The organism is Xanthocytophaga agilis, from assembly GCF_030068605.1.
GTDB classification, from domain to species: domain Bacteria; phylum Bacteroidota; class Bacteroidia; order Cytophagales; family 172606-1; genus Xanthocytophaga; species Xanthocytophaga agilis.
Map to the genome: position 1 here is coordinate 346,029 of NZ_JASJOU010000007.1, position 53,677 is coordinate 399,705.

Consider the following 53,677-nt stretch of genomic DNA (forward strand, 5'->3'; position numbering starts at 1 on the left):
TTTTCCTGAAGATAAATTGGATTGTCCATCTCTGTTACTATATTTTTCAGCACCTGCTTTCTGGTCTGATAGTTTACAGGTCGTCTGTTATCGGGATCAACCATACTAAAGTCCCATAATTCTGTTCCCTGATAGGTATCCGGAACGCCTGGCGCCGTAAGCCGAATCAGTGTTTGTATAAGTGAATAAACAGCCCCATACTTTGCCACTCTTTGCACAAATGGAACAAAAGAATGCATAAATGCCTGATTACTCAGCAGGTTATCGACAAACTCAATTGCTTTACCTTCATACACTATATCTGGTGCAGACCAATTGGTATGTACTTTGGCTTCCTTCATTACTTTGGTAATATACTCCTTTAGACGACTGTGATAATTTTCGTTCTCCGGATCTATATGCACAGGATAGGTTCCTACTAGTGTTTGATACAAAAAATATTCATCATTAGGATCAGGTATCACAAGCCCTCCTTCTGAAAATCGAAACCCTTCTGCAATTTTCTGCCATTCCAAAACCTTTGCTTTCCATTCTTCCACTATCTCACTCAACACATTGATACGTAACCGCACATCTTCACCTCGTTTGGTATCATGAGTTGCGGTGGCATTTAATGTGGTAAGAGGACGCTTCTGCATCTCCTGATGGAATTGATATGTATTTACATTCTCTTCTATATGGGGAGTGTCACCTACTTCATTACGGGAAATTAATAAATTGTACATATAAAATGTTGTATCCTCGACTCCTTTAGCCATCAATGGCCCTGTAAATTGTTGCGTACGCATTAAAAAACGTAATTCTTTTGAGGTTGCTTCAATAGGTTCTGGCGCCAGTATCGGACGTAGTTCTTCAAATACATTATCCAGTGCAGGAGCTTTTGCTTTTGCTTTAGCCTGTTCAAAAACCAATTTGAGTTGTTTGGCATTATCTTCAGACAGAGTTTTCTCATCCAGATATAATCGGTACACAGAAAAAGAGACCATCCAGTAAGCCAATACCTGGCGATAGTTACTACGCATTTCATCTGTAATAGAATACTCAGGAAATAGCTGCACCAGTTGTTCTGTCAGATTGTCTAATTCACCACCCATATGGTGAATCAGCATAAACAATTTTTTTCTATATACAGCTTCCTCAAAATCGTAGGCCAGCACATGTACCTGAGAATAGAATTCAGAGAGTGCTTCAATAGATTTATCACTTACCAGAAGGCGGTTCACCAACGACAAAAAATCATATCCTGTCGTCCCTTGTACTTTCCAATCAGAGGGAATATATTCATTAGGGGCCAGAATCTTTTCTACCACAACATAGGTATCCTCACCTACCAGCTCGTGCAAGCAATCCAGATAGGCTTTGGGTGCGTACAAACCATCTATATGGTCTATCCGCAATGCTTGAATAATATCCTTATCTATTAAGGATTTTATATATTTATGATAATGAGCAAAAGTTTGCTCACTTTCCATACGCAGACAAATCAATTCATTAACGGTAAAAAAACGTCTGTAATTCATACTCTTGTCAGCTTCTTGCCAGGCAGCAAGGCAAAAATTCTGAGTTTTTAGTAAATCCAGCGTTTTAGTAGTATGTCCGGAATACTCTCTTAGCACTTTTAAGTTTGTATCCTTCTGAAAAAAAGAATCAAGCTCTGCTTTAAACTGCTCCCAACTAGTGAGATCCAGCTTCTGATCAGGTTGAATAGCAGCAAATTCTTGTGCAGATTGTATAAAATAATCAGGTACAACTACAGCAGATTGAATTTCGTTTATCTGACTCAATACAGACGCATACTGCCGGAAATCAATAGGAAAACTATGTTCATAATACTGTAAATGTAGTCCCTTTGCATCATATGTAAGTGTAAGTTCTCCTTCTACTACTAATTCTTCCAGAGGTTTAGATAATAATGGCATCATAAGTTGTCCGGTATATTTAGGATGGTGCCAGTTGATATCAAAAAAGGTATAGTAAGGCGAAAAAGGTCCTTTTTCCAGTACATCATACAACCAAACATTACTAGTTTGAGAAGACATATGGTTAGGCACTATATCCTGGAGCCATGTCATCCGATGTTCATGCAACCACTCACTTATCTCAATCAGGTCCTCTTCTGTACCTAGTTCCGGATTAATGCGATGAGGATTTAATACATCATATCCATGTGTACTACCTGGTACTGCTTCAAAAAAAGGAGAAGCATAGACAGTAGTAATTCCCAGTTGATGAAGATAAGGTAATATTTCTTTCAGATGTCGGAGTGTAAATTCACGATGCAACTGTACACGATAAGTTGAAACAGGTATGTTCATACACAGTAAAAAATTTCAGTTTTTTTTGCAGAATTGATGTTTTACTAAAGGGCAGATTACATAGCTATCTTTTTTTGATTGGAAAGATCACATTGATAGACTAAAAAGCTTTCTGCAGGTAATGAAACTGTGACAGGGTCTGTCAAAGAAATTCCATCGGTATCTTCTCGGCCAAAGAGTTGTGAATCCAGCACTAGCTCCCAGGTTCCTTCAGGTAATGCAATTTCATTGATAGACTTTCCAAAATTAGCTATACATAAGAGTACACAGTCTTCAGGTGTAATAGGATCTTGAGACCAAAGTAGTACAGCATCCTTTTCAATCCAGCTCTTTACATTCTCCCGATTAAAATTGCGGAATACAGGATGGCTTTTGCGTATCTGAATTAATTTGCGATAATAGTTCCACATCTCCAGATGTTCTCCTTCCTGATATTTCCAGGAAAGCTTAGACTGAAAAAAGGTATCCTCGCTTTGCGGGTCCAGATATTCCATTCCTTCTTTTTGAAAGCCCATAAACTCTTTCTTTCTACCTTCTCTGACCGCCTGTATCAGTTCCAGATCATAATGGCTGATGAAATAATAAAAAGGATTAGTCTCCGCGTATTCTTCACCCATAAATAAAAGTGGGACATACGGCGATAACAAATACGTTCCGGCAACAACTTTCAACATATCGAAGGAGACTTGTGTGGAAAGTCTATCACTTAGCAATCGATTTCCTACCTGATCATGGTTCTGAGAGAAGACTACAAAGCGACTATAGTCATATGCCTGTGCAGGTACACCATGTGTACGTTTCCGATAATTTGAATAAGTTCCATTATATACATATGTTTGTTCGAATGCCTTTTGTAAATGTGTAATTTCTCCAAAATCAGCATAGTAGTGTCCACGGTCGTTTGTAGCCAGGGTACGCAACGCATGATGAAAATTATCCAGCCATTGGCCATCAAATCCATATCCACACTGGTCAAACGAACGTAACACCGTTACATCATTGAGATCCCGTTCTGCCACCAGTACATAGTGTTTTCCGTTTCGCTCTCTCAAAGCTTTTACTTCTTCAGACAACTCCATCAGAAAATGCTTTGCACCAAAATCCAGAATATGATCGGTAGCATCCAAACGCAGAGCATCGATATGACATTCATCGAGCCACATCAAGGCATTTTCAATGAAATAGTTACGGACCTCGTCGGAATGCGGTTCATCAAAATTAAAAGGATGCCCCCAAACAGGATTATACTTGGTACTAAAATAGGGGCCATAATGATGCATACAACTTCCTTCTGGACCAATGTGATTGTAAACCACATCCAAAAACACAGCTATCCCTTTCTGGTGACAAGCATCCACTAACCTCTTTAAGCCATCAGGCCCACCATAGGAATTTTGAGCAGCAAATGGAAATACACCATCATATCCCCAGTTACGATTGCCGGAGAATTGTGCAACAGGCATTAGCTCAATTGTATTGATACCTAACTCTAGCAAATAATCAAGCTTCTCAATAATAGTATCAAATGTCCCTTCAGATGTAAAAGTCCCTACATGCAGTTCATAAATAATCATTTCACTGAGAGGCCTTCCTTTCCATTGCTGGTCATACCACTCAAAAGATTGACTGGCAATAACCTCTGATAATTCCTGAACACCACCAGGTTGAGAACGGGATGCAGGATCAGGATAAGCCTGGCTATCGTCTAATTTATATCCATATCGGTCTCCTATAGTTACATCCTCTACTTCAAGGGTCCAATAACCAAAGTCCTCGGACTTCATAGGCAAAATCCGTTTTCCTATTTCTTGATCGGAAGAAGTTATCTCAAGCTCAACTTTACTTACTAAAGGAGCCCACACAGTAAAAGAACCTTTTCCGTTATTCCAGAATGCGCCTATAGGCTTACGCATGACTTATATCTGTTTTTCTTGGTCAACACTAAATAAAAAAGAATGCTATCCTGCTAGCAGGATAGACATTCAGAAATTTGAATTGCTTGTATTTATGTAAAATCGGTAATGACTTTGACTTTATATCTCATAACCTAAGCAGGCTGACAGAACAGCATAAATGACCGGGCAGCCAGTTGAACCACAGTACCACATGCTACTTGTTTGGAAGGTTTAACACCACCTGCATCTGTATCAATCCACAAATGCCAGGCAGGTTCATTCTTTTTACCAGGTAATACAAAGGGAACCGTTTCATGATGGCTATTAAACAATAAAAGCAAAATGTCTCCTTTTACATGTTGTCCTTTTTCATCATATTCATCCATCACCTGGCCATTTAGCAACATCCCAGTGCACTTGGTCAGTCCATTATTCCACTCTTCTTCTGTCATATCCTCGCCATTTGGAGTAAGCCAGCGAATATCTGCTATGTGACTACCATGGATGGGACGCCCGGTAAAAAACTTGCGGCGATGAAGCATTGGATTTTCTTTCCGGATGCGAATCAGTTCCCGAACAAACTCAAACTGTTTCTTTTGATCATCTGTCCAGTTCCAGTTAAACCAGCTAATTTCATTGTCTTGACAATAAGCATTATTGTTCCCATTCTGTGTACGTCCATATTCATCACCACTACAGATCATGGGCACACCCTGGCTAAGTAGTAAAGTAGATAAAAAGTTACGCTTCTGTTTTTCACGAAGTGCAATTATGTCTTTATCATCGGTTGGTCCTTCTGCACCACAGTTCCAGCTTTCGTTTTCATTATGTCCATCCCGATTTTCCTCTCCATTCGCGTCATTGTGTTTTTCATTATAGCTTACCAAATCATGTAGTGTAAAACCATCATGTGCTACAATAAAATTGACACTGGCACTTGGTAGCCGACCATTTGTCTGGTATAAATCACTACTACCACTCAAACGATAGGCCAGTTCAGCAATCTGACTTTCGTCACCTTTCCAGAATTTGCGTACGCAATCTCTGTATTTGCCATTCCATTCAGCCCATTGCACAGGGAAATTACCTACCTGATAGCCTCCTTCACCAATATCCCATGGTTCTGCGATCAGTTTTACTTGTGAAATGATTGGGTCCTGGTGAATTGTATCTAGGAAATTAGAAAGCTTACCGACTTCATATAAGCCTCTCGCCAGAGCCGGAGCCAGATCAAACCGGAAACCATCCACGTGCATCTCTGTAACCCAATACCGAAGGCTATCCATAACCAGCTGTAAGCTACGAGGATGCAGCATGTTTAATGTATTACCGGTACCTGTGAAATCATTATAGTATAGAGGATTGTCCTCGACCAATCGGTAATATGCTTGGTTGTCAATGCCTTTGAAGGACAATATGGGACCAAAATGATTGCCTTCTGCTGTATGATTGTATACTACATCCAGTATCACCTCAATACCAGCCTTATGCAGATCCTTAATCATCTGCTTAAATTCTGTTACCTGACCATACGGCTCAGTAGAAGAAGCATATTCCCGATGGGGAGCAAAAAAACCTATGGTATTATATCCCCAATAGTTACGTAAACCCTTCTCCTGTAAATGACTATCCTGAACAAACTGATGTACAGGCATCAGTTCTACTGTCGTAATTCCGAGCTTCTTCAGATATTCAATTGACTCAGGTGCAGCCACTCCAGCATAAGAGCCTTTGATATTTTCAGAAATAGAGGGATGTTGTACAGTAAAACCTTTTACATGCAATTCATAGATAATAGTGTCCTGCATAGGAATAGCAGGTTTCTCATCCTCCCCCCAATCAAATGCAGAATCAATTACTACTGATTTCATAGTATGTTCAGCATTATCCTCAGTATTGGCATCCTGATATCTATCTTCTTTATCAGATAATATATTGTATCCAAACATGGAAGGATCCCAGTTTATATCCCCCCAGATTGCTTTGGCATAAGGATCCAATAAAAGTTTGGAAGGATTAAACAACAAGCCATTTTCAGGATCAAAAGGACCATATAACCGATATCCATATAATTGTCCTGGCTTAATATGAGGCAGATAAATATGCCATACATAATCTGTCTGCTCGGTAATACGGATACGTGTAGTTTCTTTTGAAGGATTGTTTATATCAAACAAACACAATTCAACAGCTTCTGCATGTTCGCTAAACAACGCAAAGTTGACACCTTTGCCGTCATAGGTAGCTCCTAGCGGATAGGGCTTACCTAACCAGCTATGAGGAGTTGAAAAAAATTGCTTATTATGAGTAAGGGAAAAAGCTTCAGATTCAGCAACGGAGCTTGTATCGGTTTGCATAAAAAATAGGATTAGTGAATCATTCCTAATCCCTAAATTTCTATGCCTAATAAGAGTAGATCCTATGCCTTTATATTACTGTATATTTTTTATTCCATCCAAACCCTTTTAATTGATAATCAGCTTTTCAAGTGCTCTATACTTTTTGATCAGTTACATTCTGGAAATAGTTTTCTGTTTTTTATCCTGAATCAAGTGTGCAGGGCGTTGACCACACACTTCCAGAAAAGTATTACTAAAAGTAGCCAGGCTATCATATCCTACCTGAAGTGCAACCTGTGATACATTATCTTCTCCATTTTCAATAAGTTCCAGTGCTTTTAACATTCGTGCTACTTTGCAGTATCCGGAGAAAGGCATTCCCAGATGCATGGAAAACAAACGGGTTAAGCTACGTTCCGAATATCCGAAATGTTGAGCCAGAAACGAAATGTTGATTTTTTCTTCCAGGTTATTTTGTATATATACAAGTATTTGCGCCAGTCCTTCGTGTTTTGTAGCAGGGAGATACGTTTGATGAGAATGATTCATCTCCCCAGATAAGATATCTGCTATACTTTGCAGGAACGTTTTTTCCTGATTAGTTTCTTCATTTAGAAAATGCCACTTCTCTGAATACCGAATCATCTCTCGCAGCAATGGAGAAACAGCAAAAACGGACATTTTTTCAAAAACAGGCATATTTAATATTTCTGGCGGAAAGGCAATACTATGTAGTATGAGATCCGGACTATGAGACCACATTTCATGCAGGGTATTGGAAGGGATCCAGACTGCATGCCATCCTGGTAGTAAAAACTGTTTTTCGGCAATACGTAAATGAATAAATCCATTTTCTGCATACACTAACTGCCCTCTGTCATGAAGATGCCAATCAGAGTGAAACCTCCCCAAAAGCTCATGGTATACAAAAGCAGGTTTTGAAACAGTAGCACTTACAGTACTACAGGATATAGATTGTAAAGACATGGCGGATATGAATAAATCTTTGTCGTTTGCGAACAAGCCAGACAAATCAGATGAAGGTACTTTTGCTGCTACCAAAACTAGTATTTTTATGGATATAGTAAAAGTACTATTTTCAATCTTATTGTATTATTTTAAATTATTCATTCTATGACAGTTGTGCATCCGAATCTTTTCCTGATCAACCAATTTTTCCAAGCATATGTGCAAGATGATCACAATACTATTGCTCAGATCCTTTCAAAAGATATTCGTTGGGTTGTTCCCGGTAAACATCCACTTAGTGGTACAAAAAACGGAATAGAAGAAGTGTTACACTACTTTGCTCAACTTTCCAAATCAGCTTTCCAAGCGGAACCTATTGTGTTGGGAGTCAATGACCAGTTTGTAATTGATTGTCATCGTAACTGGAGTAATCGTTCAGATGGTATTAACTTTAAAGGAATGTCATGTCTTCTTTGGAAAATAGAAGGCGAGAAAATTACAGAAGTGTATAATTTTCCTGAAGACCAGCATTATGTAGACCAGTTTTTTACTGCTGTCTATAGCAAACTTATATGAGTGCAAGACATGATAACTCTTTCATCTTGGTAATGTAAAGTGGTACATGTTGTTAAAGGTTTCCACTTTACCAGTATGACAATGGTTACAGAGTTTATATAAAAAATTAACATGAATGGTAGATTTCAGCCATACCAAATGTAGTACTGGCAATCAGATTAATAATAGCTGGAAGCCAAGTTCTCAAACTTTCAAGTACCAATTGTTGAAAGCTTAAAAGCTATAAAGTAGTATCTGCATTGTTTGACGAATAGTGCAGGTACTACTTTACACAACCAATCCTACTTCAAAGGCAAAAAAGTAGATGTTCTAGGCAATGTCGATTGATTCCAGATACATGCCAGTGAGGCAATTTCGTCATCAATCTCACTATAAAAAGTCATAGACCGTTCATACAAAGATGTAGCATAATCTTTCAGATACTGCTCTATCTCCTCCTTAGACTGTTGTGTCAAAGCTGCATTCACAGCAGCAGTAATAATTATTCCAGTCTCATGATGAGAGTCATCGAATAGTTTTTGAATTGTTATCTCCATAGCATTGTAGTGAGGACAATAAATATACCAGCTAAATAATCATACTCTAGTACAAATAGAGTATGATATCTGAAGTAATAATAACATATCTATTACAAAACATCAAATAGTAACACTTATAATACCAACAACATCTCTCAGTAAGTAATATTCCATCTCGTAATCAGGCAATTACTACCGACATTTCCATACATATGCAATTTATATACATTTTAAGCTTTTATTGTTTATTTTCTCTACTTTCGATCATCAATAGATGGGAGTAACCAGAAAATCCAGTAAAAGAGTATGGGGCGAAACCGAAAAGCCAAAGAGTAGGAATAATCTAACTCAAAACAAAGTGAATCAAAATCAACCAGTACAGCAACAAACTTCATTTGCTTTTGTTGCTGCATCATGGGTAGCTCTTATTGCAGGCGTTATAGCATACAACGTCGGATTGTGGAATGCCCAGATGGCGTTAAATGAAAAAGGATATTATTTTACAGTATTAATGTATGGATTGTTTTCAGCCGTATCTGTGCAAAAGAGTGTACGAGATAGGCTAGAAGGTATACCTGTAACAGCTATTTATTATGGGCTAAGCTGGTTTTCTACCTTGTTGGCAATATTATTATTAACAGTAGGTTTATGGAATGCGACTCTTACACTAAGTGAAAAGGGATTTTATGGCATCTCCTTCCTTCTTAGCTTGTTTGCAGCTATTGCTGTACAAAAGAATACCCGTGATACTCAAAAAGTTGATCAGCCAACAAATTCTTAACTGACAACTTGTCTTCATAAAATAGAGAGAAGTGGTTTTAATTATATAACCACTTCTCTTCCTTTTCACCGGTCGCTCCTTTTCAATAAGGATATAGCAGGCATAAATAATAATCTATTTATGAGCTATTTCACTCTTTGATGGCGAGAATCGAACAGTTGGATTTTTGACAGGTTTGAGTGTTTTCAGATAGGAATAGATTGCTCCCAGATCGTGTTCACTCATGCCACTATACATAGTCCAGGGCATAATTGTTTGCTGTTCTGCCGATTTTACGGTTTGAGCCTGATAGCCGGTAGCAGGATCATGCGCTTTAAACCGTTGGATAAAAGCTTCTCTACTCCATAAGCCCAGCCCTGTTTCATCATCAGGAGTCAGATTCGCAGAACGTAACACACCTGTAGGCAGGCCAAATTCCACACCACCGGCAAATTCCATTCCGGGTATTAGCTTTCCTTCTTTTGTTTTCTGGGAATGGCAGTGTTCGCAGGTACCCGCATTAACCAGATAAGCGCCATAGGCTACTACATCAGAGGTATCCGGACGTTTCTGAAAGGTCGGCTTCTGAGGAATAGTATGTATAATAAAATTCATAGGAAAAGATGGCTCTGATTCAGGTACTTGATTTTTGATAGGTTTGATTGTCCGCAGATAAGCTACAAGTGCCACAATATCTGTTGAGTCCATTTTACCATAATAGGGATGAGGCATTAAAGGAAATAAAGGTTTTCCCTCACGACTTACCCCTGCTGAGATTGCCCGAAAGATCTCTCCATCTGTCCATTCTCCCAGGCCAGCAGGTGTTATGTTGCGTGCATAGTACACACCAGGTAACCCCAGCTCTTCCCCAAACCGTTCACCACCTTTTCCCATGGTCCCAGGCACCACCGGACCAGAGAATCGGGTCCAGTCACGGGTACTATGGCAGTCCATACATACATTGACATGGTTGGCAAGGTATTCGCCTCGTGCTACCAGTTCAGGAGTAGGTTTTATTTTTATCTCCGGAGCAGCACCTACATTTGGTAAACCTACCTTTACATAGATCAGCAAGCCCGTTATACAGACAACTAAGACAATTAAAATAACTGCAAAAATTCTTAATACTTTTTTCATAAGTGTAGTAGTTTGAAAACTTTACTGTTTACTAAAATACCGTCAGAGAGGCCGTCACTTCAATCTGATACTCTTTCAGTCAACATTTTATAATGCCAGATTGGGTATTTTCTATGCTAGGCTGTAAATCACTAAGGAGCCGGAACAAGTTTTATTACCATCTTTCGGTCTGTACCATTAATGGCTACATAGCATTCCATCACCAATGAAGAAGAAGTAAGTTCTGTAATTTCGGTTTCTCCACTAAATGCATTTCCTTGCGTCTCATTCATTGAGAGTATTTTCAGATTAGAATCGTAAGACCAGTTTCCCTGAGCAAACACTACAGGTTCATTTACGTTACATTTCAGAACTCCTCCTTCTACTGTATATTCTCCATTATTCTTAAACCGGAAAATGTCATCTTTTTCACAGTCTTCCAGATCAGAAAATACATCTGTCCCATCAATGGTTTGAGCAAATATCTTCCATGGAGATTTGGACAAGATAGCTGTGTAGTCTGCTTTAGGTTCATCACTACTTCCTTTACAGGCAGGCAGACTTAGGAGAATAGCCACAATCAGGCTGTATGTTAATAATGTTATCTTTTTCATAGTGTAAGTAATTATTACAATTAAGTGTAGATAAAGTCTTGCCTTGGTCAATTGCCGGGCAAGACCTTAAAGAAGTAATTATGTAAATAGATATGATCTTAAGCTGATAGCATAGATTCTAAAGCCTGACTGGCAATGTGTCTGTTCTTATGCTGTGTTATCAAATTCAAAATGTAGCGTTCACAGGTTACATTGGTATCATATCGTCCAAACTCTTCGCCTAACTGATTTACATTTTTCTGATATGTATTGTCAGACAAAACTTTTTCGACACTTTCTCTAACTTGACGAGGGGTGGGAGTTTCTGTTTTTAAGTTTATACCCAGTTTAAAGTATCCGATTCTGGCGTTGATTTCATTTTTACCTTCATGTACACCCGCTACTACCATAGGCAGTCGGTTTTGCAGACTTAATAACACACCACCATATCCCCCATTGGAAACATACACATCTGCAATAGGCATAACCATAGTAAAGTCTATAAAATCCTCGATCACAATATTTTCCTGTGGATATCGCTTTCTCAATTCCTGGGTTTTAGAACCGCCTGTTGTAACAATCAGTAAGTATTCTGTACCTTTGAATGCTTCAAGAGTAGGAACCAAAAGTTTCTCAGCATCACGCTCTACTGTGCCTTGAGTTGCCAGGATCACCTTTTTATATCGTTTCAATAATTCTCTGTACTTAAACTCTCCGATATTCTGTCCAGTCTGGAAGGGTAATAAAGGTCCAACAAACTTTACATGTGCACTCATATCACTGCGTTTGTATTCAAACCCAGGAACGCCACTCTGTAAAAGCAAATCTGCCTGTTTTACACCAATATCGAAGATTGTTCCTTTTACCGGAGGAATCTGAAACTGTGCCAGTACTTTATTATACTGTTGTGTGCTATGCTTAAATAATACGTGTGTTGCCAGAAAACGTAAAAAATCCTGTTTTCTACGTCCCCAGAAACTTGAAGAGGGAGTCAGTCCCATACCCGTTGGAGGTAAATCAACGGAAAATTCAGCCAGAGGCATAATTCCCATACTTACACAGGGCACATGCAGCTTTTCGCGTATGATCTGAGCAGCAGGAAAAGCATTGTCATAAACAAGTACCTCAAATTCAAATTCTTTATAGATTTTAAGAATATCTGCGGTGTATTCTGGTGCACGCAATACAAATACCTGATCAATATCAAACTTCAGCTTACTAACTATACTTTTGTATTTATGGCGCTCTGGAAATAACTCGTCTATCGTATGCTGATTCACTTCCAACGCTTTCTGAAATCTGTAATGTGGAATCTCTAACTTTTTCAGCTTCTCGGTAAATATATTACCTGTATACCACCGTACATCATGTCCTTGCTGCAAAAGATGTTTAGCTAAAGAGGTGAGTGGATTAAAATGTCCATCTAATGGCATTGTAGCAAATAATATTTTTCTGGCTTTCATAGTTGTAGTATATGTGTGTAAAAGAAATAGTGATGGAAATAGCCTATAGATGATAGAGAGCAGTCAAAGTGATGATGCAGGAAAGAGACAGACCATTCTCATAAATTTTTGTAACAGCTTTTAACGTGTCTTCTGTCAGTTCGAGAATCTTCAAGCCTGTTATAGTCTCTAATTCCTGGTCTCCAAATAATTGAATCACATTAGACAGGTCATCATACGCCCAGTTGAACAACTGTTCATTACGTTTGCCATATTCTCCTTTCAGACGGCCATCAGGTTGAAAGATAATAATGTCATTGCGGGTTCGCTGAGGTATATGCTGCAGCAAATCAGAAGCCTGGCCTATTCCTGTATCTAGAGCCAGAGAGGTAATCTGCCACTTTTTGCCAACAAAAGAAGGAATCTCAGCAGAGCTTGTTTCCGGCTTGATAAGCCATGTCATGTTTTTTGTGTTTACAATAGTTGTCATAGTTGTAAATGTGTAGTATTAAAACTTTGTAGAAGCTTGATATAAAGTCATTTACTAGCTTCTTCAGTAAAAATATACACACAGACAGGGATCATCAATTTACACCATGCCGAACCGTTACATTTTATGTTTTGATTGTTTCATTCTGTCTGTTAACTGTACAGAGTTTATAGGCATTCTTAACACTATGACATATAAAAAAATGGGTAGTATAGAACAATCTATACTACCCATTTTTTTATATATTTTATGATTTACTTATTTGCCCATCCACTCTTTAAAATCTGAGACTTTCTCTCTACTAACCAGCACTTCCTTATCACAGACAGGCTTTAATGTCAATGCCAACCGATTACCAAAATAGTTTTGGATCTGATCAATAGTGGTTTGTGAAACAATAAAAGATCGGTTAATCCGAAAGAAGTATTTGGGATCCAGTTCAGTTTCCAACTCATCCATAGTATAATCGACCAGAAATTTCTGATTAGAACGGGTGCGGAAGAAACAAAAGCGGTCTTCCATAAAAAAATAGGCAATATCACTGACTTCAAATGATACCAGTCGTTGTCCCTGTTTAACTAAAAACCGTTTTCGATAGTCACGGGTTTGTACCTGTAATTCTCTGATCAGCTTCTCAATATTGATCATAGAAGGCGAAGATTGATTTTGCAGATGATTAAACTTCTGCAAACTACGCTGCAAATCTGCTTTTTGAATTGGTTTGAGAAGATAATCAATACTATTTACCTTAAAAGCCTGAATTGCATATTCATCATAGGATGTAGTAAAGATGACAGGGCTTGTCACTTCCGTCTGTTCAAAAATTTCAAAACTTTGCCCATCGGCTAGCTCTATATCCATCAGTATCAAATCGGGTGCAGGATGCTTATCAAGCCAGCTAACAGACTCACGCACACTACCTGCCACTCCGACAATATCAATTTCCGGATCAATTTCCTGTACAGTACGCTGCAGCTTTCGCACAGCAAGATCTTCGTCTTCAATAATTAATATTTTCATGGTTAACGCCCATTAAAGGTAAAGTTACAACACATTCATTTTCAGTAGTTTTTATAGCAACAGAGACTTTGCCTGTCAATTCGTATTTAGCAATCAGATCTGATAATTCCTGATCTTCATCTAAAACTTTGCGTTTTTTAGGTTGTATATTATAACGGATTACCAAATCTCTTTCATCAGTTTCTATATAGAACCTCAAGGGTTGTTCTTTGGAAATTACATTCTTTTTCAACGCTACATCTATGATATTCTGCAAAGTCAGAGGTATTAGTAAAGCAGCATTTACATCTGGTCTAACTGACAAAGAGCAAGTTATGCCTTCCCCATACCGGCTTTGCAACAAATAGAAATAAGACCTTAGAAAATCCAGTTCTACAGACAGGGGTACCCACTCATTGGTAGTACTTCGTAGCATATACCTATACACTTTTGCCATCTCATCAAGGAACAATTCAGCCTGCTCCGGATTATCACTGATAAGGGATGACAAAGAAGTAAGAGAATTAAAAAGAAAATGAGGATTGACCTGTGTTTTTAATGATTCAAGTCTTTGCTGCAGTTGGGTTTTCTTTAGCTTCTCATTTTCTTTTACACGTTCCTCCCATTGTTCAAAAATATATTTCCCTTCATAAATACAGGTTGTCAGAATATTGGATACAGCCCCAAAGACCAGTGCCAGTTTTACTCTCTCCCATGATAAAGTATAATCCAAGAAACCAATGGTTTCAAAAATCCATACAACTCCTATCTGAATTAACACTGTCAATACAATAAAAAGCCCTGCTTCCATAAGAATACGCTGAAACGCCTGTCCATAGCTGGAAAATCGATTTCGTATTGCCAGTGCAATCCTTGTAAAAACCTTAATAACGAAGAACCAGATAAGTTGCAATACAAGACTTGCCAGCAGAAATGTCTTTATATCACTGTAGTAATATTTTCTCAATAACAATGTATTCAAAACCAGGCTAACGAAAATGGATACAAACAAATTAATCCATTTATCCTGACGTGTAAACTGAGTTTCTTTCATAGTATTTATCCAGCTGGAATTGAAGATATCAGCATTCTTCTGATCTATAAAATTCAGAGTAGGCTAATACACATTTTTAACCGACAAACTGTATAATTTTATGTTTCAATTGTTAATGTTGATGTGCGATATCTATTATCTTAGTATAGATATACTCATTGCCAATCAAAGGAATTCGGATGATAAAAAAGACAGCATCTGACTCGATAACTGGTTCCGGTTGTTTAAGGAGCTGGTATTTGGTAATGATATTGTTCAATCCTACTTTGTTGGAAACTACTTTCAGATTCTTTTTCTGCACATTATTCTGTACTACCAAATATCCTTTTTCTACATAGATCTGAATTACCAAAGGCTGATCTTTCAAAATGATGTTGTGCTTGACAGCATTCTCAAGCAAGATCTGTAAGGTTAAGGGAGGCAATAAATATTGTTCATAGCCACTTAGATTCTCTAACTTTAACTGAATACTTTCTCCATAACGGGTTTTGAGCAAATGAAAATACGATTCTACAAACTGAAGTTCGGTTTGCAGAGAAACCAGTTCCTGTTCATTATTTCTGAGCAGATACCGATAGACATTACTCATTTCATCCAAAAACTTTTCTGCTTGTTCGGGCTGCTCGCGAATCAAAGAAGACAACGAATTTAAACTATTAAACAAAAAATGAGGATTGATCTGGCTCTTTAGTGAGTCGAATCTTTCCTGCCATTGTATATTCAGAAGTTTTTCTCTCTCATAATACACAATCTTCCATTGTTCAAATACATACAATCCCTCATAGACACCTACATATATACAATGGTAGAATATCTGAATACCTGTTGTATAGGTGTAATCTGCCAGTGTTGGCCAACCTATAGGCTGATCATTAATATACAAATGAGTAAAGTATCTGAGAAAATAGGCTATATGTACCAATAACGGAAATGCCAGGGCAATATACTTTAGTCGTTGACGGGTACGATGAAAACCAGGATATCTCTTTTGTATTGTTAGGATCACCCATCGAGACAGATTCCAACATATGTATCCATATATAATGGCAATCGACTGAAAGCGTATAATAAAAGGTAAGTCATGCTCAAAATATATATTCAGTCTGAAAAAGAGACTTCCTATCATGAAAACCACCAAAGGTCCTATAAGTCTCAAGGTTCGGTCTTTATATGAATTCATGAATGTATAGTAGTAAACTGCGATTCTATCAAAGGAATCATTACCTCGAAAATATTCTTTGACTCTGTTATTTTTACGTCCGGTTGTTTAAGGAGTTGGTATTTGGTAATGATATTGTTCAATCCTACTTTGTTGGAAACTACTTTCAGATTCTTTTTCTGCACATTATTCTGTACTACCAAATATCCTTTTTCTACATAGATCTGAATTACCAAAGGCTGATCTTTCAAAATGATGTTGTGCTTGACAGCATTCTCAAGCAAGATCTGTAAGGTTAAGGGAGGCAATAAATATTGTTCATAGCCACTTAGATTCTCTAACTTTAACTGAATACTTTCTCCATAACGGGTTTTGAGCAAATGAAAATACGATTCTACAAACTGAAGTTCGGTTTGCAGAGAAACCAGTTCCTGTTCATTATTTCTGAGCAGATACCGATAGACATTACTCATTTCATCCAAAAACTTTTCTGCTTGTTCGGGCTGCTCGCGAATCAAAGAAGACAACGAATTTAAACTATTAAACAAAAAATGAGGATTGATCTGGCTCTTTAGTGAGTCAAACTGAGTCTGTAGATTACTACGTTGCAGAGTTTCGGCTTCCTGAAGAGCAATACCATACAGATGAAAGTAGTAAATAAACTCATAGATAATACCCAAAATACAGTTGTATACTATGCCAGAAATAAAAAACAGATAGCATACAGGAAATTGTTCAGAGGTATCACATCCGAGGAAAGCAACTGGTACTATTTCTAATTCTTTAACCAGCCCAAAACCAACCAGCCGAACAAGAAAACCACTAACAATATAGCCTGAGAAAGTGTAAATAATTCGGGGCAAAGTTTGTGCAATTTCTGAATAGTTCTTGCGAATATAGATAAGCCATACCCGTGCAACCTCCCAGGCAGCAATAAGCAGGATGACTGCAGTCAGGTATAATTTGATCCCCAGTATCCAGTTGGTAGGATAAAGTGACGAAAACTTATATATATGAATAGGTATCGGCGCCAATGGAAGTCCAAACATTCTTAACCATTTATCATAAAGAGGCTCTATCCGATAACCCATAAAAACAGGAGAAAAGATCGTATATAATTACTGATTCAATAAAGTATACAAACACTTCAATCATTATCCTACAAACATGATTTGTTTATAGGCAAATACAAACTCTCTCGTCTGGGTATACTTTATCAAATTAAAAATACTATGATTAGAGGCAATAAGTAAATGTAAGATAGTACAAAGAGGCAAAATTGGGCCGTCAGTTGACAAAAAAGTAGTCTGAATTGTTGCGACCTATAATCTATAGGTCACAATAAAAGAGAGCATTGATCAGGTCAATGCTCTCTTTTATTGTATAATGTATTTATAGAAGTGTTTTTATTTATCAGATGTATCTTCTCCTACAGAGTCACATGGATCTATTAATGAAACACAATCAGCAGCGGGAGTGCAGGATTCGGCAATTTCTATAGCTGGAATTGGAAGCTCAGAATCTATCAACCGGATACTTTTTACAAAACGCGGATTATAATATTTAGAGTCAATGGTTTCGATAGAAATTCCATTATTTACAGAAGCATGGATAAACTGGATTTTTTCTCCTTTAGCAGAAATTACAATACCAACATGTCCGATTACTTTACTTTTGCGATTACGGCCTTTGAAGAAAATCAGATCTCCTTTCTGCATTTCGGCTGTTTCTACCTTTTTACCAACAGTAGCCTGCCCATAAGAGGTACGTGGCAGTGAAAATCCAAAACGAGAAAAGACATGTGATGTAAAGCCTGAACAATCAAATCCTTTGGCAGAATGGCCTCCTGAACGATAAGGTACGCCCAAATAATTTTTAGCGTAACTAATTAAACTATCAAGAACCAGAGGAGATTCGTCATCTTGTTTTGTACTATCAGCCGGGCCTAAATAGGCGTAAGATGAATTAGTGAAGATAGCTGCGGCTGTAGTTGATGAGCATACAAGGCAAGAAAGAAATAGTAAACCTGAAATCAGTAATAATTTTGTCATAACACCTGTTTTCAAATGATTGAGGAAGCTAAACCATCCCGGTTGCCTCACTCCTAAATACGTATTTTGCTTGCTTCGATACTAGCTGGGTTTAAAAACGTTGTAAAGTACGTAAAAGTAAAAGAGAGAGTTTCGCAGAAATGTTGATAATTTTCTACATTTTCTACAAAAGTCTTACATAGAAATGAAAAGTTTACTCGAAGAAAGGAAGTACTTTTATAGGGCTATTTTGCTGATTAATAGATTATAGCGTAAAAAAAGCCTTTTATTTAAAGGCCAAATATTACATAAAACAGTTTTTTCCTTTGGTTACCCTCAATACCACATCATAGCCTGATCTATTTCAATCGCCCAGGCGTGAAGTCCTCCCCTTAATATGGAAAGGTTAGTAAATCCATGAGTTTTATTGAGGTATTCAAATGCTAAAGTACTCTCAATTCCATGATGGCAATAGATTATGACAGGCAAGTTTCTGGATAATTGCTCATAGTAAGATGGCAGTTCCTCAAGCGGTATATGTATTGCCGCTTTTATATATCCATTTTTATATTCTTCCTGTTCACGCACATCCAACAATTGAAATTGCATCCCCTGATTCATAATCTTCTTTAATTCCTGGACTGTGATTTCGTTGCCTTCCATAAACCCACAATATTTATAAAATTACATTTATACAAAAAAATATTTATTATATCATAAAAATAAATTTATTTTATGAATTTTTCAATATATTGTTTAAATAATTTTATAACAAAGTACCAGTGATCAAAGTTCTTATGTTCAATCAATTAGGCAGAAAGGCTTCCACACATCATTCTAGGTTTTCCAAAAAGGTCGTGCCGAATAGTAGTATGTAATCCAAATGATTGCATGAGAGTCGATGTCTCTTGTGAAAAATGCTCATTTAGTTCAACAAAAAGCTTTCCCCACTCTGGTAATGAAGATTGACTAAAGGATGCGATAACTTTGTAAAATAAAAGAGGATCATCATCTGGCACAAATAAAGCCTGGTGAGGTTCATAAGCAATCACATTTGTCAGCATTTGTTCCTTTTCTGCTATTGTTACATAAGGAGGGTTGCTGATTATATAATCAAAGTATACAGGAAACTCTTCAGGAAGATTACCTGAAAGAATATCCATTTGCCGAAAATGAACTGTAACATGTTGTAACCGAGCGTTTTGCTCTGCGATAGAAATAGCACCACTCGAAATATCAATGGCCCATACTTCAGACCCAGGTATTTCTGCAGCCAGCGAAACCGCAATACACCCACTTCCTGTACCAATGTCAAGTATACGGCAATTTTTAACGGGTGCTGATTTATACTCTTCCAGTACCCATTCTACCAGCTCTTCTGTTTCAGGGCGGGGAATCAATACATGAGAATTTACCCGAAACGTTCTTCCCCTAAATTCTGTTTCTCCTAAAATATACTGAATAGGTTCATGTCGTAACAAACGGGCAATCCAATCGTTAAAGTCTTTTGCTGCAACACTGGTTATGACTTTGTCTGTCACAATTGACGTTTTTGTTAATCCAAGTTTATTCTGCAACAACCAAAAAGTTATTGAACGAGCCTCTTCCGGTTCATAAATTGAACTGATTACATGTGTAATATGATCAAATAATTGACGCGCAGAAGTGGTTAACATGGTATAATAATTACAGTCAAGAAACAAAAATAGTATCTTTCTGCCGATAAATACTCTTAAATGTATAAAACCTTTCGATCTATAATTCAACAATCACATGATTCACAATCAGATACCAACAGACATTCATTTTATGCGACGGGCACTAGAACTAGCCAGCCTTGGCCAGGGCTCTGTAAGTCCCAATCCTATGGTTGGCTGTGTGATTGTACATAACAATCGGATTATTGGAGAGGGGTGGCATCAGAAGTATGGTTCCTGGCATGCAGAAGTAAATGCTATCCACTCTATACAAGAACATGATCTGGAGTTACTTCCTGAAAGTACTGTATATGTAACCTTGGAACCATGTACTCACTTTGGCAAAACGCCTCCCTGCTCGGATTTATTAATCGAAAAAAAAGTACGCCGTGTAGTGATTGCCAATGTAGATACAAATCCACTAGTTGGTGGAAAAGGAATTGAAAAACTTAAGAATGCAGGTATTGAAATTACTACAGGTATTTTGGAAAAGGAAGCCAGATGGCTCAATCGTCGTTTTTTCACATTCATTGAAAAAAGCCGACCCTATATTATACTAAAGTGGGCTCAAACAGCAGATCACTTCATTGCTCGTTTAGATTTCAATTCCCGCTGGATCAGCAATGACTGGTCAAGAAGATTAGTACATAAATGGAGAGGTGAAGAGCCAGCTATTATGGTTGGCACAACTACAGCCCAATATGACAATCCTCGTCTTAATGTCAGAGATTGGACAGGTGAAGATCCCGTACGCATTGTTATTGACCGGCATCTTCGGTTATCTCCTTCTTTACACTTATTTGATCAGACACAAACAACTTTATGCTATAACTTGAAGAAAGATGAATCCAGGGAATACATACAATACATAAAGTGTGCAAGTGAGTCCACATTTTTAGCAGAGATGATGGTAGATCTGCATCAGCGGAAAATACAATCCGTTATTGTAGAAGGAGGAAGTAAATTTCTACAGGAACTCATTTTATCAGACCTGTGGGATGAAGTTCGTGTATTTACTTCTGATCAAACATTTGGTACTGGTATTGCCGCACCTGCATTTGGAGGGACTCTCATAGATAAAATTTCTATAAAAAAAGATCAACTATTAGTCTTCATTCCAGTTACAGATTCTTATAAACAAAGCATTTACACCAGATAAACAAAAAACTATTTCTTTAACTGCTTTCACCTAACATGCTAAGGCTCAATACTTGTTTGCTTATCTAGTAAAAATCTGTAACATTTGTATTAGAAAATCAGTTAAAGCCAGCTGTGAAACCCTGATTTCACAGTTTTTTTATCTTTAAATCTTACTTAAAAGAGAAAAGCCCTAAATAACAAGGTTTTTGTAAGGTAAAAGATTCTATTTTACAACTATAAATCAGGAAGGACAAAATCATGATTGAAAACAACAAAATAAGTATAGAAGAACGGAAAATACGGGATGCTTTTCAAGCCAGAGACTGGAATGAAATAAAGAGTAATGACTCATGGGCCGTTTTTAAGATAATGTCAGAATTTGTAGGAGGTTTTGAAAAGCTTGCCAAGATAGGTCCATGTGTGTCTATTTTTGGTTCGGCCCGTACAAAACCAGACAACCCGTATTATAAAATAGCAGAAGAAATTGCAGCGAAGCTGGTAAGACATGGGTACGGGGTTATTACAGGAGGTGGTCCTGGTATCATGGAAGCAGGTAACAAAGGGGCTTTTGAGCAAGGTGGAAAATCAGTTGGTATTAATATTGTGTTACCTTTTGAGCAAAGCAGTAATATATATATTGATCCGGATAAGCTAATCAGTTTTGATTACTTCTTTGTACGTAAAGTAATGTTTATTAAATACTCACAGGGATTTGTGGTAATGCCGGGAGGTATGGGTACACTGGACGAGTTATTTGAAGCTATTACTTTAATACAGACTGAAAAGATTGGACGTTTCCCGATTGTACTTGTCGGTAAATCATATTGGCAGGGATTACTAAACTGGATTGAAGAAGTTGTATTAGGTCAGGAACGGAATATTAGTCCTGATGATATGCGTCTTATCAATCTGGTTGATACACCTGCAGAAGCAGTAAAAGTCATAGATGATTTTTACTCAAGGTATTTGTTGCAACCTAACTTTTAACTTTGAGAAAGACCCAACTTATCGCTGTTCTGATTCTGGCATTCCTTCTGGTAGGTTATGGCATTTATGTCAAACTATCAGAGGAATTTAATTTTAACTTTACATTCAATACTGGTCCTCAATTCTATTCATCAGAAAATCCCCCAGATCAAATTTATTTCGCAGGTGAAACTGTTCCTCTGGAAGACAAAAAAGTTTCCCGTCGATTTGCCAAAGAATTAAAATCACAAACGTATTGGCATCCAGCCAGAGCTGTTATGCTGGATAGAGCACATTTCTGGCTTCCACATATCACGGCTATTCTTAAACAATACAAAGTACCAGAAGATCTGAAATATCTGGCGGTTGTAGAAAGCGGTTTACAAAATGTAGACTCTCCCAAAAATGCAGGTGGATTCTGGCAGATTATCCCACAAACAGCCCGTAACTATGGGTTAGTAATCAATGATGAGGTAGACGAACGTTACCATCCGCTTCTGGCTACTCAGGCAGCATGCCGATATCTGCAAAGTGCCCATCTTTTGTTTAGCAGTTGGACAAATGCAGCTGCATCATACAATGCAGGCATTAATGGAATGACTCAGGCTATGTTACGCCAGAGGAAAAGTTCGTTCTATCAACTAAAACTCAATCAGCAAACAACCGATTATATCTTCCGGATACTGGCAGTAAAACAACTTGTTGAACATCCTAAGGAATATGGGTACAAAGTAAGTCGTCACTCTACACTTAATTCCAGGATACGAATGATCAAGGTTAATAAATCTATCCCGAATCTGACAGCCTTTGCTCAACAATATGGTATTACCTATCAGACACTTCGAAGTTATAATCCCTGGATCAAAAAGAATACCCTGACTATTAAGAAAAAAAGTTATATTTTATTAATCCCACGCAAAAATACTCCCAAACCACCCTTACGCGCGTCCAAACCTATTGTACCAGAGACAACAGGCACGGCTTCTTCCAAACCAAAGGAGTCCAATGCCAATGAGTATTAATTAATCTGTATCTTGCAGATAATTTATAACCTGATGGGCTCAGGTTTATCACATAGATTTTATTTATGGCAAAAATTGGACGTTATAATCTGTTAAAGGTTATTAAGGAATTAGACTTTGGAGTTTATCTGGATGGCGGAAAAGATGGGGAAATTCTAATGCCTAAAAGGTATGTACCTGAAGATTGCAAACCAGGTGACCGGATTGATGCATTTATCTATCTTGATTCGGAAGATAGGATCATTGCCACAACAGAAACTCCGCTGGCTCAGGTAGGAGACTTTGCTTACCTAAAGGCTGTATCTGTTAATGCAACAGGCGCTTTCCTTGACTGGGGATTACTCAAAGATCTTCTTGTCCCTTTTCGGGAGCAAAAGATGAGCATGCAGGAGGGGAAATTCTATATAGTATATGTTTATCTGGACGAAGACACCCGACGCATTGTGGCTTCGGCTAAAATAGAACAATTTCTAGACAAATCAGAACCTGAACTGGAAGCGGGTCAATTGGTGGATTTACTGATTTATCAAAAAACAGAGCTAGGATTTAAAGCTATTATTAACAATCAATACAGCGGTATGCTGTATGATAACGAAATATTTCAGCCTCTGACAACCGGAGACCGAATTATTGGCTATGTGAAACAGATACGGGATGATTTTAAAATTGATTTAATTTTACATAAGCCGGGTTTTGATAAAATAGAAGATATTGCAGAGAGCATTTTTATCCGACTTCAGGAAGAGGGAGGATTTATGGCAGTGACAGATAAAAGTCCAGCTGAAACAATCTATGAACTATTCGGTATAAGCAAAAAGACCTATAAAAAAGCAGTCGGAGATTTGTACAAAAGACGCTTAATAGTTATTGAAGAAACAGGTATCCGACTAACCTAATACAAGAAAAGCCAGACTTACTCTGGCTTTTCTTACAATTATTTCTTATAGTTATATATTTCATCTGTCTATTTCACCCGATCTGGATTTTTACTGATAAAAGCAGCCCAACTCTTGGTCTGGCTCACTTGAGTGGCACCACCCTGATAGTAGTGACACACAGCAACAGCCAGTGCATCTGTAGCATCCAGCAATTCAGGCGTTTCTTCAAATTTGAATTGTGATTTCAACATAGCAGCCACTTGCTCCTTTGAAGCGTTTCCATTTCCTGTTACTGATTGTTTTATTTTTTTAGGTGCATACTCGATAATTGGAACCTCCCTCATTAAAGCTGCAGCCATAGCCACACCCTGTGCTCTACCCAATTTTAACATTGACTGTACATTTTTTCCATGAAATGGGGCTTCAATAGCCATCTCATCAGGCAAGTATTCCTCTAATAATCCTGTAATTTTTTCAAATATTTTCTTTAATTTGATTTCCTGATTAGCATATTTACTTAGATTAATCACACCAAACTGAAGCAATTGCAATTTATTTTTTCCCTGTACCTGTAAGACACCAAATCCCATAAAACGGGTACCAGGATCAACCCCCAGAATAATACGTTCTGTTTCCAATGTTTTCATGAATGCAAGTTAATATGAATTAGACGAATATAGGATGTCTGTTGAAAATTAAATCCTAGAAATTACTATTATGGGAATCCCATAAAGACCTATACATTTGCATCCTAACCAGATTTCAGTTCTCTTGATTTTTGCCTATATTTTTCTCATCATTCAGATTCTGTATGCCTTATTCACACTTATCCTCTGGATAGCATGGCAGAAACTACCCCTATATAACCCAGTTACCGAGGCTATAGTCCATACGCGGATTTCTGTTATCGTTGTTGTACGAAACGAAGCATCCAATATTCTAAATCTACTAAATTCGCTAAGTCATCAAACCTATCCTAAACATCTGTTTAGTGTTTACATAGTAGATGATTATTCTACAGACGCAACAGTCTCATTACTTAAGGACTTTCAGTCAACGTCTCCTTTTCCACTTCATATATTGGAATTAAAAAACTATTCTGCCCTTGACTCTATAAACGGAAATTTTAAGAAAAAAGGTATTGAATGGGCTATTTCAAAATCAGATGGAGAACTGATTGCGATGACTGATGGAGACTGTCTAGTTCCACCTAACTGGCTTACAACCATTGCCAGATTTCAGGTACAAACTAATGCACAAATGATTTGTGGGGCTGTTACATTTACCGAACCAACTATTTTTGCCAAGATACAGGCAGTCGAGTTTGCTAGTTTGATCGGTTCCGGCGCTGCAACATTACAAATGGGTATACCGACTATGTGCAATGCAGCAAATCTGGTTTTTACCAGAAGAGCATTTATCGATGTAAATGGATATAAGGACACAGCATCAACTGCAACAGGAGATGATCTGTTTCTCATGCACAAAATCCATCAGGTATATCCAACCCAGGTGCACTTCTTAAAACATCCGCAAACAATTGTTCTTACCCAGCCACAACCAGATCTTATAGCATTTTACCATCAACGCAAACGTTGGGCCAGTAAGTGGCATCTCTATTCAGACTGGCGTGTGAGTGGTATAGCTATCTTTATTTTTGTAAGCAGCCTGAGTTTACTTACCAGCATACCTGCACTTTTCCTCAATATACTTCCAATTCTTTTCCTGATTGCAGGTATCTCACTTCGCTGGGTCAGCGAATGGTTATTTATGGGCCATATCTTATCATTCCTCAAAAAACGACATCTTATTACCTGGATATTTCCAATACAATGGCTATATCCCATATATATTGTTTTTTTTGGTCTGACAGCTCAAAAAAAGGGATATTCATGGAAAGGAAGAAAGCTGGATCAGTAAGTCTGGCAGAATAAAACCCTAATAGAAGTACGCTCAACCAATAATATCTGTACATTTGTAAAAATCTAATTCTATTTATATTATATCTTATCGTCATGACAGATCAGGAACTGGATGTATTGGATGAACTACACTTTGTGCAATCCTTCTCCTATCTTTCAGAAAACCTTGAACTTACGGAAGAGGTGCTTAAACAAACTTTGTATGAACTAGCACAGAAAGGTTGGATCAAAATCCTTCAGAACGTTGATGAGGAGATCCTTGTTTCAGACAGTGACTATGAAAAAAGCTATCATACATTTTATTATCTGGCAACAAAAGAAGGCTTGCTGGCATTTCATAGTACAGGTGAGTAATTTTAGCCAGTTTCTTATAATTCACAGATTATATCATAAATTACCTGGTATTCAGCGCAAACAAACAACCCTGACAGAGTTATGTAGAAGCTATACTCGATTTAATGGAAGTATAAATACGTAGGTAACCACCAGCTTAATGATAACCTCTTTGGCAGAATCTCCTGAATATCAACTCCATGTTAAACAAATGGAGTTAAATTCTTTACTTGAAGTAACGCAGGCTATCAATAATAACCTGCCAGAAGAAGCTTTGTATAAGATATACCATTTTATTTTACGAGGTAATCTTCATATCAACAAACTATTGCTCTGTATTTATCAGAACAGATGGGAAAAAAAGGCAGTATTTGGTACCACATCTTCCTTTGATCATGTACATGAAGATCTGATTGCTTTGGATCTAAAAGAAGTTACCTCTACTGAAAATGAACAAGTTCCCGCAATTTTTCAGGAGTTTGATGAAATTATACCTGTTTATCATCGTGATGCACTACTGGCGTATGTCTTTCTAAGTCAAAATCAGATAGCCTATCGGGAAGGTATTGCTACAGATACCAAGTTCATTCAAACATTAACAAACCTTATTGTCGTTGCCATTGAAAACAAAAAGCTTGCTGCTAAACAAATGGAGCAGGAAGCCTTGAACAGAGAATTACAGATTGCCAAAAGAGTACAGGAACGGCTATTTCCTAAAAAGCTTCCAGACAATCCCTATATCACTGTTAAAGCAGATTATTTTCCTCATCAAAGTGTAAGTGGTGACTATTATGATTTTATAGCCCTTCCTGATGAGAAATACTTTGTATGTATTGCAGATGTGTCAGGTAAAGGCATTCCTGCAGCATTGTTGATGTCTAATTTTCAAGCTTCCCTTCGTATTCTAATCCGCCAGACTACAGATCTGCTACGTATTGTAAGTGAACTTAACCACACTTTATATGAAATATTGGGTGGAGAGCGGTTTATTACGGGATTTTTTGCTTTATATGACCATCGAGCTCATACCCTTACATACATTAACGCTGGTCATCATCCTCCTTTATTAATTAACGAGTCTGGAGATAATCGGTGGCTAAAAACAGGAACTACTGTAATTGGCATTTTTGATTCACTTCCTTTTATAAATTATGAAGTAGTAGAAAACGTCTCGCATTTCTTGTTATTCGGTTATACAGATGGCGTTGTAGAAGCATGCAATAGTACAGAAGAGGAATATGGAGATGAACGAATGGAGGAAGTAATCAAAGAGTTTTCACAGGAAAAGCCATCTTATTTACATCAAAAGCTGATTGAGTCTATTCATGACTTCTGTGGCAATACACCTTTTCGTGATGATGTAACCCTACTTACATTAAAGGTTGGCAATCCCGATAAATAATCCTTTTACTTCATTACCTGTAAGCATATGCAATCAGAGTATCTGGAAAGTATCAGAAAGCAGTTTCGCTACTATAAAGATCTTGGAGATAAAGCCATGTCTCAAATAACTGAGCAAAATCTTTTTGAACAAATTAACCCTACCAGTAACTCTATTGCTATCATTGTCAATCATTTGTGGGGTAATATGTTATCCAGATGGACAGATTTTCTCACAACAGATGGTGAAAAAGAATGGAGGAACCGGGATGCAGAATTTGAAAACCATATCCAGAACAAAGATGAGCTGCTTCAAAAGTGGAATGAAGGCTGGGAATGTCTTTTCAACGCACTTACTCAATTACAGGAGGCAGATCTTACTCGCATTATTTATATCCGCAATGAAGGACATACTGTTCAGGAGGCGATTAACAGACAACTGGCGCATTATCCCTATCACGTAGGACAGATTGTCTATTTAGCCAAACTTTTTAGTGGCGATCACTGGCAAAGCCTATCTATTCCCAAAGGGAAATCACACACATACAATGCTGAGAAATTTACTCAACCTCAAGGCAGAAGACATTTCACGGATGACTGGCTACCTCCAACTACAGAGAAATGAATTAAACTCAAAGCTTATACCACTGCCTTTTCATTTGGATTATTAAACACAAAACCTTTGATTTCACCATTATCTTCATAGTCTATCTCAAGTCCCAACACATACATCAGATGTTTTTTTTCGACAATAACAGAAAAATCTTTCAGCATATAACAATGGTCATTTTCCTTGACCGTATCAAACCCCAGTAGTGGCGAAGCTCCTCCACATCCACCTCCCTTTACTCCCACCCGAAGGCCATACAAATTGGTATTGATACTTTTTTGCTGCAATATAGTTCGGATATGCTCTATGGCATTAGAGGTAATTGTAATTGGGCACTCTTCATTAAAAAATGACATAAACCACTGATTTTCTTACACGTATCTTATTTAAAACCTGAAAAATAAGCTTGATATTAAACAGGCAATTTCCTTAGATTTGAAACTCTAAATACATACAATAGGTTTCACAACAAAAATACTATCTTTTCAGATACAAAACCCCAAGGTATTTTTATGAGTTACGTTTTAGAATTACTAAAGATTTTACTTCCGGCAGGTTTGGTGCTATATGCAATGTTCCTTACCATGCAATCTTTTCTTACCAAACAATTTGAACAAAAGCTAATCGAAGTAAAAAGCAAAAATATAGATCTTGTGCTGCCGATTCGCTTACAAGCATATGAACGCATGTGTCTGTTTCTGGAACGTATTGCACCTAATAATCTGATACGGCGTGTCAATAATGCAGAATATAATGCAACCGAACTTCATAGTCTGTTACTAAGTGAGGTACGTGAGGAATTTAACCACAACCTATCTCAACAGGTGTATATGAGTGACGAAGCCTGGACGCAAATCAAAAGTGCCATGGAAGAGATTATTGTCCTTATTAATGACTCTGCGTCAAACATTCCGCCAGATGCGCGTGGAATAGAATTAGCAAAAAGGATTTTCGAACAATTGATTGAGCAAAATGTAGATCCTACCTCCCGTGCTTTAAAGTTCATCAAAGATGAAATACGGGTAGTATTCTAAGACTTTTTAAAATAAAAAATCCTGTCAGTTTGCCTGACAGGATTTTTTTATGAAGATATATGGCTACTAACCATACTTATACCCTTTTAGTTTTTCCAATACCATATCCCACATCACTTCATAAGGTAATACTTCAAGTGCACGGTTGCCACCATAATATTCCATCATCACAGACTTCATCTCATCATATAGTTTTTCTGTAGCCTTACGAGTCTGATAAAAACGGAAGCCATCATCACGCATCTGAGTAAGAAGATTGATAAAACACTCACTTCTGAAGTTCATATCTTTCTTCGGATAGCGACGAGTATATCGTTCAATCTCATTAATGCGATCAATCAGGCTATCTATATTCATCTTTTCCAGGAAGAATAAAACCTGTATTGTCAGTATAGCCCCATTCAGACCTCGACGTTCTTTGGCAAACTCTGGCTTTTTTTCAAGGAAGTCACTCAATTGGAAACCAGTTTTTGAATTTTGAATCAAAGGTCTGATTTCTTTGATCTTCTGATACTTGTAGATGTAATGCAGATATGCCTGGAAAGTACTCCAACGTTCTTTCTTTGCTTCTGATAACGTTCTAAAAGTAGATTGACTAATTACCTCATGGAAAATTTCTGCAGCCCGAAGATAATGTTCAGTATGCATTGCCAATAACAGTTGATACTCCTTAAATGTATACTGATTAGGGTTTTTATCGGCAAATAAGTAAGCAAACTTTTGAGCATGTGCTTCTCCTGCACTGAAATCCTTCAAATGAAGATAATAATTCATCTTTTGAATTGCCAGCTCTTCCAGACGACTGGTAGGATGGAAGGCAGGAGTTTGGCTAATGAACTCTTCGAATGCATTGACAACATCTATTGCAGCTTTATAATCATCAGAAAGCTGATAGAACAGCATTTTGATTTTATAATAATATAATCGTAATCGAATACTATCGTAAGGACGCAGATTCTCTTCCAGAGCATGATAGTATTTATCTGCCATCTTCCTTACTCTAAGTCGATTCCCCTTCGATTTTGCATATAAGGCAATAATTTCCTGATAATATTGCTCAGCCATGTTCTCAATTCGCTGCTGCTGCTCAGTACGCTCTGCAATATCTTTGTACTCAAGAAATTCCTGATAATTGTTGCCACTATAATGTTCACGCAAAATACGAGCACATTCCAGTACTATATCTGTCAGTTCATAATCAGCAGCCAACCGCAACGTCTTTTCAGCCATAGGTACTGCCAGACGCTTGGCGTTTGCCATTAAAAGCACTTTAATAGCATACAATTGTTTGTTACAATCATATGATATGCGTTGAAACTCACTGGATTTTTCTCCATCATAATCCAGGAAGAAGAGTGTGTTAAGAAGTTTTTGCCGAAGGCGTGTTTTTAAAATAAGATACTTTTTCTCAGATGGCAAACAATCATAAATGTCTTTTGCGGCATCTAAATCGTTGTCATATTTACGAGAGTGAATACCTTCAAATAAGCGAAAATAATTACTTGTCTTATTTCGATTACTCTCGTCGAAAAGTTCAACTTTTTTAATCCGTTTCTGGGTAATTAAAGAGATGAGTTCACGCAACGAATCCATAGTAACAAGGGGGGTTGAAAAGATTGCTCTGGAAGATTTTTTTACAAAACTAACAATTACAATTGTACCTGGTGTTTTTTTTCTACAATACTAAGGAAATATTCGGTAAAGTCATGCATTTAGCAGATTAACTTATTACTTATTAGTATAGTACTATTTTGTTTAGAACCATTCCACGTATCCTTTTGTCTTCGCACACAACTTAAACAACTTATTTACAGATATTTTATATAACAGGTAGGGAAGGGCTCTCATTACAGGCAGGAAAAACTGTGGAAATCTTGTAAATATGCTTGTAGCATCAGCATCTTTCCGTATATCAATTTTACGGCAGCTAATCTTTTAGAAACTATCAGAATCGGTCCACTCTTTCCGGATTAACCCAATTTTTTGACTTAATCCGGAAAGAGAATACTTTTACATATTTAGCAGCATAAAGTTCTCAGACAAAATGTAGTCATGACTACATTTCACTAATGAAACTTCTCATTAGTAGTAATAGATGTCCATGTATCAGTACGGAAAGGAGAAGCAGGAAGGCCTTCTGTATTAAAAAGATTTGCTTCACTAGGCGCATCAGTCCATGCGTATCGGACAGAAACGGGCACAGCATCTTTGGGATGGTAAACAACAACCTGATTACCTATTATTTCAGCCTTGGCATAATAAAATACATTATCTTCACCAGCTATCTCAAATCCTTTCAGATACCCATATTTATCTTTTGCTACCAAGCCCTTATCCGCAAACTGAAATGATAGGATAGCTTTACCTTTTTCATATTTTACAGAGGTATACATAGGGCCACTATATGTTATATCTTTCTGATAGGCTATTTTCAAAGCGCTGGCAGCTAACCGCTTTCCTACATCCTGCTTATTAGTGGGATGGATGTCTGCAGGATTTCCAATATCAGTAGTTACTACCATCCCTGTTTGTGGAAGTTGTAGAGTCATTGTTTGTGCTTCGCGGAGTTCAGCCCAGTTACTCCCCTGGTTACTGCTTTGCGTACTGCCATAACTTGATAACTGCACAAATAAGAAAGGAAACGTATTACCCCACCGTTGTCTCCAGTCGTTAATCAGTAGTGGAAATGTTTTCCGGTATTGATAGGCCCGTCCGGCATTTGCCTCTCCCTGGTACCAGATTACACCCTCAAATGCGTAGGGGATCAGCGGATGGACCATAGCATTATATATAATTGTCCCCATGTTATTCTGCAAATGAGCAAACTCATATTTATCAGCAATAGCTGGCATATTTTTCCAGGAACCGTTCAAGTTGATACGTTCGGTCTCAGTTTGTACATAAAAATCTTCGGGGGCACCATGTAAGCCCATTCCGAACCAACTGGGTTCTTTTGTAACACCAAACTTTAACAACAATGTATTTTTTCCTGCTGTCCAGGTATGAGCAGGGACCTCGATTTTCCGTCTTCCTTTTAATGCCCCTTCCCAGATCAATTTACCATTGAGGTATACTTGTCCAGGACTATCATTCTGACCAAAGCCTAATGTAGAAGTCTGATCTGCGATAGAAGCAGGAATGGTAATTGTCTTTTCTGCATACCCATTACCTCTATAAGCCCAGAATCCCTGCCAATCCCAAGATCCTGGTGCAGATCCATCTCTCCATCTTGAGAAATCATAATCTGGCTGAGTATATTTTCTTTCATCTTCACTGGTCAAAACCACATCTTCCTTACCAAAAGCATTTCTTTTAAGTTGTTTGTCCAGAGAAGTATTTGCACCTTCCCAGCTTTGTGGCATTGTTGTCGCATAGTCTTTCAACACATCAGACAACAGCATTGCATCCTTACTAATCCACCCTTCCACTTGTGAGCCTCCCCAAGACGTATTAATTAATCCAACAGGTACATTTAGTTTCTGATAGAGACTTCTTGCAAAGAAGTATCCAACAGCAGTAAAATCTCCCACTGTTTCAGGAGAGCAAACTTTCCATTCCCCCTCTTTCAAATCTGCTTCAGGGTTTAAACTAAGACTATTAGCAACTTTAAAATGCCGTATTTGTGGAAATGTAGCAGATTGCTTTTCATTATCTGCGTTGTCAGATCTGTTTACTGGCCATTCCATATTAGATTGTCCAGAACAAATCCAAACCTCACCTATTAAAACATCGTTTAGTGTTATTTTACCTGACTTAGCACTGATTAACAATTGAAAAGGCCCCCCTGCTTGCATAGCAGCAAACTTTACCATCCATTTTCCATCAGATCCAGCCTGTATTGTTTTTGTTTGTCCCCCAAGCTTAACGGTAACCTTCTCTTTGGAAGATGCCCATCCCCAAACGGGAATCTCCTTATTCCGTTGAAGAACCATATGGTCTCCAAAAATATGAGCAACCCGTACCTGAGCATGAGAGATACTTGCTGTCAGCAATACCCATACAATCACTGAAAAATATTTCATGTCATTAAAAATAGATGTGGTCTGAAATTTTAATGTAATTTACTAGATAAGTTATACATATAACTTAAATTCAAAATAAATGGATAATTTTAATGGAACGAAATTTGTCATAATTTCTACCTGTTCTACTGTATAGATACCAGACAGTAACACCTACTAAATTAAAATAGTACACCTAATAGCCAATTACATGAGATAAACAGGTTACATTTTGTATTATTTATCATTAATAACGTATTACAACCAGATCCTGAATTATGCAAACATCCTCATCCGATTCACTGATTTATCGCATCTTACAATCTGTATTCTTTAAACGTTCTCAGCGTCGGGCCAGCCGTTTATTGCGTAATAGTGCTGGATTATGGGATTTGTTGAAAAACGTTTCTGTAAAAAGTGGCAGTTTGACAGATAATACGTTTGTGTCTAATCTGCAAACACTAAGCCGGATGATCCGGGCTTATGTAAAAGGAGACTACAAAGTTATTCCCTGGACTACATTGGTAAAAATTGTGGCAGCGCTGGTCTATTTTGTTTCTCCGCTTGATTTCATTCCCGACTTATTGCCTGTTTTGGGATTTTCAGATGACATTGCAATCGTCCTATGGGTTTTGTCGTCATGCACTGAAGAGATCAAACGTTTTCAGGAATGGGAAGCAGCCCAGGCTATTTCTGTTTCAGATAACTAATCTGATAATCATACAAATCTATTTTGTAAATAAAGCTCTATGCTGGATAAAACCTATTTAGCATAGAGCTTTGTTTTTTACCTGTCGCTAGAGTAGATACGTATTATCTTTATCATTTTTTCAATACCTTTAAGATTCCTTATAGACTTCATAACCAAGCATATCTATCATGTTTACCTGCTTGATTATAAGAATACCAATAGCCTATAGAACCTACATCCTATGAAACTCTTCTTGATGGTTAGCCTCTTGCTTTCCTTTTATTTTCCAACACGGGATTTGGACCCTCAACTTGTTGGTGTCTGGATTTATACTATCAATGCTAGTAGTGGCTCTGGTAAAACATTTATAGACAAGGTTACCCGCGTCAAATGGGTCCTTCATGAAAATGGTACATTTGAAAGAGGTGCAAGTTTGGGAAAAAGTGTAAGCAGAGAAGCCGCAAAAGTGAGCAATGAATGGTCAGCACCTACAGAAAGAGGGACGTGGTATAGTAAGGAAGGCAAGATATACATTACTTCCATAAACGGACAGAATCTTCCGGAAGACCAACAGTTGTCAGGATCATACTACATTGAGGGCAATACGATGGTTTTTACAGGTTCGGATGGAAAAAAGGCAATCTGGCATCGGTAACTTACTCCCAATAATTAGCATAGCGATATTCCATTTCCAGTGACTCTTTTAACAAATTCAAAAACGATTCTGTAGGCTTTAAATAGATGCCTAACTGCAAAAATTGTCTACCAAATGCAACATAATTTTCAAAATCGAGTTCATAGATAGGAATATTCTGCCGAAAGCGAGGCTCTTGCCAGATCGCATCAGGATTTTCCCGTAAATCCAAAATCAATTCTCTTGCCATATCCAGATCTCCTATCTCTTTTCCATAAGGAGACTTTACAGTTGTGAGATTCTGAAAATCACTTCCAATCTGCAACTTAGGCTGTTCATAAATTTCCAGCCAGGCCGGAATATGATAGTATTCAATTCCTTCAAAAGTCCCTTCCAATAGCTCACGGAACAATCGCCCAAGAATAAAACCTGAACTACTATTTTCACTAGGCTCCCAGAAACCGATTCTAATCAGTCGTTCCTTAAATAAATCGTTATCCTCAGTTACAAACCAGGGATCTGAAGGAAATAGTGTCAGTCGTCTTTCTGTCATGGAAGGCAAGAAAAGAAAAATCTTCCGGATAGTAAAATACTCAAACAGTAAAACGGTTTTCTATTCATCAAAATAAAACAAGACATACTCAGTGAATATGTCTTGTTCCAAACACCTATGAGATAAATTAATAAAGAAACTTAAACTCACTTGCATTTTCCCTTGTGTCTTTATTGAAAAATAGGCAGCGTCTGATATTGGTCAGCCACCCCATTACCCGCTTTGGGTACATTGGGGTTTGTATTGATTTCAGTCTGAGGATAAATGTATCGCTGTGGCAAACTACCTGTTGGCGTTGTCACAATAGGCTGAATATTTAATTGCACAACAGGAGTAGCTTTAGCCAGTCGTCTAACATCATTGTATACTTCATACTGGGCCAGCATAACAATGTATTTCTGAGCGATGATCTCATATAATAAACCACTCTGCTGATCCCGTCCACTAGAGACAGGATTGGCCAGGCCTCCCGGAGCAAAATCCGATAAGACATAATTCTCATATTTCAAACCCATTGTGACATAGGTCCCAGGAATACTATTTCCGTTAATATATCCAGTAGCCAGTACCTCCCGAACATTATTCAGAGCAGTTACTGCATCTGATAGTTGATTCTGACGAGCCAATGCTTCTGCCAGAATCAGCTGTGTTTCGAAATAACTTAAAATTGGCTGCCTGGAATCAACCTTAAAAAATCCATCTTCCGTATTGGGGTCCAACGCACCTGTGCCTGTAATACCAACCTTAAAAAAATGATTATATAGAGCAGTCTCATTTGTTTTTGCATTGGCATGTGCTTTTAAGAATCCAGGTAAAAATGCAGGCGGATCAAATCCTGTATCTCCAGGACGGTTATTGACAAAGAAATCATAATTCAGATTCTGATCTATACCCTGGCTTTCTCCATGCGGGATCAACGCATCTTCTCCCACACTGGAAATCCCCAGATTAGCATTTTCTACAGCTTTGGCATAATCGCCTAAATGAAGATGCAAGCGAGCCTTCAGAGAATAAGCTGCTTTTTTCCAAAGTCCAGGATCTCCACCATAGATAAAATCCTGTCCGGCAAAGTCTAGTCCACTGGAAGCCGACAAATTTTCAATAGCTTTATCTAGTGTAGCAAGCAGTTCTGTGTATACCTCTTCCTGAGAATCAAAGACAGGTGTGGGATAGGCAACAAGATCAAAAGCCTCAGAGTAAGGCACATCTCCCCAAAAAGCCGTTGCCTTTGCAATGAGCAGTGCTTCTGCTACCTGTCCAACTCCTTTTGTCCATTTATCACCTAATGCATCCGCTTTAGTTTGTATAAGGCGTGCCTGCGCAGCTATCGGATATAGGTTTCCCCAGTCAAATGTGCCAGAAGATACCTGATACTGAGCCAATCCCAGGTGCTGTCGACTCAATCCTGTTAACTGTCCAGCCCACATGTAGGAAATTCGTACATCTGTATCTTCATGAAGTTCACTTATCCCTACCAATGTACCAGAAAGTAGCGTTTGCACCTCCACGTCAGAAACAGCATTGGGATTGCTCTTGATACGAGGGTCATTAAATAAATCTTTACAAGATGAAAGTCCGATAAGCAGAGAGACAGAAAGGAATAATTTAGAAGTATATATCTTTTTCATAAGCATCTTTTAGTAGTTGATTTTTACAGAGAATAAGAATGAACGGGTATTGGGATTACTGAACCAGTCTTCACCACGAACGATACCCGCACCTGTAATATTAATTTCAGGATCAACCCCTGTAAACGGTGTCCAGAGAAGCAGATTACGACCTGTCAGACTAAAATCAATAGAAGATAGCTTGGTAGCTTTGCGAAATCCTTCGCTATGCAAACTATAATTCAGTGATACCTCTCGTAATCTAACAACAGAGGCATCCTCTATAAATTGTTTGGCAGAAGCCGAAGTAAAGGATGTCCCTCTATCCTGAAACCAGGCTTGTGTTAAAGCTACCGGACCTCCACCAAAGTCTTTAATAGCCCCTCTGAAAGGTGTTCCAGCGGTTATGATTTTTCCATCCACTGTTTTCAGATCCACATCAGACACTACTTCATGTCCATTATCAGCATGAGTACCAAAGGTATACAATGCCCCACGAGTACCATTGTAAAACTGATTACCATGCACAGCATCAAACAATACCGCTAAAGAAAGTCCCTTATAGGTAAATGTATTGGTTAAACCTCCTCTCCATTTCGGATTAGGGTTTCCGATAACTTCACTCTCAGTACCACCTTGCACAAACCCGTTGGCATCCAGAATGTATTTACCTTTGTCATCATGAAGAAAGTCTGTTCCGTAAAACACGCCAAAGGGTTGCCCTGGAATTAAAGAAGACCCCCCATAGCTACCAGGCAAAGAATACACAGTCAATCCAGCAAGAGAAACTATCTTATTCCGGTTTTGAGAATAATTGGCAGCTATAGACCAGCTAAAATCTCCCTTATGAATGATGTCACCCCCGAGCTCGATTTCAATACCTTTATTGGAAAGAGTAGCTGCATTTTTCGAAGTATTTGTAAATCCGGTTTCTGATGGAGTATCTATATCCAGAATAACATCTTTGGTATGATTGGAATAATAAGTTACTGACAAGTTGATGCGATCATTAAAGAAGCGGAGGTCAGTTCCTATTTCAGTCTCGGTCTTACGTTCAGGTTTTAAAAACTCATTTCCGGCTGTATTATCTCTTGTAAATCCACCACCATACAATGAACTTTTAGATTGTAGACTACTGGCATATGAATCACTATATGAAGCAGGAGAGAAAGTAGTAAAGTTTTTATAAGGTTGAGGTTGAATACCTACCTGTCCCCAGTTTACACGAAGTTTACCAAAACTCAGTACTGGATTTTCGTGTAATGCAGCTATTTTCGTAAACTGCCAGGCTAAAGCCGCAGATGGGAAAAAGAAACTACTGTTTGCTTTAGCACCAAAGGTTGAGGCACTTTCACTACGTCCTGTCAGTGTTAAAAAGAATTGATCGTATCCTTGTAACTCTGCCTGTGCATAATAGGCATAGGTACGCATTAGTGAAGTATAATTGGAAGCTTGCAGATTTGTATTTTGGGCGTTTGTCAGAATATCAGGAGCACTGGGTACAATAAAATCGGTAATCTGACTATACAACCAGCTTCTCAACCGACTATTATAGTTTACTCCTACCAATAAGGTAGCATCGAAACCTGTACCAAGCTTTTTTGTAGCTCGGGCAAATAAATCTGTGTTAAACTGTTTTTCGGTAATAATATACTTGGAAAGGAAACCCGAGTTAAATGAAGCAGAATAGATTGGGAATCGTTCTATCCGATCATCAACAAAATTATCAACTCCTGCCCTTCCTGTGATGTTCAGCCAGTTTACAGGATCTATACCTATTTCAACACTACCCATGATACGGTCTACATTGGTAGTATTTTTATTATTGTTAATATTCCATAAAGGGTTGGAGTAACGAGGGTTAGTAGACGCCCCCAAAGGATTTCGATAGGAAACATGCCGATTCGGATAGGTTGTTCCAGAGGCATCAGTATAAGTACCCACGTATTCAGAGTTATCAAAATCAGGAGATGTTCGCAGCCCACCCAGCAAAATTCCATCCAGGTTATCACCTTGTTGAATACGGGTAGATTTACTATTTGTATATCCCACACTGGAAGATGCTCGTAACCAATCAGTAAATTGACTGGAAACATTTACTCTGGCAGTATTACGCTTATAATCACTAAAGCTTTTCACTACACCCTGCTGATTCAGGTTGCCATAACTAACAGAATAATTCGTTTTGGCATTTCCTCCTGTAATACTTAGTGTATTATCAAAGAAATATCCTGTTCTGAAAGGGTCTTTTGTATGATCATAGGTTTGTGTTGAATTCTTTCCTCCATGTGGATTGCTAGTATTTCCTGAAGCAATAGCATATCGTTTTGTGCCATCTGCAAAGGTCACATAGCCACCATATCCTGCAGCTGCTGGATCTGTAATATAGGTATCTTCACCACCTGTACGATCGGCAATTTTATCCCCCCATGAAGTCCGATCACCCTGATTATAAAATCCATTGTTGCCTTGTCCATAAGTTCGTTGAAGTTTGTGGATCTTATTCACTTCGTCAATTGAAACTGTAGACTTCAGGGATATATTTACTCTGCCTCCTGTATCTTTTCCCTTTTTAGTTGTAATAATGACTACTCCATTGGCAGCTCTGGTCCCCCATAAGGCAGCAGCAGAGGCCCCCTTTAATACTTCAACAGATTCAATGTCTTCCGGATTGATGTCGCTGATACGTGATTGTTGTACTATAGCATTGCCAGCGGCAGCAGTGTTATCAAAAGAATTGCTGACAGGGATACCATCTACAATGAACAAAGGTTGAGCACTACCATTGATTGTATTTTGCCCTCGTATCTGAATATAAGCGCCTGCCCCCGGATCACCTCCGTTTCGGGTGATCAATACCCCTGAGGCTTTGCCGCTTAAGCCAGTCAATAAGCTTGTTTCACCAGACTTGGCAATAGCAGGACCTTTTACTGTACTAACAGAAGAAGCAAATTTGTCTTTGTCTTCTTTTAATCCAAGGGCTGTTACAACAATCTCACCTAATTGTTTGGTGTCAGGTAAAAGTTTTATGTCTACTGAGGTCCGATTTCCAACAGGAGCTTCCTGAATGGCAAACCCAATAAAGCTAAATACTAATGTAGCAGAAGGTTCCGCACTGATAGAATATTTACCAGTAGCATCAGTGGTAGTACCGGTAGTAGTACCTTTTACAACAACACTTACTCCAGGTAATGATGATCCATCGTCTGACGCAGTCACTTTACCTGTTATAAGGCGACTTTGAGCAGCTACCTGCATTGACACTATAGCACAGCTAAAGGTCACTACAAGTGACTTTACTAGTAGAAGTTTCTTCATAAGTTTGTTTGGAAGTTAAGGTTAAGGTTAAGGTATACTGAACTTACCAAAACAAAAACTACAAAACAAACCCGAATCTGAATAAAATTTTACAAATACACCATATAACGAAATTTTAATAATGTATACTATATAAAATACAGAATATTATTCAGTAAAAATAAAAAATTATACATATTGAAAACCACAAACACGAAAACAGTAAATATCTAAAAATACTTAAATTAAGTAACAAAAATAAAATAAAACTAAATATATCACCCACTACATTATCATTATAATAGTTACCTTTCGTATTTCTACACAAATATATTTACATATAAAAAATTACAAATATCAGAAAATCAACTATATAAAAACAAAAAATCCATTACTTGTACGTAATGGATTTTTTGTTTCACTTTCTCAAGAAAGCATCTTACAGCCCTAATTCTCTGCTATACGTTGCCAAATCTTTATCTCCACGGCCTGAAAGGTTAACCACAATCACTTCATTCCCTGTGTTCTTCATATATTTCAGGTAAGCCAAAGCATGCGAAGACTCCAAGGCAGGAATAATTCCTTCCATTCTACTTAACTCCAAACCAGCCTGTAATGCTTCTTGGTCAGTAATAGCAGCAAAAATTGCACGGTTTGTTTCAAACAAGTGTGCATGAATAGGCCCAATACCGGGATAATCCAGACCTGCGGAGATAGAATATGGTTCTGTAACCTGTCCATCCTCAGTCTGCATCAGAATCGTACGGCTACCATGTAAGATGCCTGGCTTACCTAAAAACGTTGTGGCAGCAGAATGTCCAGAGTTTACACCCTGTCCGGCAGCTTCGGCAGCAACCAATTTCACATCGCTTTCATCCAGATAATGATAGAATGCACCAGCAGCATTGCTTCCACCTCCTACACAAGCAATCACATAATCCGGATTTTCTCTTCCTATTTTTTCCAGTAATTGTTTTTTAATCTCTTCAGATATAACAGACTGAAAACGGGCTACCATATCCGGAAACGGATGGAATCCAACTACACTGCCAATAATATAATGGGTATCAACAGGATTATTAATCCAATGTCTCATAGCCTCATTGGTAGCATCTTTTAGTGTCTTGCTACCACAGGTAGCTGCCCTCACCTCTGCCCCCAGCATTTTCATACGAGCCACATTAGGCGCTTGCCGTTGGATATCTATCTCACCCATGTAGACAATACATTCCATTCCCATCAATGCGCATACAGTAGCTGTGGCTACTCCGTGTTGCCCTGCCCCTGTCTCAGCCACAATTCGTTTTTTACCCAAACGTTTAGCTACCAGTATCTGCCCTATTGTATTATTGACTTTATGCGCTCCTGTATGACACAGGTCTTCACGTTTAAGATAAATCTGCGCATTGTATTTTTCTGACAGACGACTAGCTAAATATAAAGGTGTTGGCCGGCCAACATAATCACGCAACAATGTATGAAACTCCTCTTGAAATTTTGGATCATAAATAATCTTCAGGTAGTTCTCTTTTAACTCCTCTGCATTCGGGTAAAGCATCTCGGGAATATATGCCCCTCCAAAACTGCCATAATATCCTTGCTCATTTACAGCAAAAGCACTTTTCTCGATTAATTCCATTATTGTAAAATTGTTAGGTCCAACTTGAATCAAAACATCTTATGTGTATCACATCAGTCGTAGCAATGTAGAGTCTTAGTAGAATGGCAACAGTAAACTGTTGCAAGAGGAAGGCAATATATATATGTAAAAATGTCTAAACGCTATTCGATAGATGAGAGATATACCACTATCCACTTACTAACAGACTCTTTTCCTAATACCAATCTACCCATACTGACGCAACAGCAACCTCCAGTTATCCATTTGATGAATAATTATTCTGATGCCTTTGCATCTCTTCTCTAATCTATTTCTCTATTTATGCCAGCGTTTCTTTAAACGCTACATGCAACTTGTCAATAAACTCTTTTACTTTCTCTACATTCTTTATGCCTGGACTAACTTCAAATTGACTATTGATATCTACTCCATATAAATTTAATCCTTTATTCTTTAGGGCAACAATAGCATCCAGACTCTCTATGTTTAATCCTCCACTCAAGAAAAATGGCTTTTCATTATCATATCGCTGCAACAGATTCCAGTCAAATGTAATCCCGTTGCCACCTTGCGCAGCTCCCTTCGCATCAAACAGAAAATAGTCACAGTGGGGTTTATAATTGTTCAACCGTGCAAAATTAAAATTTTCATCAAGGTTGAAGGCTTTAATAACGGTTATCCCCCTGTTTCGTATATTCTTGCCTACATCTGGAAGCTCATCACCATGCAGTTGAACAATATCCAGATTGTATTTCTTTACGTTTTTCAGGATCAAGTCCGGATGAGCATTTACAAATACACCCACTTTTTTGGTCGTTCTGGGAAAAGACTTCAAAAGTTCTGCATCTAACTCCTCCCCTACATTACGTGGAGATTTTTCAAAGAAGATAAATCCCATAAAATCAGGCTCTAAAGCTAAGACAGACTGAATATTAGCAGAGTCCCTCATTCCACAGACTTTGATTTTAAGCATACCAAGTGTATTTTGTTGGGAGAAAAAACCGTTACGGTTTCTGAATTTTGTACGAAAGTAAGATTTTTCTTAAAGAAATCCAATAGTACCCAACAACTTGAAATGAGGGATATAATTTTTCCAACTCAACACACAAACACCTGATACTAAGCCATTTGCTTTATATCAGCAACAAAGTTAGAAAACGCAACTCCCGGATCAGAATGTTGCATAAAATATTCTCCTATCAAAAAACCATTGTATCCATAATTATGTCTCAGATCCTGTAAAACTTCCGGAAGATGAATACCACTTTCTGAAATCTTGAGAAATTCTCCCGGAATACGCTCTGAAAGTTCTTTGGAGATATTGATGTCTGTTTTCATCCGCTTAAGATCACGGTTATTTACACCAATCACATCTATATATTCATTCACAGAAGACTCTAACTCTTCCAGATTATGCACTTCCAGTAATACTTCCAATGTTAATGCTTTAGCAGCTTTTGCCAATTGTTTACATTGATTAGGCGTAAGGTTAGCAGCAATAAGTAAAATAATATCTGCACCCAAGCTTTTTGCTTCAATTAACTGATATTCATCAATCACAAAATCCTTCCGCAAAATAGGTGTATCTGGATTAGCTTTACGTGCACGCAAAAGATGCTCATCTGTTCCATCAAAATATTTCTGATCAGTAAGCACTGACAATGCAGAAGCACCACCTTGTGTGTAACCAGTAGTTACTTGTTCTACTGAAACTTGTTGATTAATAATTCCCTTGGAAGGTGATTTACGTTTGTGTTCAGCAATGATTCCACTCTTCTCCGGATTCAACAGTGACTCTCTCAACGATACTGTTTTGCGCCCAAACAAATCACTCTTTTCCAGTACAGAGACAGCAGTCAGAGATTTGCGTTCTGCGACTTCACCTTTTTTGTGGGCAATAATTTCATCTAGAATATTCATAATCTTACATTTCAGAATCCAGGTTACAGGGAAATTAGTATTTAGTAAGCCTTTATTTCAGGCACAATTAATTCCAACGGTCGCGCCGAACAGCGTCAGAAGCCAGCAACGAAGCATTGATTTTCATATGTGCCTGCAATCTGGCATCTAACATCAATCGTTCGGCCTCCAGTTCTGACATATCTGGTTCTGAAGGTACTCCCATGGCAATAAGTTTTTGCTCCAATACTTTAATGCGGTGTTTACGAGCAGCTTCTGCGGTCATGGTTGTTCCTTTGCCGAGTTGAAGTTCCCTTAACTTTAAAAGAAGTTTATTGTATTTATTCAGTTGGTCTAAATAGTCTCTCTGAATGTATAATTTTTTGATTTCAACTATTTTCAACTGTTTTTCAATCTCTTTGATAGTACGCTCTACAGCGTGATACTCAGGATGAATGGAATCTGAATTAAACTCTAAATCGCTCATGTTATAAATAATACAAACCAAATAAACACATCAAATCTATCTCAGATACGCTCAGTTTGGATAGGTAATGCCCCTTCCTGCATTAAGCAATCTAACATTTATAGTTTGTACTGTTACTGTGATGGTAACAGGACTTTGATTATAGTCATAGTTTGAATCGATGGATTCACTAAATCCAGAACAAAACGCCTGCTGAAAAGTGATGATCTTAAGTGGAGCATTACTTTCTGCTTCTGAAATTGTAATTTTTCCACTTTTGGTTTCCTGCCGGGTCAGTGTACACCAGTCTATTAATTCTTGGTCTACTTTCGAAGGTTTCACATTCCAGGTCATACTATGGGGTGAGCCGGCATAATAGTCATCTTCAGAATCTGACACAGAGGGTGGAGAGTTGTAACAGGAGTAATAACACGATTGTAAATCGTATGTTCTTTTATCCAATTCTAGACGAATTTTATACATATCAGAAAATCAACAAATTAACGTGCAGCAAATTATAGATTTTACAGCAATAGACAGCAATTCAAAAGAGACTGTTTTACAACAGTCTCTATCTAATTCTTACAAAGACAAATTTTCTTAAAAGAGGAAAATTTGTCTTTGCTATTTCTGTAAACAGGATTCAATAAGGTAAATTAACTAAAAACAATTAGAATTCAGAAAGAAATCACCTTTTAATCCGTAACTATAATACGCTGAATAGTTTTCAGGTATTGTCCCTTATCTATTTACTATATTGTGAATCATTGATTACCAACAATTTACTTATTCATCAGCCACTATTAGTTATTCTATTTTCAGGCAACCAATTTTTGAAAACTCTGTAAGGCTTTGCCACTTTCCAGACTCTCACGTGCCATCTCTACGGCCTCCAGTACCGTTAACTCAGGCTTGGCAGTCTGAAGCCCAAATGCAGCATTTGCTAGCACTGCCTGTTTCTGTGCAGGAGTAGCTTCATTGATAAGTACATCCATAAAAATCTTAGCAGAAGCCTCTACAGAACTTCCACCTAAAATTTCATCAGCCTGTACCATCTGAAGGTTCAGGTCTTTGGGAGAGAAAACTTTTTCGGCTTGATTACCAATAATCTTAAAATCACCTGTCAGGGATATTTCATCATAGCCATCAAGGGCATGTACAATAGAAAAGCTCTTATCCGTACGTTGATACAAATACGCATACAGACGAGCAATCTCAAGACTATAGACTCCCACCATCTGTTTTTTAGGGAATGCAGGATTAACCATGGGTCCCAACATATTAAAAAAGGTTTTAACACCCAGTTCCTTACGAACAGGAGCTACATTTTTCATAGCCGGATGGAACAGCGGGGCATGCAAAAAACAAATGTTTGCTTCTTCCAGACTTTTGTTGATCAGTCCTTTATCATTTGTGAATTTATATCCCAGATATTCCATCACAGTTGAACTCCCACAAATAGAAGATACACCATAATTACCATGTTTTACAACAGCTTGTCCGGCTCCTGCGATCACAAATGCAGAAAGTGTGGAAATGTTAAAGGTGTCCTTGCCATCTCCTCCTGTACCACAAACATCCATCGGATCAAAATCTGTGACATCCAATGCTATACATAATTCAAGCATGGCATCCCGAAATCCTTCCAGTTCTTCCACAGTAATACTACGCATCATATATACAGTCATAAAGGCTGCAATCTGTACAGAGGTGTATTTTCCCTGAGCAATATCTACCAATACCTGCCGGGCTTCTTTCTTGGATAAAGTTTTATAGGCTAATAAATGATTTAAGATCTCTTTCATATAGTAAAATAATAAAAACAAATACAATATAAAGACATTAGGATACGGACAACGAAATAGATGAAAACTACTTTATAGAACAAACTTGCCCCTAGGCTAAACCAGTATTGAAAACCCAATTGCGCATTATGTCTTCGTAAAATGGTAACATAGGTAATTAATGCATGTATCTGGGAAGAAAACAGGTAAATGATGTATATTACTCCAGCTGCTTTTGAAAAAAATCCAATGTGCTGGTCTCCATTAGGATATTCTGCAAGATATTTATGAGTAGTCACCAGAAATAGAAAAGCAAACGGATAAGTTAGCAATGGCAGAATATAAGCCCAAAATATTGAAGATGGTGTCATTTTTTTTATATGCTCACCAAACCGTATAATGTTAAATATCCACATGCAGATGAATGTGCCAGTCAACAACCAAAGCAACAGATTCACCGTTTGCAGGCGATAAATTTGAAGGGGTGATAATACTTCTCTGCTGCTGGTAACGACTTCTTTACTTACCATAGGAAGTCCTGCAATCAATACATAAAGTCCAAATAAAAATCCTGCAACCAGCAACACCTGAGTTATTGTAAAAAAGGCCATCAACAGGTTAAAAAGAGGAGACTTTTTTCCGCTACCATTGGGATTGAAGGTCCCTGTTTCTCCAGTAATACCTTCGCTTACTATTACAGGTAGAATAAGTATTACCATAAAGAATCCCGGCCCCATTATAAGCGAAAGAATAATCAGTAATGCAATAACAATTGCTAAGCAAATTCCAAAGGTGACAAGTGCCGCCATAATTTTATAAAAGAGTTAGTACAAAATATCTTTACGATGATTACAGATATAGTACTACTTCTTAGAGAATTGTAAACATTTGACAATCAATTAATCCCAAATAGTTTTCTATCTAGACTCCAATTGTATAATCCAGTTGGATTTCATCGCCATTCATACCTCTGAATCCCCAGTTACAAGCAGGAGATTCATAAATACAAATTTCCAGATCCATCTTCCGAATTCCTACCTCTGCTTCAATCCGATAGAATAACTCCTGAATCAATCTCTTCTTTGTTTCTGTTTTTCTCCCGGCAATCATAGTAATTTCGATAATTGTATACTGTTCCGTTCGATCCTCAGGAAAGAAAAAATCTTCCTTTTCCAGATACAAGAACCGATGAGCCCTCTTACCTATAGGCAGATGAAGAACATCTACTATACACTGATGTATAGTATCAGATAATCTATTACGAACAGGTTGCAGCTGTTCTTTTATCCCAAAAATCTTAATCTGTGACATAGTTCTATCGACAAACAGATGGCTCTAGTTGCTCAACCAGTTTTCCAGCATCTTTTTCCCATGTTCGGTCAGGATGCTTTCCGGATGAAACTGGACTCCTCTAACATCATAGGTTTTATGTGCCAGTGCCATAATACGACCTTCATTATCAACAGCCGTAATTTCAAGGCTCTCAGGAAAATTCTTTGAAACAACTGTCCAGGAATGGTAACGCCCGGTGTTGAATTGAGCAGGAATACCTTCAAATAAAAGTTCATCTGATTTTTGAACAAAAGCAGGGGTAGCAATGCCATGCAACACATCTGTCATATTCTCCAGTGTACCACCAAATGCCTCTCCAATTGCCTGATGTCCCAGACAAACACCCAAAATGCTTTTAGTTGGCGCGTATTTTTTAATAAGTTCAGGCATAATACCAGCTTCTGATGGAATACCGGGTCCTGGAGAAAGTAAAATCTTGTCAAATGCATCTACTTCCTCCAAGGTAATTTTATCATTGCGGTACACCACAGGTTCATGCCCCATTTCACGCAGATAGTGTACCAGATTATACACAAAACTATCGTAATTGTCTATCACTAAAATTCTCATGGCAAGAGTTTTAAAATATGAATTCTTATTTTTTTATTGTAAAATATATCGCGTATTTCTTTGCACTATGCCTTCATCAGAAAAAAGAAAACTTCTCGTAAAAGAAATTCAGGAAGTACCTGATCATTGTCTGGATGAGTTACTGGTTCATATTCAACAATTAAAGAATCAGTCATCTGATATAGACTCCATTGCAGGGTCTATCTTTGAACAACTTCTTCAATCTACCTCAGACCAATACCAAGAGGTCTGGAAAGTCTTAGCCTAATATGCTGCACTTATCTAAAAAACAAATCATTGCTGTCAATAAACACCAAACAGATCGGTTTGGCGGTAATTTTGCGCTACCCTGCAATTTCCTCAATGAGGAGCGCCTCGATTATTTACTGGAAGTTGTCTGTTCTGAAATATTTGGCGAACCTATCTATCCGGAAATTTATCAGAAAGCAGGTGTATATATGTTCAGTATTGTTTCCAATCATATTTTCTCAGATGGAAATAAACGTACTGGTCTGCAATCAGCCATGATTTTTTTGCTGGTTAATGGTTACAAAATCAATCCGGATCTGCCTGATCAGGTTTTGATTGATTTCACTCTGGAAGTTGCTTCCGGTAAGTATACATTGGAGCGGCTTCAAAAATGGTTTAAAGAACATATTGTCAAAGCAACTGCTTAACAAGAGCTTTCTTCTGATAAAGCTCTTGTACTATCTGTTTTCTTTTCCATATATACCAGAGTAAGTCCCTCATGTAAAGGCTTTTGCCGAAAAGGCTCGTAGCCCAGCTTCTGATATAAAGTAATATTTTTCAAACTTTTATGTCCGGTAAATAATTCAAATCGATTTACCTGAGTTATTGATTCATCTATTGTGTTCATCAATAATGTCCCCAACCCTCTATTCTGATGACTTGGTTTGACAATCAGTTTTCGAACATGACAGGTATCCTGATCTACAAATGCACGAACCGAACCTACAATTGCTTTTCCATCCTGTATTTTCCATACCCAGCTTTTTTTAAACTCTTCCCGAATAGAACGAATACTCTGTACTATTGGGTGAATGGATAAATCGTTGTAAAGCAAGGCTTCTGATAGATAGGCCTGCTTTTGCAGATACAGAATTTCTTCGGCATCTTCCAGTGTGGCGAGTTCTACTTTCATGGATATGTATGTTAAGAATGAATTTTCAGATTATCCGGTTTATACCTTAATCGTGGTCATAATTAAGGTTTACGCCAGCTAGCTGCACTGCCCGCCGCAAAGCTGCAATCTTGTTATTTACCTCTTGCAATTCACTCTCTATCTGAGACTTAAATACAACACCAGCTCCAGCCTGATAATATAGTGTATTGTCTTTGCTTAGGAAAGATCGGATCATAATGGCATGATTAAAATCTCCATTGAAGTCCATAAAACCAATACAGCCACCATAAAAACTCCGGCTTGTAGGTTCGTACCGATCTATGAGTTGCATAGCTTTGTGTTTAGGGGCTCCGGAAAGGGTTCCGGCAGGGAAGGTATCGGCTACCAATTGCAGGGGATTTGTTTGTTGCTCTATTTCTCCAGTTACTTTGGAAACTAGGTGAATTACGTGAGAGTAATACTGTATTTCTTTGAATGTTTCGACCGTGACATCATGGCTGTGGCGACTCAAATCATTACGGGCCAGATCTACCAGCATTACATGTTCTGCATTTTCTTTAGGATCATCATATAGCTTTTGGGCTAGTTCTGCATCTGCTTGGTCATTGCCTGTTCTCCGGAAAGTTCCAGCTATCGGATAGATGGCAGCAGTATCTCCTTTGATTGAAATTTGTGTTTCCGGGGAAGAACCAAATATTTTGAAATTGCCATAGTCGAAGTAGAACAGATACGGAGAGGGATTTACAGAACGCAGTGCCCGGTATACATTAAACTCGTCTCCCTGAAACTGCTGTTCAAAACGTCTGGAGAGTACAATCTGAAATACATCACCAATCTTGCAATGGTATCTTCCTTTTTCCAATATAGCCAGAAACTCTTCGTCTGTCAGATTGGAGCGTTCTGCCCCTTGAAGCTTAAATTGATAAGATGGATAATTCAGGTTTTGAATCAACGAAATCAGGTAGTTCAGATTACTCTCTTGTGGTTCTGCTTCTTTATATACCAACTTTCCTTCTGTATTCTTGTACTCATGCTCAAAGACAAACATCTCATCTTTGAAGTGGTTAATGGCTATTACATACCGAAAAACCTGATAGATGATATCTGGAATAGAATGGGTATCCTTAAGGTCAATGTCTTCAAAATATTGTACAGATGGGTAAGACATATACCCAAACAACCCATTATGAATAAATGGAAACTTGTCTTTTTCAGATTTCTGAAAGCTTTTGCCGAAGGCTTCCAATGCGGTCAATACCTGGGTTCTCTCCTGAATCTCTGTAGAACGACTTGAACCATCCGGAAACTGCTCAAGAATATAGTTTCCGGCAACTTCAAATTTGGCAACTGGCTGGCAGCAGATATAAGAAAATGAGTTTTCATTACCATGATAATCTGAGCTTTCCAGCAAAATGGTATTAACAAACTTATCTCTTAATTTAAGGTAAATACTGACAGGAGTGACTGTGTCTGCAAGAAGTTGTCGATAACGTGTATGGACTTGAAAAGACATGGTTCTAACCGTTTAAAGAATTATAGATAGATCTGGCACAGGAGCAGGGACTCGAACCCCGAACTTCAGTTTTGGAGACAGACATTTTACCATTAAACTACTCCTGTGTGAAAACAAAAAAGGCTTGCTGTTATGTGAACAGCAAGCCTTTTGAATATATCTTCTTATGGCATTACAATGCAGGGCCGTTCACATTCCGATTTGAAATGTGCCACCACCATGCAGTATTTACCAGATTTGATTTCATGTGTCTAAAATAGTATATCACAAAGATAAAGAAGTGTCTTTTTAAAATGCAAGACTAAAGTCATATTTTTTTTATATGAATTTCTAGCTGATAAAATTTTATAGTTTGGAAAGTAACTAAGAATATTTCAAAATATCATTTTACTGTAAAATCAATGCGATTCATTATTTTGACTTAAAGTTAGCCATTTGAGTATTTAAAAGTATATCTCCACCAAATGAAACATTCTTTATACAGTTCATCCAATCATAACAATCAGGAAAAACTTATTCACTTTCTCAGAAGCACCAATCTTGTTTCTGCCACTACAGCTATAGAAATCGCTTCTTGTTTTCGGGTAAAACACATCAACAAATATGATTTCCATTTACAGGAAGGCCAGATTCTGAATGAATACCTTTTTCTCGATACAGGATTTATGAGAGCCTTTGCCCATAATACAGAGGGCAATGAAGTAACCACCAACTTTTATGCTCAGAATCAGGTTGTATTTGAAGTTTCCTCTTTCTTCAATCGTATTCCATCCAGAGAAAATATTCAGGCATTGACTGATTGTAGCGGGTGGTGTATCACGTACGAAGAGGTAAACCAACTGTTTCATTCCATTCCTGAATTCAGAGAATTTGGTCGTTCTATGCTGGTTCAGGGGTTTTCTGCTTTAAAAATACGCATGTTATCTATGATCACAGATACTGCCGAAGAACGTTACGCCAAACTGTTACATACTAATCCTGAAATATTTCAGAATGCTCCCTTAAAAACCATCGCCTCCTTTCTGGGTATAACAGATACCTCACTCAGTCGAATTCGAAAAGAATTTAGCCGAAAATAAGCTATTCATACATTTCTTGTCATTTGGCAAGAATAGTGTCTATATAGTGTGCTTCCTTTGTATTGTTCTTAACAATCATCCCACTAACATCATGGAAACACTCCCATTGCACATCAGCCTGGTCTTTGTGGTAATTACACTTCTTACTGTTTTTGTTTTTTATAAAGCAGCAGGGCAATCCAGAATTACATTGTTTGTGATCTTGTCTTGGTTAATTCTACAAATGATAGTAAGTTATACAGGGTTTTATTCTAATATAGAAGCTGTTCCTCCCCGTTCCATTTTCTTTCTTGCTCCGCCAGTACTTTTTATATTCATACTTAGTATTACCCCCTCAGGAAAAAACTTCTTATCCCAACTAGACATTAAAACACTAACTCTTTTACACAGTATTCGTATACCTGTAGAACTAGTATTGTTCTGGCTTTTCAGCTATAAGGTTATTCCTGAGGTAATGACATTTGAAGGAAGGAATCTGGATATATTGTCCGGACTTTCTGCTCCTTTTATATATTATTTTGGATTTGTTCGCCAGCAACTGAACCGAACAGTACTGTTAGTATGGAATATATTGTGCCTGGCTCTTTTACTAAACGTGGTTATTCATGCCATCCTATCTTTTCCCTATCCATTTCAACAATTTGGTTTTGACCAGCCCAATATTGCAGTCTTATACTTTCCATTTGTCTGGTTGCCTAGCTGTGTTGTTCCTCTGGTCTTACTATCCCATATTGCCTCTATCCGGCAGCTCCTTTACACTATCAACTTACCTACCTTGAATTAATTAGCAAGTCTTTTAGGAATATCTGAAAAAGTCTATATTTAGGCTCTGGTATTCTTGCTATTTACAACTGTGAATCGTTCTACCCAATCTATTATCACTGCATCAGAACAACATCTGGATGAACTCACTCAAATGGGTTTAGATTTATGGCCAGACAATGAGTATGAAGAACTCAAACATGATTTTCTGGAGCTTTTGCAAACCCCGGAAAATCATGTTATTTATCTATTTAGCCATCAGGGTGAGAATGTGGCGTTTCTTCATCTTTCTATTCGTACTGACTATGTAGAAGGTTCTGATTCCACTCCTACCGGTTATGTGGAAGGAATATATGTAAAACCAGCCTTTAGACGAATGAGGATCTCACAGGCATTATTTCAGCATGGGGAGAAATGGTTAAAGGATAAAGGGTGTCATCAGGTTGGATCTGACATTTATATTGATAATCAGGCAAGCTATGACTTTCATACAAACATGGGTTTCAAAGAATCTGCCCGATTAATAGCTTTCATTAAAGATATACCCTAACCAGGCAGATTATCCGCTTGGTATCAGGATTGCTTATCTGCAAATTCCATCAATCGTATCACATCTTTGGTTTCTTTTAAATCCAGTTTTTCTTTTTCTACAAACTTTTTCAAATCATCTGAGGCATTTAACTGTTCCAATACAGCTTTCTTGCCTAATTTCACTTTATTTATTGTTCCATCAGTTTTGCGGATATAGTAACTTTTATCATCCATCAGTTCATCATAGGTACGACCAGAACTATAAGCACCCTGATAGCTAGCTTTCAGTACTTTTTTATCGTATCGAACCAAAAGTGCCGTTTTTCCTTCATATAACACTTCCAGATATTCTTCTTTCAGAATAGTATCGTCGGTCTTTAAATCCGGGAACCGTTCAAAAAGTCTATTTTGACCTGTAAGAACATCTTTCAGCAGAAACCCTTTCACAGAGGAAGATACAACAATTGCTGAATCACCTTGCGGACGTCGCATTACCAGTCGATTGGAGTATATATCGTATTTTACAGGTACATCATTCTGTATCTTGCTATTGGCAAGAGTTACATCAGCATTACACCAATGTGGCAGCAAATAAGGAGACCCACGTAATCCCTCATATCTGTTATCAAACCCACGTACTACAGTCATACCACTCCCACCAACTCCACCTGCCATATTCAGATTTTGCTGAGCATCATATCCGGATGGAGTGCTTTGTCCCAAAGCAGATAACGAAACCCCAATAGACAAGAAGAACAAGTATGTTTTCATAAACATTATTTCGTTTTACTCTAAGCTAATAAATATAGTTGATTCCAGGTTTAGATATTGGGTTTGTTTAGTTGAAAAATGATGTATATTTAGTGAAAAACAAATATGAACAAGTTGCCTGTCTATATTTCTGAATCCGATTTCCAGACCTATGTGCTCCCTCATTTGAGTCATAAATTAAATCA

At 37.8% G+C, this 53,677-nt stretch carries 54 protein-coding genes and 1 tRNA gene (1 of these 55 running past the window's edge); 19 read left to right on the forward strand and 36 right to left on the reverse strand.

Annotated features, from left to right (window positions below; translation table 11 throughout):
• The 4 genes from treY to QNI22_RS21265 all read right to left on the reverse strand — a co-directional run.
• A protein-coding gene (gene treY / locus QNI22_RS21250) for a malto-oligosyltrehalose synthase (RefSeq protein WP_314513789.1) crosses the window boundary here: on the reverse strand, window positions 1-2,315 show its 5' portion. It extends 394 nt beyond the left edge of the window; the window shows 2,315 of its 2,709 coding nt (coding positions 1-2,315); its start codon is at window positions 2,313-2,315; its stop codon lies off the left edge, out of view.
• 56 nt (window positions 2,316-2,371) lie between these two features.
• Window positions 2,372-4,228 carry a malto-oligosyltrehalose trehalohydrolase gene (gene treZ, locus QNI22_RS21255; protein WP_314513790.1) on the reverse strand — a complete coding sequence of 619 codons (1,857 nt, stop codon included), beginning with the start codon at window positions 4,226-4,228 and terminating at the stop codon, window positions 2,372-2,374.
• Window positions 4,229-4,362: 134 nt separating this feature from the next.
• The gene (gene glgX, locus QNI22_RS21260) at window positions 4,363-6,567 is read right to left on the reverse strand and encodes a glycogen debranching protein GlgX (RefSeq protein ID WP_314513791.1); all 2,205 of its coding nucleotides are present in this window, start codon (window positions 6,565-6,567) and stop codon (window positions 4,363-4,365) included.
• A gap of 153 nt (window positions 6,568-6,720) precedes the next feature.
• Window positions 6,721-7,536 carry a helix-turn-helix transcriptional regulator gene (locus QNI22_RS21265; RefSeq protein ID WP_314513793.1) on the reverse strand — a complete coding sequence of 272 codons (816 nt, stop codon included), beginning with the start codon at window positions 7,534-7,536 and terminating at the stop codon, window positions 6,721-6,723.
• Between the two features lie 147 nt (window positions 7,537-7,683).
• Between QNI22_RS21265 and QNI22_RS21270 the strand changes: the two genes are divergently transcribed.
• The gene (locus QNI22_RS21270; protein WP_314513795.1) at window positions 7,684-8,094 is read left to right on the forward strand and encodes a nuclear transport factor 2 family protein; all 411 of its coding nucleotides are present in this window, start codon (window positions 7,684-7,686) and stop codon (window positions 8,092-8,094) included.
• Between the two features lie 281 nt (window positions 8,095-8,375).
• Here the strand turns inward: QNI22_RS21270 and QNI22_RS21275 are convergent, their stop codons facing one another.
• Entirely contained in the window at window positions 8,376-8,630 is a 255-nt protein-coding gene (locus QNI22_RS21275; protein WP_314513797.1) for a hypothetical protein, read from the reverse strand.
• Between the two features lie 340 nt (window positions 8,631-8,970).
• Here QNI22_RS21275 and yiaA point away from each other — a divergent pair, with 340 nt between their 5' ends.
• Window positions 8,971-9,393, forward strand: coding sequence for an inner membrane protein YiaA (yiaA, locus tag QNI22_RS21280; protein WP_314513798.1), 423 nt, complete (start codon window positions 8,971-8,973; stop codon window positions 9,391-9,393).
• A 114-nt stretch (window positions 9,394-9,507) separates the two neighbouring features.
• Here the strand turns inward: yiaA and QNI22_RS21285 are convergent, their stop codons facing one another.
• From QNI22_RS21285 to prmC, 11 genes are all read right to left on the reverse strand, one after another.
• Window positions 9,508-10,509 carry a cytochrome C gene (locus tag QNI22_RS21285; RefSeq protein ID WP_314513800.1) on the reverse strand — a complete coding sequence of 334 codons (1,002 nt, stop codon included), beginning with the start codon at window positions 10,507-10,509 and terminating at the stop codon, window positions 9,508-9,510.
• Between the two features lie 131 nt (window positions 10,510-10,640).
• Window positions 10,641-11,102, reverse strand: a complete 462-nt coding sequence (locus QNI22_RS21290; protein ID WP_314513801.1) for a lipocalin-like domain-containing protein — start codon at window positions 11,100-11,102, stop codon at window positions 10,641-10,643.
• Window positions 11,103-11,200: 98 nt separating this feature from the next.
• A complete protein-coding gene (locus QNI22_RS21295) occupies window positions 11,201-12,544 on the reverse strand; it encodes a glycosyltransferase (RefSeq protein ID WP_314513802.1) in 1,344 nt (447 codons plus the stop codon).
• Window positions 12,545-12,587: 43 nt separating this feature from the next.
• The gene (locus QNI22_RS21300) at window positions 12,588-13,013 is read right to left on the reverse strand and encodes a hypothetical protein (protein ID WP_314513803.1); all 426 of its coding nucleotides are present in this window, start codon (window positions 13,011-13,013) and stop codon (window positions 12,588-12,590) included.
• A gap of 258 nt (window positions 13,014-13,271) precedes the next feature.
• The gene (locus tag QNI22_RS21305; RefSeq protein WP_314513806.1) at window positions 13,272-14,033 is read right to left on the reverse strand and encodes a LytR/AlgR family response regulator transcription factor; all 762 of its coding nucleotides are present in this window, start codon (window positions 14,031-14,033) and stop codon (window positions 13,272-13,274) included.
• A complete protein-coding gene (locus QNI22_RS21310; RefSeq protein ID WP_314513807.1) occupies window positions 14,014-15,066 on the reverse strand; it encodes a sensor histidine kinase in 1,053 nt (350 codons plus the stop codon). Before QNI22_RS21310 ends, QNI22_RS21305 begins: the two co-directional genes overlap by 20 nt.
• Window positions 15,067-15,178: 112 nt before the next feature.
• A complete protein-coding gene (locus QNI22_RS21315) occupies window positions 15,179-16,246 on the reverse strand; it encodes a sensor histidine kinase (RefSeq protein WP_314513809.1) in 1,068 nt (355 codons plus the stop codon).
• On the reverse strand, window positions 16,243-17,316 hold the full coding sequence (locus QNI22_RS21320; protein ID WP_314513811.1) for a sensor histidine kinase: 1,074 nt from the start codon (window positions 17,314-17,316) through the stop codon (window positions 16,243-16,245). The genes QNI22_RS21315 and QNI22_RS21320 overlap by 4 nt, the downstream gene beginning before the upstream one ends.
• Window positions 17,317-17,631: 315 nt before the next feature.
• Window positions 17,632-18,276, reverse strand: a complete 645-nt coding sequence (locus tag QNI22_RS21325; RefSeq protein WP_314513813.1) for a C40 family peptidase — start codon at window positions 18,274-18,276, stop codon at window positions 17,632-17,634.
• A 315-nt stretch (window positions 18,277-18,591) separates the two neighbouring features.
• The gene (locus tag QNI22_RS21330) at window positions 18,592-18,918 is read right to left on the reverse strand and encodes a rhodanese-like domain-containing protein (RefSeq protein WP_314513815.1); all 327 of its coding nucleotides are present in this window, start codon (window positions 18,916-18,918) and stop codon (window positions 18,592-18,594) included.
• A gap of 146 nt (window positions 18,919-19,064) precedes the next feature.
• A complete protein-coding gene (gene prmC, locus QNI22_RS21335; RefSeq protein ID WP_314513817.1) occupies window positions 19,065-19,931 on the reverse strand; it encodes a peptide chain release factor N(5)-glutamine methyltransferase in 867 nt (288 codons plus the stop codon).
• 97 nt (window positions 19,932-20,028) lie between these two features.
• Between prmC and ribD the strand changes: the two genes are divergently transcribed.
• The 4 genes from ribD (at window position 20,029) to QNI22_RS21355 (ending at window position 23,976) form a co-directional block, all read left to right on the forward strand.
• A complete protein-coding gene (gene ribD / locus QNI22_RS21340) occupies window positions 20,029-21,111 on the forward strand; it encodes a bifunctional diaminohydroxyphosphoribosylaminopyrimidine deaminase/5-amino-6-(5-phosphoribosylamino)uracil reductase RibD (RefSeq protein ID WP_314513819.1) in 1,083 nt (360 codons plus the stop codon).
• Between the two features lie 239 nt (window positions 21,112-21,350).
• Window positions 21,351-22,079, forward strand: a complete 729-nt coding sequence (locus QNI22_RS21345; protein ID WP_314513821.1) for an LOG family protein — start codon at window positions 21,351-21,353, stop codon at window positions 22,077-22,079.
• A gap of 2 nt (window positions 22,080-22,081) precedes the next feature.
• Window positions 22,082-23,080, forward strand: a complete 999-nt coding sequence (locus tag QNI22_RS21350; protein ID WP_314513823.1) for a lytic transglycosylase domain-containing protein — start codon at window positions 22,082-22,084, stop codon at window positions 23,078-23,080.
• Window positions 23,081-23,145: 65 nt separating this feature from the next.
• On the forward strand, window positions 23,146-23,976 hold the full coding sequence (locus tag QNI22_RS21355; RefSeq protein ID WP_314513825.1) for a CvfB family protein: 831 nt from the start codon (window positions 23,146-23,148) through the stop codon (window positions 23,974-23,976).
• A 68-nt stretch (window positions 23,977-24,044) separates the two neighbouring features.
• Here the strand turns inward: QNI22_RS21355 and ruvC are convergent, their stop codons facing one another.
• Entirely contained in the window at window positions 24,045-24,605 is a 561-nt protein-coding gene (ruvC, locus tag QNI22_RS21360; RefSeq protein ID WP_314513827.1) for a crossover junction endodeoxyribonuclease RuvC, read from the reverse strand.
• Between the two features lie 124 nt (window positions 24,606-24,729).
• Between ruvC and QNI22_RS21365 the strand changes: the two genes are divergently transcribed.
• The 4 genes from QNI22_RS21365 to QNI22_RS21380 all read left to right on the forward strand — a co-directional run bounded on the left by QNI22_RS21365 (window position 24,730) and on the right by QNI22_RS21380 (window position 28,218).
• Window positions 24,730-25,878, forward strand: a complete 1,149-nt coding sequence (locus QNI22_RS21365) for a glycosyltransferase (RefSeq protein ID WP_314513828.1) — start codon at window positions 24,730-24,732, stop codon at window positions 25,876-25,878.
• Between the two features lie 95 nt (window positions 25,879-25,973).
• A complete protein-coding gene (locus QNI22_RS21370; protein WP_314513829.1) occupies window positions 25,974-26,234 on the forward strand; it encodes a transporter in 261 nt (86 codons plus the stop codon).
• Between the two features lie 139 nt (window positions 26,235-26,373).
• Window positions 26,374-27,615 carry a PP2C family protein-serine/threonine phosphatase gene (locus QNI22_RS21375; RefSeq protein ID WP_314513831.1) on the forward strand — a complete coding sequence of 414 codons (1,242 nt, stop codon included), beginning with the start codon at window positions 26,374-26,376 and terminating at the stop codon, window positions 27,613-27,615.
• A gap of 27 nt (window positions 27,616-27,642) precedes the next feature.
• Window positions 27,643-28,218, forward strand: coding sequence for a DUF1572 domain-containing protein (locus tag QNI22_RS21380; protein ID WP_314513833.1), 576 nt, complete (start codon window positions 27,643-27,645; stop codon window positions 28,216-28,218).
• 14 nt (window positions 28,219-28,232) lie between these two features.
• Here the strand turns inward: QNI22_RS21380 and QNI22_RS21385 are convergent, their stop codons facing one another.
• The gene (locus QNI22_RS21385; protein ID WP_314513835.1) at window positions 28,233-28,559 is read right to left on the reverse strand and encodes a HesB/IscA family protein; all 327 of its coding nucleotides are present in this window, start codon (window positions 28,557-28,559) and stop codon (window positions 28,233-28,235) included.
• 156 nt (window positions 28,560-28,715) lie between these two features.
• Here QNI22_RS21385 and QNI22_RS21390 point away from each other — a divergent pair, with 156 nt between their 5' ends.
• On the forward strand, window positions 28,716-29,237 hold the full coding sequence (locus QNI22_RS21390; RefSeq protein WP_313982873.1) for a DUF7935 family protein: 522 nt from the start codon (window positions 28,716-28,718) through the stop codon (window positions 29,235-29,237).
• A gap of 66 nt (window positions 29,238-29,303) precedes the next feature.
• On the opposite strand, the gene QNI22_RS21395 is transcribed toward QNI22_RS21390, so the two are convergent.
• Together QNI22_RS21395 and QNI22_RS21400 are read right to left on the reverse strand one after the other, a co-directional pair.
• Window positions 29,304-30,830 (reverse strand): hypothetical protein, encoded by a 1,527-nt coding sequence (locus QNI22_RS21395; RefSeq protein WP_313982872.1) that lies wholly within the window; start codon window positions 30,828-30,830, stop codon window positions 29,304-29,306.
• A 473-nt stretch (window positions 30,831-31,303) separates the two neighbouring features.
• Window positions 31,304-33,259 carry a sialate O-acetylesterase gene (locus tag QNI22_RS21400; protein ID WP_314513838.1) on the reverse strand — a complete coding sequence of 652 codons (1,956 nt, stop codon included), beginning with the start codon at window positions 33,257-33,259 and terminating at the stop codon, window positions 31,304-31,306.
• Between the two features lie 257 nt (window positions 33,260-33,516).
• On the opposite strand from QNI22_RS21400, the gene QNI22_RS21405 reads away from it, so the two are divergent.
• On the forward strand, window positions 33,517-33,948 hold the full coding sequence (locus QNI22_RS21405) for a YkvA family protein (RefSeq protein ID WP_314513840.1): 432 nt from the start codon (window positions 33,517-33,519) through the stop codon (window positions 33,946-33,948).
• A gap of 222 nt (window positions 33,949-34,170) precedes the next feature.
• Window positions 34,171-34,584: a hypothetical protein gene (locus QNI22_RS21410; protein WP_314513841.1), complete on the forward strand. Its 414-nt coding sequence runs from the start codon at window positions 34,171-34,173 to the stop codon at window positions 34,582-34,584.
• Window position 34,585: 1 nt separating this feature from the next.
• On the opposite strand, the gene QNI22_RS21415 is transcribed toward QNI22_RS21410, so the two are convergent.
• The 4 genes from QNI22_RS21415 to trpB all read right to left on the reverse strand — a co-directional run bounded on the left by QNI22_RS21415 (window position 34,586) and on the right by trpB (window position 41,659).
• Entirely contained in the window at window positions 34,586-35,116 is a 531-nt protein-coding gene (locus QNI22_RS21415; protein WP_314513843.1) for a hypothetical protein, read from the reverse strand.
• Window positions 35,117-35,286: 170 nt separating this feature from the next.
• Entirely contained in the window at window positions 35,287-36,744 is a 1,458-nt protein-coding gene (locus tag QNI22_RS21420; RefSeq protein ID WP_314513844.1) for a SusD/RagB family nutrient-binding outer membrane lipoprotein, read from the reverse strand.
• 9 nt (window positions 36,745-36,753) lie between these two features.
• Window positions 36,754-40,041: a SusC/RagA family TonB-linked outer membrane protein gene (locus QNI22_RS21425; protein WP_314513846.1), complete on the reverse strand. Its 3,288-nt coding sequence runs from the start codon at window positions 40,039-40,041 to the stop codon at window positions 36,754-36,756.
• 418 nt (window positions 40,042-40,459) lie between these two features.
• A complete protein-coding gene (gene trpB / locus QNI22_RS21430; RefSeq protein WP_314513848.1) occupies window positions 40,460-41,659 on the reverse strand; it encodes a tryptophan synthase subunit beta in 1,200 nt (399 codons plus the stop codon).
• Between the two features lie 132 nt (window positions 41,660-41,791).
• On the opposite strand from trpB, the gene QNI22_RS21435 reads away from it, so the two are divergent.
• A complete protein-coding gene (locus QNI22_RS21435; protein WP_314513850.1) occupies window positions 41,792-41,947 on the forward strand; it encodes a hypothetical protein in 156 nt (51 codons plus the stop codon).
• A 13-nt stretch (window positions 41,948-41,960) separates the two neighbouring features.
• Here QNI22_RS21435 and QNI22_RS21440 read toward each other — a convergent pair whose 3' ends face one another.
• The 8 genes from QNI22_RS21440 to QNI22_RS21475 all read right to left on the reverse strand — a co-directional run bounded on the left by QNI22_RS21440 (window position 41,961) and on the right by QNI22_RS21475 (window position 47,692).
• Window positions 41,961-42,614: a phosphoribosylanthranilate isomerase gene (locus tag QNI22_RS21440; protein WP_314513851.1), complete on the reverse strand. Its 654-nt coding sequence runs from the start codon at window positions 42,612-42,614 to the stop codon at window positions 41,961-41,963.
• Window positions 42,615-42,760: 146 nt separating this feature from the next.
• Window positions 42,761-43,561, reverse strand: coding sequence for an indole-3-glycerol phosphate synthase TrpC (trpC, locus tag QNI22_RS21445; RefSeq protein ID WP_314513852.1), 801 nt, complete (start codon window positions 43,559-43,561; stop codon window positions 42,761-42,763).
• A 67-nt stretch (window positions 43,562-43,628) separates the two neighbouring features.
• The gene (locus QNI22_RS21450) at window positions 43,629-44,027 is read right to left on the reverse strand and encodes a hypothetical protein (RefSeq protein ID WP_314513854.1); all 399 of its coding nucleotides are present in this window, start codon (window positions 44,025-44,027) and stop codon (window positions 43,629-43,631) included.
• 51 nt (window positions 44,028-44,078) lie between these two features.
• The gene (gene tssD / locus QNI22_RS21455; protein ID WP_313982854.1) at window positions 44,079-44,489 is read right to left on the reverse strand and encodes a type VI secretion system tube protein TssD; all 411 of its coding nucleotides are present in this window, start codon (window positions 44,487-44,489) and stop codon (window positions 44,079-44,081) included.
• Between the two features lie 335 nt (window positions 44,490-44,824).
• Window positions 44,825-45,811, reverse strand: coding sequence for an anthranilate phosphoribosyltransferase (gene trpD / locus QNI22_RS21460; protein ID WP_314513856.1), 987 nt, complete (start codon window positions 45,809-45,811; stop codon window positions 44,825-44,827).
• The gene (locus QNI22_RS21465) at window positions 45,808-46,599 is read right to left on the reverse strand and encodes a hypothetical protein (protein ID WP_314513857.1); all 792 of its coding nucleotides are present in this window, start codon (window positions 46,597-46,599) and stop codon (window positions 45,808-45,810) included. Before QNI22_RS21465 ends, trpD begins: the two co-directional genes overlap by 4 nt.
• Window positions 46,600-46,711: 112 nt before the next feature.
• A complete protein-coding gene (locus QNI22_RS21470; protein ID WP_314513858.1) occupies window positions 46,712-47,101 on the reverse strand; it encodes a tautomerase family protein in 390 nt (129 codons plus the stop codon).
• A 24-nt stretch (window positions 47,102-47,125) separates the two neighbouring features.
• Entirely contained in the window at window positions 47,126-47,692 is a 567-nt protein-coding gene (locus QNI22_RS21475) for an anthranilate synthase component II (protein ID WP_314513859.1), read from the reverse strand.
• A gap of 67 nt (window positions 47,693-47,759) precedes the next feature.
• Here QNI22_RS21475 and QNI22_RS21480 point away from each other — a divergent pair, with 67 nt between their 5' ends.
• Together QNI22_RS21480 and QNI22_RS21485 are read left to right on the forward strand one after the other, a co-directional pair.
• A complete protein-coding gene (locus tag QNI22_RS21480; RefSeq protein ID WP_314513860.1) occupies window positions 47,760-47,960 on the forward strand; it encodes a hypothetical protein in 201 nt (66 codons plus the stop codon).
• A gap of 1 nt (window position 47,961) precedes the next feature.
• Entirely contained in the window at window positions 47,962-48,369 is a 408-nt protein-coding gene (locus tag QNI22_RS21485; RefSeq protein ID WP_313982846.1) for a type II toxin-antitoxin system death-on-curing family toxin, read from the forward strand.
• Here QNI22_RS21485 and QNI22_RS21490 read toward each other — a convergent pair.
• From QNI22_RS21490 to QNI22_RS21500, 3 genes are all read right to left on the reverse strand, one after another.
• Complete coding sequence (locus QNI22_RS21490; RefSeq protein WP_313982845.1) at window positions 48,366-48,854, reverse strand: GNAT family N-acetyltransferase; 489 nt, start codon at window positions 48,852-48,854, stop codon at window positions 48,366-48,368. The two genes, QNI22_RS21485 and QNI22_RS21490, sit on opposite strands and share 4 nt — an antisense overlap.
• A 46-nt stretch (window positions 48,855-48,900) precedes the next feature.
• Entirely contained in the window at window positions 48,901-50,349 is a 1,449-nt protein-coding gene (locus tag QNI22_RS21495) for an anthranilate synthase component I family protein (protein ID WP_314513863.1), read from the reverse strand.
• A 33-nt stretch (window positions 50,350-50,382) separates the two neighbouring features.
• Window positions 50,383-50,456, reverse strand: a tRNA-Trp gene (locus QNI22_RS21500).
• Window positions 50,457-50,813: 357 nt separating this feature from the next.
• Here QNI22_RS21500 and QNI22_RS21505 point away from each other — a divergent pair.
• The 3 genes from QNI22_RS21505 (at window position 50,814) to aac(6') (ending at window position 52,740) form a co-directional block, all read left to right on the forward strand.
• Entirely contained in the window at window positions 50,814-51,428 is a 615-nt protein-coding gene (locus QNI22_RS21505; RefSeq protein ID WP_314513864.1) for a Crp/Fnr family transcriptional regulator, read from the forward strand.
• Window positions 51,429-51,519: 91 nt separating this feature from the next.
• On the forward strand, window positions 51,520-52,212 hold the full coding sequence (locus tag QNI22_RS21510; protein WP_314513866.1) for a hypothetical protein: 693 nt from the start codon (window positions 51,520-51,522) through the stop codon (window positions 52,210-52,212).
• Between the two features lie 69 nt (window positions 52,213-52,281).
• Window positions 52,282-52,740, forward strand: a complete 459-nt coding sequence (aac(6'), locus tag QNI22_RS21515; RefSeq protein ID WP_314513868.1) for an aminoglycoside 6'-N-acetyltransferase — start codon at window positions 52,282-52,284, stop codon at window positions 52,738-52,740.
• Between the two features lie 23 nt (window positions 52,741-52,763).
• Here the strand turns inward: aac(6') and QNI22_RS21520 are convergent, their stop codons facing one another.
• Window positions 52,764-53,492 (reverse strand): hypothetical protein, encoded by a 729-nt coding sequence (locus QNI22_RS21520; RefSeq protein ID WP_314513870.1) that lies wholly within the window; start codon window positions 53,490-53,492, stop codon window positions 52,764-52,766.
• Window positions 53,493-53,677: the final 185 nt, after the last annotated feature.

Coding starts and splice junctions, on each gene's coding strand:
- QNI22_RS21495 (WP_314513863.1), bottom strand. CDS start 50,349: ATGTCTTTTCAAGTCCATACACGTTATCGACAACTTCTTGCAGACACA.
- QNI22_RS21305 (WP_314513806.1), bottom strand. CDS start 14,033: ATGAAAATATTAATTATTGAAGACGAAGATCTTGCTGTGCGAAAGCTG.
- QNI22_RS21420 (WP_314513844.1), bottom strand. CDS start 36,744: ATGAAAAAGATATATACTTCTAAATTATTCCTTTCTGTCTCTCTGCTT.
- QNI22_RS21290 (WP_314513801.1), bottom strand. CDS start 11,102: ATGAAAAAGATAACATTATTAACATACAGCCTGATTGTGGCTATTCTC.
- QNI22_RS21300 (WP_314513803.1), bottom strand. CDS start 13,013: ATGACAACTATTGTAAACACAAAAAACATGACATGGCTTATCAAGCCG.
- QNI22_RS21320 (WP_314513811.1), bottom strand. CDS start 17,316: ATGGGTTATCGGATAGAGCCTCTTTATGATAAATGGTTAAGAATGTTT.
- QNI22_RS21275 (WP_314513797.1), bottom strand. CDS start 8,630: ATGGAGATAACAATTCAAAAACTATTCGATGACTCTCATCATGAGACT.
- QNI22_RS21310 (WP_314513807.1), bottom strand. CDS start 15,066: ATGAAAGAAACTCAGTTTACACGTCAGGATAAATGGATTAATTTGTTT.
- QNI22_RS21315 (WP_314513809.1), bottom strand. CDS start 16,246: ATGAATTCATATAAAGACCGAACCTTGAGACTTATAGGACCTTTGGTG.
- QNI22_RS21375 (WP_314513831.1), top strand. CDS start 26,374: ATGATAACCTCTTTGGCAGAATCTCCTGAATATCAACTCCATGTTAAA.
- QNI22_RS21390 (WP_313982873.1), top strand. CDS start 28,716: ATGAGTTACGTTTTAGAATTACTAAAGATTTTACTTCCGGCAGGTTTG.
- QNI22_RS21415 (WP_314513843.1), bottom strand. CDS start 35,116: ATGACAGAAAGACGACTGACACTATTTCCTTCAGATCCCTGGTTTGTA.
- QNI22_RS21325 (WP_314513813.1), bottom strand. CDS start 18,276: ATGACAAAATTATTACTGATTTCAGGTTTACTATTTCTTTCTTGCCTT.
- QNI22_RS21395 (WP_313982872.1), bottom strand. CDS start 30,830: ATGGATTCGTTGCGTGAACTCATCTCTTTAATTACCCAGAAACGGATT.
- QNI22_RS21330 (WP_314513815.1), bottom strand. CDS start 18,918: ATGGAAGGCAACGAAATCACAGTCCAGGAATTAAAGAAGATTATGAAT.
- QNI22_RS21405 (WP_314513840.1), top strand. CDS start 33,517: ATGCAAACATCCTCATCCGATTCACTGATTTATCGCATCTTACAATCT.
- trpB (WP_314513848.1), bottom strand. CDS start 41,659: ATGGAATTAATCGAGAAAAGTGCTTTTGCTGTAAATGAGCAAGGATAT.
- QNI22_RS21355 (WP_314513825.1), top strand. CDS start 23,146: ATGGCAAAAATTGGACGTTATAATCTGTTAAAGGTTATTAAGGAATTA.
- QNI22_RS21385 (WP_314513835.1), bottom strand. CDS start 28,559: ATGTCATTTTTTAATGAAGAGTGCCCAATTACAATTACCTCTAATGCC.
- QNI22_RS21475 (WP_314513859.1), bottom strand. CDS start 47,692: ATGAGAATTTTAGTGATAGACAATTACGATAGTTTTGTGTATAATCTG.
- QNI22_RS21265 (WP_314513793.1), bottom strand. CDS start 7,536: ATGTCTTTACAATCTATATCCTGTAGTACTGTAAGTGCTACTGTTTCA.
- trpD (WP_314513856.1), bottom strand. CDS start 45,811: ATGAAAGAGATCTTAAATCATTTATTAGCCTATAAAACTTTATCCAAG.
- QNI22_RS21470 (WP_314513858.1), bottom strand. CDS start 47,101: ATGTCACAGATTAAGATTTTTGGGATAAAAGAACAGCTGCAACCTGTT.
- ribD (WP_314513819.1), top strand. CDS start 20,029: ATGATTCACAATCAGATACCAACAGACATTCATTTTATGCGACGGGCA.
- prmC (WP_314513817.1), bottom strand. CDS start 19,931: ATGTTAACCACTTCTGCGCGTCAATTATTTGATCATATTACACATGTA.
- QNI22_RS21480 (WP_314513860.1), top strand. CDS start 47,760: ATGCCTTCATCAGAAAAAAGAAAACTTCTCGTAAAAGAAATTCAGGAA.
- QNI22_RS21285 (WP_314513800.1), bottom strand. CDS start 10,509: ATGAAAAAAGTATTAAGAATTTTTGCAGTTATTTTAATTGTCTTAGTT.
- QNI22_RS21450 (WP_314513854.1), bottom strand. CDS start 44,027: ATGAGCGATTTAGAGTTTAATTCAGATTCCATTCATCCTGAGTATCAC.
- trpC (WP_314513852.1), bottom strand. CDS start 43,561: ATGAATATTCTAGATGAAATTATTGCCCACAAAAAAGGTGAAGTCGCA.
- QNI22_RS21485 (WP_313982846.1), top strand. CDS start 47,962: ATGCTGCACTTATCTAAAAAACAAATCATTGCTGTCAATAAACACCAA.
- QNI22_RS21520 (WP_314513870.1), bottom strand. CDS start 53,492: ATGAAAACATACTTGTTCTTCTTGTCTATTGGGGTTTCGTTATCTGCT.
- QNI22_RS21345 (WP_314513821.1), top strand. CDS start 21,351: ATGATTGAAAACAACAAAATAAGTATAGAAGAACGGAAAATACGGGAT.
- QNI22_RS21440 (WP_314513851.1), bottom strand. CDS start 42,614: ATGCTTAAAATCAAAGTCTGTGGAATGAGGGACTCTGCTAATATTCAG.
- QNI22_RS21400 (WP_314513838.1), bottom strand. CDS start 33,259: ATGAAATATTTTTCAGTGATTGTATGGGTATTGCTGACAGCAAGTATC.
- QNI22_RS21270 (WP_314513795.1), top strand. CDS start 7,684: ATGACAGTTGTGCATCCGAATCTTTTCCTGATCAACCAATTTTTCCAA.
- tssD (WP_313982854.1), bottom strand. CDS start 44,489: ATGTATAAAATTCGTCTAGAATTGGATAAAAGAACATACGATTTACAA.
- QNI22_RS21370 (WP_314513829.1), top strand. CDS start 25,974: ATGACAGATCAGGAACTGGATGTATTGGATGAACTACACTTTGTGCAA.
- QNI22_RS21410 (WP_314513841.1), top strand. CDS start 34,171: ATGAAACTCTTCTTGATGGTTAGCCTCTTGCTTTCCTTTTATTTTCCA.
- glgX (WP_314513791.1), bottom strand. CDS start 6,567: ATGCAAACCGATACAAGCTCCGTTGCTGAATCTGAAGCTTTTTCCCTT.
- treZ (WP_314513790.1), bottom strand. CDS start 4,228: ATGCGTAAGCCTATAGGCGCATTCTGGAATAACGGAAAAGGTTCTTTT.
- QNI22_RS21425 (WP_314513846.1), bottom strand. CDS start 40,041: ATGAAGAAACTTCTACTAGTAAAGTCACTTGTAGTGACCTTTAGCTGT.
- QNI22_RS21435 (WP_314513850.1), top strand. CDS start 41,792: ATGTCTAAACGCTATTCGATAGATGAGAGATATACCACTATCCACTTA.
- QNI22_RS21295 (WP_314513802.1), bottom strand. CDS start 12,544: ATGAAAGCCAGAAAAATATTATTTGCTACAATGCCATTAGATGGACAT.
- QNI22_RS21465 (WP_314513857.1), bottom strand. CDS start 46,599: ATGGCGGCACTTGTCACCTTTGGAATTTGCTTAGCAATTGTTATTGCA.
- QNI22_RS21490 (WP_313982845.1), bottom strand. CDS start 48,854: ATGAAAGTAGAACTCGCCACACTGGAAGATGCCGAAGAAATTCTGTAT.
- QNI22_RS21505 (WP_314513864.1), top strand. CDS start 50,814: ATGAAACATTCTTTATACAGTTCATCCAATCATAACAATCAGGAAAAA.
- QNI22_RS21510 (WP_314513866.1), top strand. CDS start 51,520: ATGGAAACACTCCCATTGCACATCAGCCTGGTCTTTGTGGTAATTACA.
- ruvC (WP_314513827.1), bottom strand. CDS start 24,605: ATGAAAACATTGGAAACAGAACGTATTATTCTGGGGGTTGATCCTGGT.
- QNI22_RS21380 (WP_314513833.1), top strand. CDS start 27,643: ATGCAATCAGAGTATCTGGAAAGTATCAGAAAGCAGTTTCGCTACTAT.